The organism is Bradyrhizobium sp. (assembly GCF_036735945.1).
Classification (GTDB): domain Bacteria; phylum Pseudomonadota; class Alphaproteobacteria; order Rhizobiales; family Xanthobacteraceae; genus Bradyrhizobium.
Map to the genome: position 1 here is coordinate 1 of NZ_DAINNI010000033.1, position 46,918 is coordinate 46,918.

At 63.7% G+C, this 46,918-nt stretch carries 51 protein-coding genes; 26 read left to right on the forward strand and 25 right to left on the reverse strand.

Going from position 1 to position 46,918, the window contains the following annotated elements; translation table 11 throughout:
• Positions 1-75 precede the first annotated feature (75 nt).
• Genes V7E26_RS13800 through V7E26_RS13810 form a run of 3 tightly spaced genes read right to left on the reverse strand, consistent with a single transcriptional unit; the run spans position 76 to position 3,327 of the window.
• Positions 76-861 (reverse strand): fumarylacetoacetate hydrolase family protein, encoded by a 786-nt coding sequence (locus tag V7E26_RS13800; protein ID WP_324416773.1) that lies wholly within the window; start codon positions 859-861, stop codon positions 76-78.
• 14 nt (positions 862-875) lie between these two features.
• Positions 876-2,243 carry an LLM class flavin-dependent oxidoreductase gene (locus tag V7E26_RS13805; RefSeq protein ID WP_324416775.1) on the reverse strand — a complete coding sequence of 456 codons (1,368 nt, stop codon included), beginning with the start codon at positions 2,241-2,243 and terminating at the stop codon, positions 876-878.
• 31 nt (positions 2,244-2,274) lie between these two features.
• On the reverse strand, positions 2,275-3,327 hold the full coding sequence (locus V7E26_RS13810) for an Ldh family oxidoreductase (RefSeq protein WP_324416777.1): 1,053 nt from the start codon (positions 3,325-3,327) through the stop codon (positions 2,275-2,277).
• Between the two features lie 353 nt (positions 3,328-3,680).
• On the opposite strand from V7E26_RS13810, the gene V7E26_RS13815 reads away from it, so the two are divergent.
• Positions 3,681-7,232: a bifunctional diguanylate cyclase/phosphodiesterase gene (locus tag V7E26_RS13815; protein WP_324416779.1), complete on the forward strand. Its 3,552-nt coding sequence runs from the start codon at positions 3,681-3,683 to the stop codon at positions 7,230-7,232.
• Positions 7,233-7,613: 381 nt separating this feature from the next.
• On the opposite strand, the gene V7E26_RS13820 is transcribed toward V7E26_RS13815, so the two are convergent.
• Genes V7E26_RS13820 through V7E26_RS13830 form a run of 3 tightly spaced genes read right to left on the reverse strand, consistent with a single transcriptional unit; the run spans position 7,614 to position 9,523 of the window.
• Entirely contained in the window at positions 7,614-7,850 is a 237-nt protein-coding gene (locus V7E26_RS13820) for a DUF2171 domain-containing protein (RefSeq protein ID WP_324416781.1), read from the reverse strand.
• A 55-nt stretch (positions 7,851-7,905) separates the two neighbouring features.
• Positions 7,906-9,018, reverse strand: coding sequence for an amidohydrolase family protein (locus tag V7E26_RS13825; protein WP_324416783.1), 1,113 nt, complete (start codon positions 9,016-9,018; stop codon positions 7,906-7,908).
• A 46-nt stretch (positions 9,019-9,064) separates the two neighbouring features.
• On the reverse strand, positions 9,065-9,523 hold the full coding sequence (locus V7E26_RS13830; RefSeq protein WP_324416785.1) for a cupin domain-containing protein: 459 nt from the start codon (positions 9,521-9,523) through the stop codon (positions 9,065-9,067).
• Positions 9,524-9,748: 225 nt separating this feature from the next.
• Between V7E26_RS13830 and V7E26_RS13835 the strand changes: the two genes are divergently transcribed.
• Positions 9,749-10,351 carry a 3-keto-disaccharide hydrolase gene (locus V7E26_RS13835; protein ID WP_324416788.1) on the forward strand — a complete coding sequence of 201 codons (603 nt, stop codon included), beginning with the start codon at positions 9,749-9,751 and terminating at the stop codon, positions 10,349-10,351.
• 102 nt (positions 10,352-10,453) lie between these two features.
• Here the strand turns inward: V7E26_RS13835 and galE are convergent, their stop codons facing one another.
• Positions 10,454-11,446 carry a UDP-glucose 4-epimerase GalE gene (gene galE / locus V7E26_RS13840; RefSeq protein WP_324416790.1) on the reverse strand — a complete coding sequence of 331 codons (993 nt, stop codon included), beginning with the start codon at positions 11,444-11,446 and terminating at the stop codon, positions 10,454-10,456.
• 378 nt (positions 11,447-11,824) lie between these two features.
• Between galE and V7E26_RS13845 the strand changes: the two genes are divergently transcribed.
• A complete protein-coding gene (locus tag V7E26_RS13845; RefSeq protein WP_324416792.1) occupies positions 11,825-12,019 on the forward strand; it encodes a hypothetical protein in 195 nt (64 codons plus the stop codon).
• A gap of 99 nt (positions 12,020-12,118) precedes the next feature.
• On the opposite strand, the gene V7E26_RS13850 is transcribed toward V7E26_RS13845, so the two are convergent.
• The 4 genes from V7E26_RS13850 to V7E26_RS13865 all read right to left on the reverse strand — a co-directional run bounded on the left by V7E26_RS13850 (position 12,119) and on the right by V7E26_RS13865 (position 15,391).
• On the reverse strand, positions 12,119-13,066 hold the full coding sequence (locus tag V7E26_RS13850) for a DUF5996 family protein (protein WP_324416794.1): 948 nt from the start codon (positions 13,064-13,066) through the stop codon (positions 12,119-12,121).
• 143 nt (positions 13,067-13,209) lie between these two features.
• Positions 13,210-13,809, reverse strand: coding sequence for an NAD(P)H:quinone oxidoreductase (gene wrbA / locus V7E26_RS13855; RefSeq protein WP_324416796.1), 600 nt, complete (start codon positions 13,807-13,809; stop codon positions 13,210-13,212).
• 99 nt (positions 13,810-13,908) lie between these two features.
• The gene (locus tag V7E26_RS13860) at positions 13,909-14,607 is read right to left on the reverse strand and encodes a pirin family protein (protein WP_324416798.1); all 699 of its coding nucleotides are present in this window, start codon (positions 14,605-14,607) and stop codon (positions 13,909-13,911) included.
• 31 nt (positions 14,608-14,638) lie between these two features.
• Positions 14,639-15,391 carry an SDR family NAD(P)-dependent oxidoreductase gene (locus V7E26_RS13865; RefSeq protein ID WP_324416800.1) on the reverse strand — a complete coding sequence of 251 codons (753 nt, stop codon included), beginning with the start codon at positions 15,389-15,391 and terminating at the stop codon, positions 14,639-14,641.
• Positions 15,392-15,508: 117 nt separating this feature from the next.
• On the opposite strand from V7E26_RS13865, the gene V7E26_RS13870 reads away from it, so the two are divergent.
• The 4 genes from V7E26_RS13870 to V7E26_RS13885 all read left to right on the forward strand — a co-directional run bounded on the left by V7E26_RS13870 (position 15,509) and on the right by V7E26_RS13885 (position 18,465).
• Positions 15,509-16,423, forward strand: coding sequence for a LysR family transcriptional regulator (locus V7E26_RS13870; protein WP_324416802.1), 915 nt, complete (start codon positions 15,509-15,511; stop codon positions 16,421-16,423).
• A gap of 155 nt (positions 16,424-16,578) precedes the next feature.
• On the forward strand, positions 16,579-16,845 hold the full coding sequence (locus tag V7E26_RS13875; protein ID WP_324416804.1) for a GlsB/YeaQ/YmgE family stress response membrane protein: 267 nt from the start codon (positions 16,579-16,581) through the stop codon (positions 16,843-16,845).
• 132 nt (positions 16,846-16,977) lie between these two features.
• Positions 16,978-17,967, forward strand: coding sequence for a tripartite tricarboxylate transporter substrate binding protein (locus V7E26_RS13880; protein ID WP_324416806.1), 990 nt, complete (start codon positions 16,978-16,980; stop codon positions 17,965-17,967).
• Positions 17,968-18,093: 126 nt separating this feature from the next.
• Entirely contained in the window at positions 18,094-18,465 is a 372-nt protein-coding gene (locus V7E26_RS13885) for a hypothetical protein (RefSeq protein WP_324416808.1), read from the forward strand.
• Here V7E26_RS13885 and V7E26_RS13890 read toward each other — a convergent pair.
• From V7E26_RS13890 to V7E26_RS13905, 4 genes are read right to left on the reverse strand one after another with little or no spacing between them, the layout of a single operon-like run.
• Positions 18,462-18,947, reverse strand: a complete 486-nt coding sequence (locus tag V7E26_RS13890) for a YbaK/EbsC family protein (protein WP_324416810.1) — start codon at positions 18,945-18,947, stop codon at positions 18,462-18,464. The genes V7E26_RS13885 and V7E26_RS13890 overlap by 4 nt on opposite strands.
• Before the next feature lie 10 nt (positions 18,948-18,957).
• Positions 18,958-19,695: a haloacid dehalogenase type II gene (locus V7E26_RS13895; RefSeq protein WP_324416812.1), complete on the reverse strand. Its 738-nt coding sequence runs from the start codon at positions 19,693-19,695 to the stop codon at positions 18,958-18,960.
• Complete coding sequence (locus V7E26_RS13900) at positions 19,692-20,531, reverse strand: dienelactone hydrolase family protein (RefSeq protein ID WP_324416814.1); 840 nt, start codon at positions 20,529-20,531, stop codon at positions 19,692-19,694. Before V7E26_RS13900 ends, V7E26_RS13895 begins: the two co-directional genes overlap by 4 nt.
• Positions 20,532-20,568: 37 nt before the next feature.
• On the reverse strand, positions 20,569-21,453 hold the full coding sequence (locus tag V7E26_RS13905; RefSeq protein WP_324416816.1) for an amidohydrolase family protein: 885 nt from the start codon (positions 21,451-21,453) through the stop codon (positions 20,569-20,571).
• Between the two features lie 108 nt (positions 21,454-21,561).
• Between V7E26_RS13905 and V7E26_RS13910 the strand changes: the two genes are divergently transcribed.
• The 5 genes from V7E26_RS13910 to V7E26_RS13930 all read left to right on the forward strand — a co-directional run bounded on the left by V7E26_RS13910 (position 21,562) and on the right by V7E26_RS13930 (position 23,973).
• Positions 21,562-22,038 (forward strand): MaoC family dehydratase, encoded by a 477-nt coding sequence (locus tag V7E26_RS13910; protein ID WP_324416818.1) that lies wholly within the window; start codon positions 21,562-21,564, stop codon positions 22,036-22,038.
• A 14-nt stretch (positions 22,039-22,052) separates the two neighbouring features.
• Positions 22,053-22,502, forward strand: a complete 450-nt coding sequence (locus tag V7E26_RS13915) for a MaoC family dehydratase (protein WP_324416820.1) — start codon at positions 22,053-22,055, stop codon at positions 22,500-22,502.
• A 204-nt stretch (positions 22,503-22,706) separates the two neighbouring features.
• The gene (gene ykgO / locus V7E26_RS13920; RefSeq protein WP_002718645.1) at positions 22,707-22,832 is read left to right on the forward strand and encodes a type B 50S ribosomal protein L36; all 126 of its coding nucleotides are present in this window, start codon (positions 22,707-22,709) and stop codon (positions 22,830-22,832) included.
• A gap of 105 nt (positions 22,833-22,937) precedes the next feature.
• The gene (locus V7E26_RS13925; RefSeq protein WP_324416858.1) at positions 22,938-23,594 is read left to right on the forward strand and encodes a tetratricopeptide repeat protein; all 657 of its coding nucleotides are present in this window, start codon (positions 22,938-22,940) and stop codon (positions 23,592-23,594) included.
• Positions 23,595-23,694: 100 nt separating this feature from the next.
• The gene (locus tag V7E26_RS13930) at positions 23,695-23,973 is read left to right on the forward strand and encodes a hypothetical protein (RefSeq protein ID WP_324416860.1); all 279 of its coding nucleotides are present in this window, start codon (positions 23,695-23,697) and stop codon (positions 23,971-23,973) included.
• A 28-nt stretch (positions 23,974-24,001) separates the two neighbouring features.
• Here V7E26_RS13930 and V7E26_RS13935 read toward each other — a convergent pair whose 3' ends face one another.
• Positions 24,002-24,181: a hypothetical protein gene (locus V7E26_RS13935; protein WP_324416862.1), complete on the reverse strand. Its 180-nt coding sequence runs from the start codon at positions 24,179-24,181 to the stop codon at positions 24,002-24,004.
• 287 nt (positions 24,182-24,468) lie between these two features.
• Here V7E26_RS13935 and V7E26_RS13940 point away from each other — a divergent pair, with 287 nt between their 5' ends.
• From V7E26_RS13940 to V7E26_RS13950, 3 genes are all read left to right on the forward strand, one after another.
• Positions 24,469-24,681: a hypothetical protein gene (locus tag V7E26_RS13940; protein WP_324416864.1), complete on the forward strand. Its 213-nt coding sequence runs from the start codon at positions 24,469-24,471 to the stop codon at positions 24,679-24,681.
• Between the two features lie 181 nt (positions 24,682-24,862).
• The gene (locus tag V7E26_RS13945; protein ID WP_324416866.1) at positions 24,863-25,825 is read left to right on the forward strand and encodes an alpha/beta fold hydrolase; all 963 of its coding nucleotides are present in this window, start codon (positions 24,863-24,865) and stop codon (positions 25,823-25,825) included.
• A 127-nt stretch (positions 25,826-25,952) separates the two neighbouring features.
• Positions 25,953-26,246, forward strand: coding sequence for an antibiotic biosynthesis monooxygenase (locus tag V7E26_RS13950; RefSeq protein WP_324416868.1), 294 nt, complete (start codon positions 25,953-25,955; stop codon positions 26,244-26,246).
• Positions 26,247-26,290: 44 nt separating this feature from the next.
• Here V7E26_RS13950 and cycA read toward each other — a convergent pair whose 3' ends face one another.
• Positions 26,291-26,683, reverse strand: coding sequence for a cytochrome c-550 CycA (cycA, locus tag V7E26_RS13955; RefSeq protein WP_324416870.1), 393 nt, complete (start codon positions 26,681-26,683; stop codon positions 26,291-26,293).
• Positions 26,684-26,939: 256 nt separating this feature from the next.
• Here cycA and V7E26_RS13960 point away from each other — a divergent pair, with 256 nt between their 5' ends.
• The 3 genes from V7E26_RS13960 to glcF all read left to right on the forward strand — a co-directional run bounded on the left by V7E26_RS13960 (position 26,940) and on the right by glcF (position 31,135).
• Complete coding sequence (locus V7E26_RS13960) at positions 26,940-28,433, forward strand: FAD-linked oxidase C-terminal domain-containing protein (protein ID WP_324416872.1); 1,494 nt, start codon at positions 26,940-26,942, stop codon at positions 28,431-28,433.
• A gap of 144 nt (positions 28,434-28,577) precedes the next feature.
• On the forward strand, positions 28,578-29,816 hold the full coding sequence (locus tag V7E26_RS13965; protein ID WP_324416874.1) for an FAD-binding protein: 1,239 nt from the start codon (positions 28,578-28,580) through the stop codon (positions 29,814-29,816).
• Complete coding sequence (gene glcF, locus V7E26_RS13970) at positions 29,813-31,135, forward strand: glycolate oxidase subunit GlcF (protein ID WP_324416876.1); 1,323 nt, start codon at positions 29,813-29,815, stop codon at positions 31,133-31,135. Before V7E26_RS13965 ends, glcF begins: the two co-directional genes overlap by 4 nt.
• Positions 31,136-31,340: 205 nt before the next feature.
• Here the strand turns inward: glcF and V7E26_RS13975 are convergent, their stop codons facing one another.
• A complete protein-coding gene (locus tag V7E26_RS13975) occupies positions 31,341-31,610 on the reverse strand; it encodes a hypothetical protein (protein ID WP_324416878.1) in 270 nt (89 codons plus the stop codon).
• Between the two features lie 539 nt (positions 31,611-32,149).
• On the opposite strand from V7E26_RS13975, the gene V7E26_RS13980 reads away from it, so the two are divergent.
• Both V7E26_RS13980 and V7E26_RS13985 read left to right on the forward strand, forming a co-directional pair.
• Positions 32,150-33,163 (forward strand): TorF family putative porin, encoded by a 1,014-nt coding sequence (locus tag V7E26_RS13980; protein WP_324416880.1) that lies wholly within the window; start codon positions 32,150-32,152, stop codon positions 33,161-33,163.
• A gap of 65 nt (positions 33,164-33,228) precedes the next feature.
• Positions 33,229-33,741, forward strand: coding sequence for an HPP family protein (locus V7E26_RS13985; protein ID WP_324416882.1), 513 nt, complete (start codon positions 33,229-33,231; stop codon positions 33,739-33,741).
• Between the two features lie 3 nt (positions 33,742-33,744).
• Here the strand turns inward: V7E26_RS13985 and V7E26_RS13990 are convergent, their stop codons facing one another.
• Entirely contained in the window at positions 33,745-35,490 is a 1,746-nt protein-coding gene (locus tag V7E26_RS13990; protein WP_324416884.1) for an ABC transporter ATP-binding protein/permease, read from the reverse strand.
• Positions 35,491-35,784: 294 nt separating this feature from the next.
• Between V7E26_RS13990 and V7E26_RS13995 the strand changes: the two genes are divergently transcribed.
• Together V7E26_RS13995 and V7E26_RS14000 are read left to right on the forward strand one after the other, a co-directional pair.
• Complete coding sequence (locus tag V7E26_RS13995) at positions 35,785-37,449, forward strand: L-lactate permease (RefSeq protein ID WP_324416886.1); 1,665 nt, start codon at positions 35,785-35,787, stop codon at positions 37,447-37,449.
• Between the two features lie 273 nt (positions 37,450-37,722).
• Complete coding sequence (locus V7E26_RS14000; protein ID WP_442893399.1) at positions 37,723-38,139, forward strand: META domain-containing protein; 417 nt, start codon at positions 37,723-37,725, stop codon at positions 38,137-38,139.
• 12 nt (positions 38,140-38,151) lie between these two features.
• On the opposite strand, the gene V7E26_RS14005 is transcribed toward V7E26_RS14000, so the two are convergent.
• From V7E26_RS14005 to V7E26_RS14020, 4 genes are all read right to left on the reverse strand, one after another.
• Positions 38,152-38,781: a hypothetical protein gene (locus V7E26_RS14005; RefSeq protein ID WP_324416888.1), complete on the reverse strand. Its 630-nt coding sequence runs from the start codon at positions 38,779-38,781 to the stop codon at positions 38,152-38,154.
• 166 nt (positions 38,782-38,947) lie between these two features.
• A complete protein-coding gene (locus tag V7E26_RS14010) occupies positions 38,948-40,366 on the reverse strand; it encodes a metal-dependent hydrolase family protein (RefSeq protein ID WP_324416890.1) in 1,419 nt (472 codons plus the stop codon).
• A 16-nt stretch (positions 40,367-40,382) separates the two neighbouring features.
• Complete coding sequence (locus V7E26_RS14015) at positions 40,383-41,582, reverse strand: hypothetical protein (protein ID WP_324416908.1); 1,200 nt, start codon at positions 41,580-41,582, stop codon at positions 40,383-40,385.
• A gap of 195 nt (positions 41,583-41,777) precedes the next feature.
• Positions 41,778-42,248, reverse strand: a complete 471-nt coding sequence (locus tag V7E26_RS14020; RefSeq protein ID WP_324416892.1) for a MarR family winged helix-turn-helix transcriptional regulator — start codon at positions 42,246-42,248, stop codon at positions 41,778-41,780.
• 93 nt (positions 42,249-42,341) lie between these two features.
• Here V7E26_RS14020 and V7E26_RS14025 point away from each other — a divergent pair, with 93 nt between their 5' ends.
• Genes V7E26_RS14025 through V7E26_RS14035 form a run of 3 tightly spaced genes read left to right on the forward strand, consistent with a single transcriptional unit; the run spans position 42,342 to position 43,755 of the window.
• Positions 42,342-42,710 carry an antibiotic biosynthesis monooxygenase family protein gene (locus V7E26_RS14025; protein ID WP_324416894.1) on the forward strand — a complete coding sequence of 123 codons (369 nt, stop codon included), beginning with the start codon at positions 42,342-42,344 and terminating at the stop codon, positions 42,708-42,710.
• A gap of 35 nt (positions 42,711-42,745) precedes the next feature.
• Positions 42,746-43,312: a cytochrome b gene (locus V7E26_RS14030; protein WP_324416896.1), complete on the forward strand. Its 567-nt coding sequence runs from the start codon at positions 42,746-42,748 to the stop codon at positions 43,310-43,312.
• A complete protein-coding gene (locus V7E26_RS14035; RefSeq protein ID WP_324416898.1) occupies positions 43,309-43,755 on the forward strand; it encodes a hypothetical protein in 447 nt (148 codons plus the stop codon). The genes V7E26_RS14030 and V7E26_RS14035 overlap by 4 nt, the downstream gene beginning before the upstream one ends.
• 106 nt (positions 43,756-43,861) lie before the next feature.
• On the opposite strand, the gene groL is transcribed toward V7E26_RS14035, so the two are convergent.
• Both groL and V7E26_RS14045 read right to left on the reverse strand, forming a co-directional pair.
• Positions 43,862-45,508: a chaperonin GroEL gene (groL, locus tag V7E26_RS14040; protein ID WP_324416900.1), complete on the reverse strand. Its 1,647-nt coding sequence runs from the start codon at positions 45,506-45,508 to the stop codon at positions 43,862-43,864.
• Between the two features lie 133 nt (positions 45,509-45,641).
• The gene (locus V7E26_RS14045) at positions 45,642-45,938 is read right to left on the reverse strand and encodes a co-chaperone GroES (RefSeq protein WP_324416902.1); all 297 of its coding nucleotides are present in this window, start codon (positions 45,936-45,938) and stop codon (positions 45,642-45,644) included.
• A gap of 338 nt (positions 45,939-46,276) precedes the next feature.
• On the opposite strand from V7E26_RS14045, the gene V7E26_RS14050 reads away from it, so the two are divergent.
• Positions 46,277-46,783: a hypothetical protein gene (locus V7E26_RS14050; RefSeq protein WP_324416904.1), complete on the forward strand. Its 507-nt coding sequence runs from the start codon at positions 46,277-46,279 to the stop codon at positions 46,781-46,783.
• Positions 46,784-46,918: the final 135 nt, after the last annotated feature.

Consider the following 46,918-nt stretch of genomic DNA (forward strand, 5'->3'; position numbering starts at 1 on the left):
AAATGTAAAATTCTCCGGGCGAGAGCGAAACATTCTCCCCCTCTCAGGATGAGGAACTGGCACCTACGACGCGCCCTAAACTTGCTCCTTCACGAACTTGTTCCGCAACGTCCCGATCCCCGTGATGTCGATCTCCACGACGTCGCCCGCCTTGAGATCGGGCGAGGCGCCGTCGGTGCCCATCCAGATCACGTCGCCCGGCGACAGCGTGAAGTATTTGGTCAGCTCGACCAGGAACGGCACGATGCCGAAGATCATGTCGTTGGTGCGGAAGCGGCCGGTCTCCTTGCCGTTGACGCGGATCACCGTTTCCATCCTGTCGAGATCGACATCGGTTTCGATCCACGGCCCCATCGGCTTGAAGGTGTCGGCATTCTTGGAGCGCCACAGGCCGCGGTCGGCCTTCTGCCAGGTGCGTTCGCTGACGTCGTTGCCGATGGTGTAGCCGAACACGCAATCCATCGCGTTGGCCTCGGTGAGGTGCTTTGCCGTCTTGCCGATGACGACGACGAGTTCACCCTCGTAGTGAATCTTCTCGGTCGCGGTTGCCGGGATCACCACGTTCTCGTCATGGGCGATCAGCGCGTTCTGCGCGCGATAGCCGATCTCGGGCCTTTCAGGCACGTTCGGCACCGTGCCGGCCTTGTCGGCGGCTTCCTTGAGGTGCTTGAGATAGTTCAGCCCGACGCAATAGAAGGTGCGCGGGATCAACGGCAGCTCGATCTTGACGTCCTTCAGCGCATGGGCCTGCGTCCCGCGCCGCCATTCGCCAAAGGGATCGCCGTCGACGGCGATCACGCGCTCGCCCTCGACGATGCCCCAGGATGTCTTGCCGGCGGCGGTGAATTTGAGCCAACGCATGGTTCTTCCTCTTGTTATTCGGCCGCGGCTTGCGGTTGGGTTTTCCAGGCGCCGGCGGCCGGGCGCTGCAGGCCGAGATTCTCGCGCAACGTCTTGCCGGCATAGTCCTTGTGGAACAGGCCACGGCGCTGCAATTCCGGCACGACATGCTTGACGAAATCGGCGTAGGAGCCGGGCACGATGGTGGCCGCGATGACGAAGCCGTCGCAGCCGCGCTCGACGAACATCTCTTCCAGCCTGTCCGCGATCTCCTTCGGGCCGCCGACGATCGCGTCGTGCACCTGGCCACGGCCGGAGAAGTTGACGAAGTCGAGCGCGCTGGGATTGCTCTTGCCGGAATTCTTCAGCACGCCGTCGCGGATGCCGAGGATGCCCTGCATGCTCTTGAGCTCTTCCGTGGTCAGCGGCTCGTCGAGCGGCTTCGACGCGAAGTCGTAGTTCAGGGCTTCCGCGAGCAGCGACAGCGCATCGATCTGCAGCGGCAGCTTGTTGATGACAGCCATCTTGTCCTCGGCTTCCGCCCTGGTCGCGGCGCAGACCGGCGTGGTGAGGTTGCAGAGCCGCATCTGGTCGGGATCGCGGCCGGCTTTCGCCGCCTCGTTGCGTACCGCCGAATAGCCTTCCCTGGCGGCGGCGACGTTGCGCGCGGCGGTGAAGATCACCTCGCCCCATCGCCCGGCAAAGCGCTGGCCGCGGCCGGATGCGCCGGCCTGGATGATGACGGGATGGCCCTGCGACGAGCGCGGCACGGTGAACGGTCCGCGCGACTTGAAGAACTGTCCGTTGTGATCGAGCCGCTTCACCTTGGAAGGATCGGCGAAGCGGCCGCTCTTCTTGTCCATGATCAGCGAGCCGTCTTCCCAGCTGTCCCAATGGCCGAGAACTACTTCCATGAACTCGTCGGCGCGGTCGTAGCGGAAGTCGTGTTCGAGATGGGCATCCTTGCCCATGTTCTGCGCCTCGCCGTCATTGAGCGAGGTGACGACGTTCCAGCCGGCGCGCCCGCCGGACATCAGGTCGAGCGTGGCGAAGCGGCGCGCGACGTCGAACGGCTCGAAGTAGGTGGTGGAGCAGGTCGATCCGAGCCCGAGCTTCTCGGTGACCATGCCCATCGTGGTCAGCACGACCAGCGGGTCCATCTTCACGCAGCGGATGCCGTATTCGACGGTGTGGGCATGGTCGTTGCCGTAGCGGTCCGGCATCGCGAGCCGATCGTCGAAGAACGCCATGTGGAATTTGCCGGCTTCGAGGATCCGGGCGATCTCCTGGTAGTAGTCGGCCGACATCGAATCGTCGCGCGATTCCGGGTGCCGCCACGAACTCGGCAGATTGGTGCAGTTCTGCGCCTGCAGGAATCCCACCAGCGCCATTTGCCGCGTCATGCCGTTCTCCTTGTACGCGCGGGCCTGGATTTCATTTCAGGTCGAGTTCGGCCGCGAGCTTGTAATCGGTGGCCAGCGCCTTCAGCTTCTCCCAGGTCGCGTCCTCGACCTCGATGCCGTCGCGCCGGCGTTGCTGCTCGCGCATATGCTCGATCTCGCCGGGATAGAACACGCCGGGCGAGCCCTCCGATGGCGGCGTCGATTTCAGGTAGCGGGCGAACTCGCCGACTTCCTTCTCGAAATCCTTCAGCGGACGGAATGCGGCGACGTTGAACACCGCCATGAAAGTCCCGTCATTGTGCCGGCCGGTCGGCTCGACGCCGAAGCCCAGGCCGGTGAGCAGGCCGCAGAGCACCTCGACCATCGCGGCAAGCCCGCTTCCCTTGTAGCCCTCGCTGCCGCCGAGCGGCAGCAGCGCGCCGCCCTTGCGATATTGCGTGGGATCGGTGGTATGCCGTCCCTCGGCGTCGATGATCCAGCCCTGCGGGATCTGCTCGCCGCGCGCGACCGACAGCGCGATCTTGCCGGCTGCCACCGCCGAGGTCGCCATATCAAGATAGAACGGCGCTTCGAGGTCGGACGGCACCGCGATCGAGATCGGGTTGGTGCCGAGCCGCGCCTCGCGGCCGCCGAACGGCGCGACATGCTTGGGCGAACGCCCGGAATCGGCGGCGGCGATGCCGATCATCCCGGCGCGCATCGCCATCATCGGATAAGCGGCGAGCCGTCCGACATGGCTTTGCCGGAACACCGTGCACGCCGCGACATTGGCGGTCTTTGCCTTCTCGATCGTCAGCTCCATAGCCTTGGCGTTGACGTGGAAGCCAAAGCCCCAATGGCCGTCGATCACGGTCGTGGTCGGCGATTCCTGCACGATGGTCCATTTCGCCCCCGGCACGATATGACCGGCCTTGACGCGGTCGATATAGGTCGGGATCGCGATCACGCCGTGCGAGTCATGGCCGGCGAGATTGGCGTTGACGCAGCCAACCGCGACGGCGCGCGCCTCTTCCTCCGATGCGCCGGCAGCCTTGAGCAGGGCGACGCCAATTCGCGTCAGACGGTCGGCCTGGACCATCGGCATGGAAATTTCCTCTCCCTGGAATGCCCGCGCGAGGGGCGGATCTTGCTTGCTCCAACCATGCTCTCAAAGCAGCGACAGCAGGGCAAGCGTGGAAATATCCTGTTAGCCATGCGCGGGCGTGGCTTCCAGGCGCCGGAATTTCCATTCCAAGAAAATCCACCTCGCGCCGGCCGGCGGTATGGCTGAAAAATCGTGAAACTACCGTAGTTCTCCTGAGCGGCGCCAGGCGCCGTTGGTTTGACATTTACTCTGATCAGCGACGCCAGATCGCCAATAACGCGCATTTAGGCTCTCCACACGCATAAAATCCGCAAGGGGGCAGCCCGGCGCTGCCGGCAGGGAGCTTGGGGAAGGTGAAGACGGATATCGCGCGCACGCTCGCGGCGTTGAATGCAACCAACGAAGCGATCCTGTACGCCAAATCGCCTGAAGAGCTGTACGCGAAGGTCTGCGAAGCCGCGTTCTCGGTCGGCGATTTCCTGGCCGTCGCCGTGTTCCTGCTCGAGGCGGAAACCAATCTCCTGCGCTTTGCCGCCGGCTGCGGCGACGACGTTCCGCGCCTGCGCAGCATCGATATTTCAGTTCTGGCCGGCAGGCCCGAGGGTTCCGGCGTGGCCGGGAACGCCTTCCGCGACCGGCGCGTATGCGTCAGCAATGATTTCCTGAACGACCAGCGCTCGCTGCCCTGGCGCGACGGCGCCAAGGCCAACCATGTGGGCGCGGCGGCCGCGCTGCCGCTGATCTGCAACGGCCGGAGTGTCGGCGTCCTCCTGGTTTCGCGGCGGGAAGCGCATTCGATCGACGGGCAGGTCGTCGTGATGCTGGAGCGCGTGTCGGCGAACATTTCCTTTGCGCTCGACAATTTCGACCACGAAGCCGCGCGCAAGGACGGCGAACGCACCATGCGGCGCCTGAACCGGATGTTCGGCGCCATCAGCGCCACCAACGAGGCCATCCTGCGCGCGAAGACCGAACAGGAATTGTACCAGCGCGTCTGCGATGCGGCGGTGTACAGCGGAAAGTCCGCGGCTACCGTGGTGCTGCTGGCGCAGCCGGATTCGATCTGGCTGAAACCGGTCGCCGGCACGGGCGCGATCGTCGAACAGATCATGCGGGCGCCGTTCTCGATCGATGTGGACAACCCCTATGGGAAAGGCGTTTGCGGCAGGGCGTTCCGGACCCAGCAGCCGGCGATCAATAACGATATCCTCAACTCGACAAGGGGGCACCCCTGGAATCAGGCGGCGCGCGAAACCGGCGTCACCGCTTGCGTCGCCGTTCCCTTGATCAAGAATGATGAGAGCGTTGGCGTCTTGCTGTTCTTCGTCGGCAAGCTGTGGGCGGAAGACGAAGAGATCGTCGCGCTGATGGCGCGAATCGGGGAGAACGTCTCGTTCGCGCTGGAGAATTTCGAGCGCACCGGCGAAAAGGCCAAAGCCGACGCGCAGAAGGAGCGGCTGGCGCGCATGCTGGCGGCGCTCAGCGCGACCAACGAAGCGATCGTTCGCGCGACGTCGCGGAAGGAATTGTTCGAGCTGGTCTGCGAGGCTGCGGCGAAGGGCGGCCGGTTCAACTCCACCAGCATCATACTGGCAAGTCCCGGCAAGGATGCGATGGACCTGGTGGCCGTGGCGGGGCCGACCGCGCACAATATGCGCCGGGTCAAGGTCTCGACCGATGGCAATCGCCCGGAGGGCCGTGGCCTTTGCGGCAATGCCTTGCGCTCCCGGAGCGCCTGCATTGGCAACGATCTGCGTGCCGATCCGCGCGGATCGGCGTTCCATCAATTCATCCATAGCGACGGCGCCATGTCAGGCGCGGCGTTTCCGCTGCTGGTTTCAGGCCAGGCGGCCGGTGTGATGTTCTTCATCTCTTCCGAGAAGAATACCTTCACGCCGGAATTCGCCGAGTTGCTGCAACGGCTCACCGACAACGTTTCGTTCGCAATCGAGAACTTCGACCGTGCCGATGAGAAGGCCAGGACTGAAAACCAGAAGGAACGCCTGACGCGGATGTTCGCCGCGCTGAGCAGGACCAACGAAGCGATCATGCGGGCCAAGTCCCGCACCGAACTGTTCGATCTCGTGTGCGAAGCCGCGGCGCACGGAGGCAGGTTCACATCGACCACCGTTGCACTGAAGGATTCTGCCAGCGATCTGCTCAGGATCGTGGCCGCTTCCGGCCCGGCGGGCGAGGCCACCCGGCACGTCAGGTTGTCGGCGGATGAAGCCCGCCCCGAGGGCCGGGGGCTTAGCGGGACGGCGTTCCGCACCCGGCGTCCCTGCATCACCAATGACTATGTCGCCGACCAGCGCGTCGCCGCCTTCCAGGGCGTCGCAGGCAGCTATGGCGCCCAGTCAGGCGCCGCCTTTCCCCTGCTGGTTCGCGACGAGCCCGTCGGCGTCATGATCTACATGTCGCTGGACCGGGACACCTTCACTCCCGAATTTGCCGAATTGCTGCAGCGGCTGGCCGACAACGTTTCATTCGCGATCGCGAATTTCGATCGCGCTGACGAAAAGACCAAGGCCGACGAGCGGATCGAATACCTGGCCTCGCACGACAGCCTGACCAGCCTGCCGAACCGGGAAACGTTCAACGGCCTGCTGCGCCGCGCGATCGACGCCGGCGCGCGCTACCAGCGGCAGTTTGCCCTGCTGTTCATCGACCTCGACCGCTTCAAGGTCATCAACGACTCGCTGGGGCATGACGCCGGCGACATGCTGCTGGTGGAGATCGGAGGCCGGCTGCGCCGCGCCTTGCGTTCGAGCGATGTGGTGGCGCGGCTCGGCGGCGACGAGTTCGTGGTCATTCTGGAGGAGGCGGCGGAGCGTCCCGAGGTCGAGCGCATTGCCGGTGAGCTGCTTTCGGTCCTGAGCCAGCCGCTGCTGCTCAGCGGTCACGAATGCCATACCACTGCCTCGATCGGCATCGCGATGTATCCGTCCGACGGCGCCGATGTACAGACGCTGACCAAGAATGCCGACATGGCGATGTATCTCGCCAAGGAAGACGGCAAGAACGGCTTCCGCTTCTTCTCGAAGGAAATCAAGACCCAGTCGATCGAGCGGCTGACGATGGAGAGCGCGCTGCGCCGCGCGCTGGAGCGCGACCAGTTTTCGCTGCACTTCCAGCCCAAGATCGACATGGAGACCCGCCAGATCACCGGCGTCGAGGCGCTGCTGCGCTGGAACCATCCCGAGCTCGGTTCGGTATCGCCCGGCCAGTTCATTCCGCTGGCCGAGGAAACCGGCCTGATCGTGCCGATCGGCCGCTGGGTACTGAAGGAGGCCTGCGCGCAAAACATGGCGTGGCAGCGCCGCGGCCTGCGGCCGGTGACCGTGGCAGTCAACCTGTCGCCGCGGCAGTTCGCGGATTCGCACCTGCTGCACGATATCGACGAGGCGCTGCTGGCAAGCGGCATGTCGGCGGTGCTGTTGCAACTCGAAGTCACCGAAAGCATGGTGATGCGCAACGTCTCGCGAGCGATCAAGGTTCTCGACGCGATCCAGAGCCGCGGCATTCGTCTTGCGATCGACGATTTCGGCACCGGCTATTCGTCGATGTCGCTGATGAAGCAGTTCCCGATCGATACCATCAAGATCGACCGATCCTTCGTTCGCGACCTGCCCGTCGATTCCGAAGACCAGGCCATTGCGCAGGCGATCATCAGCATGGGCAAGGCGCTCGGCATGACCGTCATCGCGGAGGGCGTCGAGACCGTGGAGCAGGAGACTTTCCTGCGCAACCACGCCTGCGACGAAATGCAGGGCTTCCTCTTTTCCAAACCGTTGCCGGCCCGGCAGATGGCCGACCTGCTGCGTGCCGAGGCAGGGGAATCAAGGATGGACTCGCCGCCATTGCAGCCGAAAGCCGGCTCAGGGCTGAAAGGCGCTGTCGTCTGACGGCTGCGGGTGCAACTCGCGCACCGTCTTCGCTTCCGGAACGTCAGCCTTGCGCGGAAAGTCGTGCGGCCAGGGCAGCGCGGTCTGCCCCGCGAACGCGCTGAGGAAAGCTTCTGATCCCCTCGCAAAGGTTGCCTGATCCGGCAAGCCCAGTTTGGCGCACCATTCCGCTGGCATTGATTGCGCCGCGTCTCGCAACTGGATAGCAGGTCCCCACCACCAAGCCGGGGCCGGCGTTCGTTCCGCTTCCGGAACGGCGCGCCAGCTTGTGTATTCGTCGATCATGCGTTCGAATTGCAGTCGCGCCGCGGGATGCATCATATCTCCTGACACGAGATGATATCCGCATCCGCGCGCGGCGCAATGCGATTGGGCCGATTACTAGCGGCCATGCTGCCAGTGCGAGGTCACGTCGGCGCCCGATTTGTTCAGGTGGACGTGCTGATCGACATGGTCGACCCATGATACCGGGATGAAGTGGTGGTGCTGGCCGTCGGGTGAACTCTGTTTGGTCAGCTTGATCTTGTCGGTTCCTTCCATGTGATCGACCTTGCCGACGGTCTTCTTGTCCGACGAGATGACGTCCATATGCTCGCGGATCCGTGAGGTAAGATTCATGTTTCACATCCTCTATCGCTTGAGGACTTGAAACGCCCTGTCGCCGAATTGGTTGCTAGGCCCACGGCTTGGCCTTCTCCGTCAGGCCCAGAAGTCGCGCGGCATTGCCGCCGGCTACCAGCGCCATATCAGCCTTGCTGACGCCCTTGACCCGCCCGAGAAACCCGATCGGATCGGGTTCCGCCATGTCGAACGGATAGTCGGTGCCGAGCATGATGTGATCGGCTCCCCAGATCTCGATCAAGTGCTTCAGTTCGCGTTCATCGAACACGACCGTGTCGAAATAGAGCTTCTTCAGATATTCCGACGGCTTCTTCCTGATGGTGACGCGGGCGTCTTCGCGATGCGCGAAGGCGTGGTCGAAGCGGCCCCAGTAGCCGGGGATGTAGCCGCCGCCATGGGCGATGCAGATCTTCAATTCGGGGAAGCGCTCGAGATAGCCGTCGAAAACCAAATGCCCGACGCACAGCGCGGAATCCAGCGGATGCCCGACCGTGTTCGGGAAATAGTGGTCCTCCATGCGCCCCACGAGGCTGGTGCCGAACGGATGCAGGAAGATCATCACGCCGAGTTCCTCGACGCGGGCGAAGAATTTTTCGAGCCCGGCGCGCGTCAGGTCGACACCCCCGACATTCGTGCAGAGTTCGACGCCACGGAAGCCCAGTTCGTTGACGGTACGGTCGAGTTCGGCCACCGCCATGCCGGGATTCTGCAGCGGCACGGTGCCCATGCCCATCAGCCGGTCCGGGTGTTTCGCCACCATCTCGGCGATGTGGTCATTGACCATGTGACCGCTGTCGCGCGCCACTTCCGGCGGCGCCGCATAGACGAAATGGCCGGGATAGGGCGAGATCGCCTGCACGTCGATGCCGTCGCGATCCATGTCGGCCAGACGGGTGTCGAGATCGGTAAGCTTCGGAAAGTCGATCTTGCCGCGCTGCGGCTGGATGCTCCTGGTGAGATCGTTGACATGCGCGTTGGCGTTCGGCGTCACGCCGCCGCCAACAATTCCGGTTGCCTTCAGCACCATCGCATTCGCCTCGGGCACCATGCAGTGGCAATGGATGTCGATGGTGCGCCAGGGTTTGGATTTTAATGCCTTGCTCGAACGTCCCGGCGCGCTGCCATGGTCGGTCGCGGGCCCGCAGGCCTTGCACTGAAACAGCATGAGAAGACCGTTACACGATGATGGGAATAAACTTGTTGCGCCGGGGTTATTTCTCTTCCGCCGCCGTCGAGGTCGCGGGGCCTTCGCCCGTGATCAGCAGGATGGTGTCTTCGTCCTTGGCGCCGTCCCAGTGCACCTGCTTGGCGAAATGCGTGACGAAGCTGCCGGCCGGCATCGGCGTCGTGTTGGCCGGATCGAACTTCGGTCCGGTGCCGACCCACCACGTTCCCTGCAGCACGACGATGAAGCGGTCGTTGGGATGGAAGTGCGGGCGGCTGAAATGGTTGCCCTTGGTCCACTTGATATAGACCATGTAGAAGCCTGGTTTTGCAGGGTCTCCGACCACAGCGGCGCTCTGCGCGCCGGCTGCGTTGACCGGCCCCCAGGGAATCTGGTCCGGCAGTTTGTAGGCGACCGCGGCCGGATTGAGCTCCGCCGCAGCGGCCATGCCTGTTGCTGCTGACAACGTCAGCAGTGTCGCGAAAGCCGTGCTTGCCAGTTTCATGGATTCCTCCCCAGCGACGCGCGAGTCTGAAGCTCTCGTCTTCGCGTTCATCCATGCTAGCCGCTCCTGTTCTCGCCGGGCAAGCGACGCGCGCGCATGCGAGACCGGCGGCTGCGGCACGCGCGGCGCTCACAACGCAAGTGCAGCATGAAAAACGGATTTACGCCGTGCGTTGTGATGCTAGGTTGCCGCCCAACCAAAAGCAGCCATGGGAGGGATACGTTCATGAAGCGATTGTCGATACTTGCGGCCGGCCTGTTGATGGGCGCAGCCGTCGTTCAGTTTTCCAGCGGTGCATCGGGCCAGAGCGGTGGATGGGTGACGCTTGTCGACGGTACCAAGATGCTCGACTGGGCCGAGGTCGGCAAAGCCAATTGGGCCGTCAAGGACGGCGCTCTCGTGGCGGACAAGATCACGGAAGGCAAGGATCCCTCCTATCTCGTCAGCAAGGAATCCTACAAGGATTTCGAGATGAAGGTCGAGTTCTGGGCCGACGATGACGCCAACAGCGGGATCTTCATCCGCTGCGACCAGGCGGCCAAGATCGACGCCAAGATCTGTTACGAGGTCAACATCTTCGACAAGCGCCCCGATCCGACCTACGGCACCGGCGCGATCGTCGATGTCGCCAAGGTCGACCCGATGCCGAAGGCGGGCGGCAAATGGAATACCTACGAGATCACGGCCAAGGGGCCGCACCTCGTCGTCGTGTTCAACGGCCAGAAGACCGTCGACGTCCAGGATTCAAAACACGCCGGCGGCCCGTTCGCCCTGCAGTACGGCTCCGGCGTCATCAAGTTCCGCAAGGTGCAGATCAAGCCGCTGTAGGCTTTGCGCGCGAGTCCCCCGCATCGTCATGGCCGGGCTTCCCGGCTTGTCCCGGGCATGACGAGTTGGGACGGCGCGCACGGCCTGGCCGCGACCAGGCCCTCAGTTCTTCAGCGGATGAGCCTTTTTGTGCCATGCCCAGGCGGTGCGGATGATGGTCGCCAGATCCGAATGCGCGGGCTGGAAGTCCAACGTCTTCCGCGCGGCGGAGGGATCGGCGACCAGGTAGGTCGGATCGCCGGCGCGGCGCGGCTTGACGACATGCGGGACTTCCCGCCCGGTCTCGGCCGCGATCGCCGCGAGGATTTCGCGCACCGAGAAGCCATTGCCGCTACCGAGATTGAAGGCGCCGCCGGTGTTTCCTTCCAGCAGCAACTTCAGCGCCAGCACATGTGCCGTCGCGAGGTCGGTGACGTGGACATAGTCGCGGATCGCCGTGCCATCGGGTGTGTCGTAATCGTCGCCGAACACGGCGAAGTCAGCCACATGGCCCTGCAGCGCCATCATGGCGCGCGGGATCAGGTGCGTCTCGATATCGCGCATCTCGCCGATGCCGCCGGCCGGGTCGGCGCCCGCGGCATTGAAATAGCGCAACGCGAACGAGCCGAAGCCGTAGGCCGAACGGTAATCGGCCAGGACGCGTTCGATCATCCATTTCGAGGCGCCGTAGGGATTGATCGGCGCGCAGGGGTAGGTTTCCGGCAGCGCCTTGCTGTCGGCATTGCCATAGACCGCGCCGCTCGATGAAAACACCAGGCGGTTGCAGCCGGCTTCGCGCATCGCCGCCAGCAGCGCCAGCGTGCCGGCAAAGTTGTTGACGTAATATTTCTGCGGATCGGCAACGGATTCGCCGACCAGGCTGGATGCGGCGAAATGCATGACGGCCACGATGCTGTGCTCGGCAAAGGTCCGCGCCAGCGTCGCCTTGTCGGCGATGTCTCCGACAACAAGCGCGCCCGCCGCGAAGCTGCGGTGGCCGGTCGAAAGATTGTCATAGGTGACGGGCAGGTAGCCCGCCGCCTCAAGCGCCCGGCAACAATGCGAGCCGATATAGCCGGCACCGCCGGTCACGAGAATGGCTGGACGGGTGGTCATGGGTTACATTTTCCTGCGCTATCGGTCGGCCGGCTCCTGTCCAACAGTAGATAGAGTGCGCGCGGGTTGGTGGTCAAATAGCGCCGGAACAGGCGGCGGAGCTTCAGCCAGGTGCGCCAGGCCCATTCGCTGCGGGACTATCCGCAACTCGATGCAAGGCTGCGCCGCATATTCGGTAAGCCGCTGTCAGACGAAAAGAATTGATCCGCGCGGCGGCTCGAGTTCCGCGGCGATGCAAATCTGTCACACATGCGGGGATTGTGGGGACGTTCGCGCTGTGTTCGCGAGAGTTCATGATCGCCTGCGCGCCTCAGGCGTATGCTGCGCTGCGGGTCAGGGCAATGCTTTCTTGCGTATGTAGTCTTGGGGAGAGCCGACATGCCAGCCTACGTCCATCATCACGACGACATCGAACCGGCGTTCGTCATCTGTCCGAGCTGTGTCGGACTGCAGATGTATGTGCGCGACGTCGAGCCGCATTGGAGCATGGCGAAGATCGATTTCACCTATGAATGCGCCGACTGCGGCACCGAGGTGCGCCAGACCATCGTGAAGCCGGAGCTGCGGCACTAGCTTGGGGAATCGCAGGGGGCAATGGGCGCGCCGTGCCCACCTTCCCATCAGATATGGACGGGGATGGTGGGCACGCGCTGCCCGTTCTGCAAAGCAGATTCAAAGCTGACGCACCACGCCCGGCCGGCCGGGATCGCACTCCAGCGCGGCGCGATCCCACTTTGCTGATATTGCCGCGACCTCATATGTGCTTTGCAGGAAATCGAGCAATGCCTTGTCGGGATTGTCAGCGCCGCGCACGGCATCATAAGGCAGGATGAATTCGCCGAGAGCTTCGCTGAAGAAGGCGGCGTCCGGTCGCACCTTCGTTGCGCGGAAGCCCGGCGGCTCGGGATAGGCATAGGAATAATACGCAGGATAATCGATCGCGCCGCCGCCCGGCCAGAAGCCGGCGCTGCTGACCTCGTGCGAATAGGCCTCATGCGCGACCGCGTCGGGCAAATGCGGCACGCCGCCGGGATGACGCGGCGCTCGCCGGCCGGAGAAACGAGTCACTGCGAGATCGAAGCTGCCCCAGAAGAAATGCACCGGACTCGCCTTGCCGAGAAAGCCGGTGCGGAATTGTTTGAAGACGCGATCGCTGTTGACGAGGATTTGCAGCAAGCGCCCGACGGCGTCGGGGTCGTAGGCGGCGTGCGTGGTGTCCTCGGAGAATTTTATCGGATCAGGCAATTCGTTCGGCATCTCGTCGATCGCGACCGCGATGCCGAGCTCACCGAGCGCAGCAAGCGTGGCGGCATAGAAGCTTGCGACGGAATGACCCGGCAGCGCAAAGTGCCGGTGCGTGCCGTCGCTGGCCGAGATCCGCAAGCGATGATCGATGAAATCGAAATCGATCTGGAACGTTCGCGTACCCTCGGGCACCGGAGATGTCGTCAATCCGCGCGGCGTGACGTAGAGCGTCACGTGCCAGGAATGATTGAGCCATGGCGATTTGGTCAGACGAATTTTGCCGACGATCTGGGTCCAGAGCTGCAGCGTCGCACAGGTGTCACGCCACGCGGCGGTCGGCAATTCCGGCCACGGTACTTGCAAATGGTTGCTCATAAGGAACCCTTGTGCGTTCCGATCCGGGCTGAAGCCCTATCATGAATTCATCTTGCATCTAAAAAGCGGTGCGTCACGATTTCGTGCATTCAGGCAAGAGCGGATAGGGCGGCATTCGCCTGAGAGATTGCCGCCCTATCGTATCACCCGTGCAGCTTGTTCGCGGTCTCCGCGATCACGCGGCCCTGGTAGCGTGCGCCGGCGAGTTCATTCTCGCTCGGCTGGCGGCTGCCGTCGCCGCCGGTGATCGTGGTCGCGCCGTAAGGTGCGCCGCCGGTGACTTCGTCGAGCTTCATCTGGCCGGCAAAGCCGTAGTTGAGGCCGACGATGGTCATGCCGAAATGCAAGAGGTTGGTGATGATCGAGAACAGCGTGGTTTCCTGTCCGCCATGCTGGGTCGCGGTCGAGCTGAATGCGCCGCCGACCTTGCCGTGCAGCGCGCCCTTGGCCCAGAGCCCGCCGGCCTGGTCGAGGAAGTTCGCCATCTGCGACGACATCCGGCCGAAACGGGTGCCGGTGCCGACCACGATCGCGTCGTAGTTCACGAGGTCTTCGACCTTGGCGACCGGCGCGGCCTGGTCGAGCTTGTAGTGCGAGGCCTTGGCGACCGCTTCCGGCACCAGCTCCGGCACGCGCTTGATGTCGACGGTGGCGCCGGCCTCGCGCGCACCTTGCGCGACCGCGTTCGCCATCGCCTCGATGTGACCGTAGGCGGAATAATAGAGCACGAGTACTTTGGCCATGATGGTGTTCCTTTGAGTTTGGGTTGAGGTGTTGTTGAAGCAGGGCGTCGCGACCGGGCTTGACCAGGTCAAGCTCGGGCATGACGAGCAGTGGGTGGGTTAAGCCGCATCGACCAGCACCAGTTCGCTGTCTTCCAGCGCTGTTATCGTCAGCTTCGCCTCGTCGCGGATCGCGGCGCCGTCGCGGGCGTTGACGCGCACACCGTTGACCTCGACGCTGCCGGCCGCCGGCACGAGATAGAGATGACGCGCCTTGCGCGGTTCGTATTCCGCGCTCTCGCCGGCCTTCAGCGTGGTGGCGAGCACCCGCGCATCGGCTCGGATCGGCAGCGCATCCTGATCGCCTTCGACGCCGCTCGCGATGGTCACGAGCTTGCCGGACCGGTTCGCCTTCGGAAACGGCTTGGCGCCCCAGGTCGGCTGGCCGCCCGTCGTCGTCGGTTCGATCCAGATCTGGAAGATCTTCGTCTTCGACGGCTCCAGATTGTATTCGGCGTGACGGATGCCGCTTCCCGCGCTCATCACCTGCACGTCGCCGGCCTCGGTGCGGCCCTTGTTGCCGAGCGAGTCCTGGTGCGTGATCGCGCCTTCGCGGACATAGGTGATGATTTCCATGTTGGCATGGGGATGGGCGGGAAAGCCGGTGTTGGGCGCGATCTCGTCATCGTTCCACACCCGCAATGCGCCGTGGCCCATATTGCTCGGGTCGTAATGGCTGCCGAACGAGAAGTGGTGCTTCGCCTTCAGCCAGCCGTGATCGGCACTGCCGAGTTGATTGAATGGTCTGAGTTCGATCATGGGATATTCCCTTTCGTTGAGAGGTTCTGAATCAGGCGCCGAAGCCGCCGTCGACATTGAGCACCGTGCCCGTCACGAACGAGGCTTCGGGGCTGGCGAGGAAGACGACGCCGGCGGCGATCTCTTCCGGCTTGCCGAAGCGCTGCAGCGCGTGCTGCTTGCGCTGTAGCTCGGCAAAATCGTCGTCGTTGTCCGGGTTCATGTCGGTGTCGATCGAACCCGGCTGCAGCACATTGACGGTGATGCCGCGGGGACCGAGATCGCGCGCTGCACCTTTGGTGTAACCGACCACCGCGGCCTTGGTGGCGACGTAGTCGGCAAGGCCGGGAAACGATCCGCGGTCGGCAAGCATCGATCCAACCGTAACGATGCGGCCGCCTTCGCCCATCAGCTTCGATGCCGCGCGGATCGCGGCGATGACGCCGTGAACGTTGACCGCATCCTGCCGGGCCAATGCCGCGGTGTCGACGTTCGGATCATCGACCGCGCCGCCGACGGCTACTCCCGCATTGTTGACGAGGATATCGAGCCGGCCGAAGTCTTTTGCGACATCGTTCACCAGTTGATCGACATCGGCGGCGGACGCCTGGTCGGCCTTGTAGGCGCGGGCATTGACGCCCCTGGCCTTCAGTTCAGCGACGACGGCGTCGGCCTTGTCGGGGGAGGCGACATAGCTGATCGCGACGTTGGCGCCTTCCGCCGCGAGAGCGCGGGCGCTTGCCGCGCCGATGCCGCGCGAACCGCCGGTGACGAGGGCTACCTTGCCTGAGAGCTTCCTGGTCATTGGATTTCTCCGTTGCCTGAATTTCGATGACCATTGGATATGTTTTCAGCCGTGTTATATAAATAGAAACTATCGAAACTCATTGTTTCTAAAAATGAGCCACAGGAGGCGGTCCGAATGGCAAAACTCCCGGATTTCGAGGCGCTGGCGATCTTCGCAAAAGTCGTGGAATTACGGTCGTTTGCCGCGGCCGCGGGCGAACTGGCGCTGTCCAAGGCCACCGTCTCGAAGGCGGTCAGCCGGCTCGAGCAGCGGCTCGGCGCGCGGCTGTTCAACCGTACCTCGCGGAGGCTCGCCCTGACCGATGCGGGGCAACGGCTGGCCGAGCGCGCCGCGCGCCTGCTCGCCGACGGCGAGGACGCCGAGAACGAGGCGCTGTCGCAATCGATGGCGCCGCGCGGCCTGGTGCGGCTCGCGGTGCCCATGACCTTCGGCGTGAAGGCGGTGGCGCCGATCCTGCCCGAGTTTCTCTCAGCCTATCCGGAAGTCTCGATCGACCTGCACCTGAGCGATGCCACCGTCGACCTGATCGGCGAAGGCTTCGATGCCGGCCTGCGCATCGCGCGGCTGCCGGACTCCTCGCTGATCGCGCGTCGGCTGTGCGGCATGCCGCGCTACACGGTGGCGGCGGCGTCCTATCTGAAGCGTTACGGCCGGCCGACGCATCCGATGCACCTCGCGGAGCATAAATGCTTCGGCTACGCCTATCTCTCGACGCCGGGCGTCTGGCACTACACCAACGCGTCGGGCGAGCAGGCGAGCGTGCGGCCCGCGGGCCAGCTCCGTGTCAACAATGGCGAGGCGCTGCTGCCGTCCGTGATCGCCGGCCTCGGCATCGCCGACCTGCCCGATTTTATCGTCGGCGACGCCATAGCCTCCGGCAAGGTCGAGGTGATCCTGAAGGGCTGGCACCAGGCGGAAGGCGCGGTGCATCTCGTCACCCCGCCCGGCGGCCCGCGCCCCGCCCGCGTCGAGGTGCTGGCGGATTTCCTGGCCAGGCAGTTTGCGAAAGCGAAGAAGCGGAAGTCGTAGAGCGCTCTCGCGATGGGGCCCGGAAGAGCGCGGCTTGCACCTTTCCGACGACCGGGGCCGATCGAGGTAGCCTGTTGATCTATGTCAAGACGGGTCGGCTGTGAGGCTCACTGAATGGCTTTTCTCCCGCGTACCATCAGTACAGGAGCGACAGGATGAGTATCATTTGGACAATCCTCATTGGCTTTATCGTAGGAATAGTCGCCAAGTTCATTATGCCTGGTGACAAGACCGAGCCGAAGGGCTTCATCCTCACGGCGATTTTGGGAATCGTCGGCGCGTTCGTTGCGACCTATCTGGGGCAGGCGGTCGGATGGTATCGGCCCGGAGAATCCGCGGGCTTCTTTGGCGCTATCGTCGGCGCGATCATCCTTCTTTTCGTTTACGGCCTGATCATGGGTCGCCAGGGAAGAACGAGCTGATCGCGTTCACGGCGGCGATGGTCACTGCGTCGCAACCAGGCGCTCATTCGCGCGACCGGCTAGCTTTGCCCGCTTCGCAATTAAAGGCTAGGCTGTCCCGAACAACAAAATAATCCGGGAGGCCCTCCGTCAATGAACCGCCGCGAACTTCTCAAGGCCGCTGCCGCGCTACCCTTGGCGTCGTCAGCGCTCACCACCGCCGCATCGGCGCAAAGCCCATATCCCTCGCGCAACATCACCATGATCGTGCCGTTTCCGCCGGGCGGGCAGGCCGATCTCGCGGCGCGGCCGGTGGCGCAGGCGCTGGAGCGGATCCTCGGCAAGCCCGTGGTCGTCGACAACCGCGCCGGCGGCGGCGGCGGATCGGTCGGCAACGCGGCGGCGGCGCGCGCCGAGCCCGACGGGTACACGCTGTTGATGACGCTGTCCTCGCTCGCCGTATTGCCCGAGGCCGACCGGCTGTTCGATCGGCCGGTGGCGTATGAAGTCGCGCAGTTCGCGCCGGTCGCGCGCGTGCTCGCCGATCCGACCTTGCTCGCGGTGCCGGCGTCCGCGCCGTGGAAGACGCTGCAGGAATTCGTCGACGATGCGAAGAAGCGTCCCGGCCAGATTCCCTACGGCTCGTCCGGTCCCTACGGCACGCTGCATGTGGCGATGGAGATGTTCGCCGCGAGCGCCGGCATCAAGTTGCTGCACGTGCCGTTCCGTGGCGCGGGGCCGGCGCTGACCGCGCTGTTGAGCGGCACGGTGCAGGCGGTGGCGTCGGCGCCCGGCACGCTGAAGGAGCAGGTCGATGCCGGCAAGATGCGCGTGCTCGCCAATTGGGGCGCCGGGCGCATCAAGAGTTTTCCCGATCTGCCGACCTTCAAGGAACTCGGCTACAAGGATGTCGAGTTCTACATCTGGGCCGGCTTGTTCGCGCAAGCCGCATTGCCGGCGCCGATCATGACGCGGCTGCGCGAGGCGATGGCGGAAGCAGTGAAAGCGCCCGAGGTCGTCAGGACGTTCGAGACCGCCGGCAGCCCGGTCGCCTATCAGGACGCGCCGGAGTTTGCAAAATTCGTCGCGGAAGACAGCGCGCGGCTGGTCGCGGCGGTGAAGAAGATCGGCAAGGTCGAATAGGGAACCAAGCTCACATTTTTTTGTTCGCACCAACGTCGCGTGGCCGCATTCATTTGGCAGGCTGAATGCCGCCACCGCGCGGCGTTCCGCGTCAATTCGAAATCGAACAAGAAAGGACGTGATCCCATGCACACGCAGCGGATTGTCCTCGGCCTTGCCGTTACGATCGCCGGCGTCGGCGCCGCCATTCCCGCATCGTCGCAGGAATATCGCGGAACCTGGGAACAGCAGATGGCGTGCACGCCCGATGTGTGGCGGCTGTGCGGTGACGCGGTTCCGGATGTCAGCCGTATCGTCGCCTGCCTGCGGCAGAACACGCCGCAGCTTTCCAGCAATTGCCGCGCGGTGTTCGAAACAGGCGCCGAGCAGCAGCAGGCCAATCGCGCCCCGGCGCAGCGCGGCTATCAGCAGGCGCCACGCGCCCGCGCGCCGCAACAGATGCAGCCGCGCGAGGCGCCGCCACCGCAGAGGCCATATTACGATGATGAAGACGATTAGGCCGATGCCGCTTCGGCCGGCCTGAGTTCGCAGACATCGACCCATTCGGCGCCGGTCAATTGCACCATGCGCTCCGGCGTGATCTTGACCGCGCTGTGGGTCGAGCCGGCGGCCGGCACCACGATGTCGAACGCCTTCAGCGACACGTCGCAATAGATCGGCAGCGGCGCCTTCAGCCCGAACGGGCAGACGCCGCCGACTTCATGGCCGGTGATCTCGGCGACCTCGTCGAGGCCAAGCATCTTCGGCTTCACGCCGAACAGCGCCTTCACTTTCTTGTTGTCCATCCGCGATGTGCCGGCCGCCACGATCAGCACCACGCGATCGCCGACGCGCAACGATAGCGTCTTTGCGATCCGCGCCGGCTCGACGCCATAGGCCTCGGCGGCCAGCGCGACGGTGGCGGAACTCATCGATGATTCGATCACGGCAATATCGGGCGCCTTCTCGGCGAAGAAGGCGCGAACGGATTCCAGACTCATTTCAGGACCTTTAGCCAGACACCAAAGCGGGAAGCTCGGCCAGAGCGTGGATGCGATGGTCCGCCGCAACGCCGAGTTCGTCGATCTGGGTGCGCAATATTTTGAACATCGTCAAGGGCGGCAGCGTCTCGCTTTCGAGGCAGGCCAGCGCCATGGCTTCCGGCGTCACCCGTTCGATCCAGGCGACGTTGAGCCCGAACGCCTTGGCGCCGCAGACGTCCCACGGATTGGAGGAGATGAACAGCACCTCGGCGGGCGGCACGCGCAGCATCTCCTCGATCAGCGCATAGGCCACCGGCGCCGGCTTGAAAATCTTCTTGGCATCGACGCTGATGACGGCATCGAGCAAGGGGGCAAGCCCGCTGTTCTTCACCAGCGCATCGAGCATGGCGGGGCTGCCGTTGGACAGGATCGCAAGCTTGCGATCCTTCATCGCCGACAGCGCCGCAAGCGCATCCGGATAGAGATCGAGATGCAGATATTTGTCGATGATCGCAGCGAAGGTGTCGTCATCATATTCCAGCCCGAGGCTGCGCAGCGTGTAGGCGAGAGCGTCGCGCGTCACGGCGGCAAAATCCTGGTAGCGCCGCATCAGCGAGCGCAGCCAGGTATATTCGAGCTGCTTGATCCGCCAGACCTGGGTGATGATTTCGCCATAGCCCGGGAACGCCTCTTCGGTGACATCGGCCACCGACTGGACGTCGTAGAGCGTACCATAGGCATCGAAGACGACGGCTTTGATGGTCATGGTTGTTTCTCTTTCCCGGCTGTTGTTGCAGAGAGGAATTTCCGCAGCGCTTCCGCGGACTGGTCGCGTGCCGCCTCGTTGAATTCGAGGTGATGCCCGAGCATCGTCACCGGCGTCGCAAGATTCGGCACGTCGAAATCATGATGGGCGCCGGGATAGACGGTGATCTCGATCGGAATTCCCTTTCCCTTCTCGCGCGAGATGCCCCAGTCGTCGCGGCCTTCGGCAAGGTTGCGGCACTCTGTGGCCGGGGTCCAGTCGTCGAGCTCGCCGATCAGGATCAGCGTCGGCACCGTCATGTTGCCCTTTAGGCCAAGGCAGGGCGGATAGAAGCCGACTGCGGCGCGGAATTTTTCTTTTGCGTCGCGTTCGATCTGGCCGCGCTCCACCGCAAGTAGCGCCAGCATGGCGCCTTGGGAAAATCCCACCACGGCCACGCGGCTCGGATCGACCGATGACAGGCCGACGAGGAAATTCAGCGCGCGATAAGCGTCGTACAGTGTGACTGGCGGCGTTCCGCCGGTGCAGGCGGTTGCAATGCCACGCGTCCCGAAGCGGTCGATCGTCAACGTGACGTAGCCCCACTCGGAGAGCAGCTTGCCCCAGCGCGCGTCGAGCCCGCGCCAACCGCCGCCGCAGCCGTGCAGCAGAACGACCGCAGGCGAGGGGCCGGAGCCGTCAGGCAATCGCAGGTAACCCTGCAGCGCTTGCGGACCGCCTACCAGCGGGCTTTCGAATTCGACCAGGCGTGGCGGCCTGTCGGCCGCCGGTGCAAGCGTGGCGCCGCAGATCGGAAGCACGGCGAGCAGGGCGGCAATTCCAGCGAAGTTCGTCATGAACCACCTCGCGAGCTTTGCCGCCGATGATACTCCCCTAGATCCCCAAAATCTTCCTTGCGTTGGCCTTCATCACCTTCGGCCGGATCTCCTCGCGGATCTCGAGCTTGGCGAAATCGGCGAGCCAGCGGTCCGGCGTGATGACCGGCCAGTCCGAGCCGAACAGCATCTTGTCCTGCAGAATCGAGTTGATGTAGCGCACCAGGATCGGCGGGAAATATTTCGGCGACCAGCCGGAGAGATCGATGTAGACGTTCGGCTTGTGGGTCGCGACCGACAGCGCCTCTTCCTGCCAGGGGAAGGAGGGATGCGCGAGGATGATCTTGAGGTCAGGAAAATCCGCCGCGACATCGTCCATGTACATCGGGTTGGAATATTTCAGCCGCATCCCCATGCCGCCGGGCATGCCGCTGCCGACGCCGGTCTGTCCGGTGTGGAACAGCGCGATCGCGCCGCCCTCGTTGATCGCCTCATAGAGCGGATAGGCCATGCGGTCGTTGGCGTAGAAGCCCTGCATGGTCGGATGGAATTTGAAACCGCGGACGCCGTATTCCTCGATCAGCTTGCGCGCCTCGCGCACGCCTGATTTGCCCTTGTGCGGATCGATCGAGACGAACGGGATCAGGACGTCGAGATGGTCGGATGCGACTTCCAGCATCTCGTAATTGTTGTAGCGGCGGAAACCGGTCTCGCGCTCGGCATCGACCGGGAAGATCACCGCCGCGATGTTCTTCGAGCGGTAATAGGCCGCGGTCTCCGGCACGGTCGGCGGATGCTTGTTCGGCGATTTGAAATATTCCGCCATGCGTTCCTGGAAATCGTCATAGCCGTCGTCGGCATGCAGGCCGCAGGGCTCTTCGGCGTGGGTGTGAATGTCGATGGCGACGACGTTCTCGATATCTGGCAGCTTGAGCTTGGGCATCTTCCGTCTCCCGCCGGCTTGATTTTTGGGTCTGGAAAATTGATTATACTATATAACAAATTCCGCAAGGCGGCAGAAGCAAAAGGCGGAAAATAAGGGGAGTGCGGCATGGCCGAAGCGCAGGCTTTCGAGACCGATTTCTGGAAAGACGCCAACTTGCGGAAGGTCTGGGACGACATCGTCCCTGGCGAGCCGCGCCAGACCATTCCCTACACGCTGACCAGAGAGGCGATCGAACTGTACTGCAAGTCGGTCGGCGAAACCCATCCGCTCTATTTCGACGAGGCCTATGCCAGGGCCACCCGCTGGGGCGGGCTGATCGCGCCGCCCTCGATCCACATCCTGCTGATGTTTTCCTGCACGCCGGCCGACGACTGGATGCGTTCGCCTGGCACGGTCAATGCCGGGCAGTCCTGGAGCTACAATATTCCGGCGCGCCCGGGCGATGTCATCAGCCTGCAGGCCCGCGCACTCGACAAGTTCATCAAGCGCGAACGGCTGTTCGTGGTTCATGACAATGTCTTCTTCAACCAGAAGGGTGACGTAATCTGTTCCGGCCGTGGCTGGACGATTCGGCCGATGTGAGCGGGGAGGGCGCCATGACCACGACGTTCGAAAAGCTCAGGGCCGGCGATGCCATCGATGGGCCCGCCTTCGCGGTCAGCCGCGAATCCATCCGCCTGTTTTGCGATGCCTCGCTCGACTACAACCCGCTGCATCTCGACGACGACTACATGAAGGGCAATTTCGGCAAGACCAATTTCGGCGGCATCATCATGCACGGCATGAACAATTTCGGGCTGATCTCGCGCATGATCACCGACTGGGCCTACCCTGCGGGTGCGGTCCATCGCCGGCTGGAGACGCGATGGGTCAAGCCGGTGCGGCCCGGCGACACCATCCAGCCTTCCGGCATCATCAAGGCCAAGCAGGTGACCGAAAAATCCCGCTGGGTGCTGATCGACGTCGTCGTGAAGAACCAGGCCGGCGAAAAGGTCGCGACCGGCGAGGCCCTGGTCGAATTCCCGCGCGACCTGTTTTGCCAGTGATTTCGGGGCGTTCCCGTTAGGTCCAGAACGGGACGGATGGACCCGAATTCGGTCGCGTTCGGATTGACATTCGGTGCCGCCCTGCTTAGAAACCGCCTCGTCCCGGACGGCTGGCCGCTTTTCGGGATTAATCCCATTTTGCAACTTTCGGGTAGCTCAGGTTCGGGCCTCCAGCACGGCCTTTCAAAGCATCAGGATTGTCCCATGAAAGTCCGTAACTCCTTGAAATCGCTGCGCGGGCGTCACCGCAACAACCGTCTGGTCCGCCGCAAGGGCCGGGTCTACGTGATCAACAAGGTGCAGCGCCGCTTCAAGGCTCGCCAGGGTTAAGCCGGCGCGAGGCCGAGCCTGCTGGCCGGCCCGACCACACCTTTCTCACAGGTCTTTGACGACGTGCCGCTTTGCGGCGCGCTTTTGCGCGTCTAGACTTGATCCATGTCTCTCAGAATCCCGGTCGCCCGTAACTGCCGGATCGCGGTGCTCGCCGCGGTCATCGCCGCCGTGCCGGCGGCTGCGCTCGCCCAGAACGACCCCCGCGTCATTCCCCCGCCGAAGGCGCAGAAGAAGCTGCCGGAAGCGCCGGCAAAGTTGCCGAAGGTCGGCGCCGATCGTACCCGCGGGCTGGATTTCCTGTTCGGCGCCCTGAAGGCCGCCCCCGACGAGGCCAGCGCCAAGCATGTCGAGGCTCGGATCTGGGCGCTGTGGATGCAGACTCCGAGCGACACCGCCGCGTTGCTGATGATGCGCGCCAAGGCCGCCATGGATGCGCAGAAGGCCGACGTCGCGATGAAGCTGCTCGATTCCGTCATCAAGCTGCGCCCTGACTACATCGAGGCCTGGAACCGGCGCGCGACGCTGTACTACCTGAAGAACGACTACACCCGTTCGCTGGAGGACATCCGTCAGGTGCTGATCCGCGAGCCCCGGCATTTCGGCGCGCTGGCTGGGCTCGGCATGATCATGCAGGACATCGGTGACGAGAAGCGCGCGCTGGAAGCGTTCCGCAAGGCACTGGCCGTCAATCCGCACCTCGAAAAGGTGCCGGAACTGGTCAAGTCCCTCACCGAAAAGGTCGAAGGCCGCGATATCTGATATTTCGCGGTTAACCCTTTTCCTCGACACGCCATTTCAATTCGGGAACGTCGCGCGCGGACGCGCTATTACGTGCGGATTGACGTGACAGGAGCGAGCCATGAAATCATTGCTGCTGGCCGGCGCGATGATTGCCGCGACCGCAACCTGCGCTGCGGCGCAAGGTGGCTATTGGGTGGTCGGCAACAACGCCACCGGAAAATGCGAGATCGTCACCAGCAATCCCGTCATCAATGCCCAGGTCGGCGGAGATATCTGGTTCGGCACCGGCCCCTATCAATCGAACGACGATGCCAGGCTGGCACGATCGACGATTGCTCAATGCCCACCCGTTCCGGAGCCTCCCGCGGCAGCGCCGGACGAACAGAAGCGGGAATAGGGCGCGACGATTGCCGATCAGAACAGCCTTAGTTCACCGCGTTGCTGCCGCGGGCCATGCCGTCGAGGCCAACCGCCGCGTAGAACTGGGCCAATTCCGCCTCGAGCTGTTCGTTGACGCGGAGCAGGGCCTTGAGAGCACCGCGGATATCACCATCGCAACTCGCTACGATCTGGTCGATGGCGGCTTCGCTTGCGTCGGGAATCATGGGCAGTCCTCCGTGATACGCTGGAACAATTTGCAGTGAGCGCCCGTGTTCCTGTGGATGTTGGGTACAGTGCAGTTGCTCGACTAACGCCCTAATCAGGCACGCGCACAAATGGCGAAAGTGTCAGTGCCACTGTACGAATCTGGCCATGACGCCATTATGACCCCGCTATCCACAGAGCGGCGCCTCCTGTGGACAACCAGGTTCGAAATCGCGGGTGGTTTATCCTGTTTCGGCGGAGCTGCGCGGGAAGCGTGTTGCTTCGATCTATCGGAGTCATCGGCATCATGATACAGGCTGTCGGCGGCGAGCCGGCTTGGATTCAGCACGATGTCGTTTGCCGCGGCATTGGCAGCGCGGATGCCAAATGCGCTGGCTTCATGCAATGCATAAGCATGTTCTCAAACAAGTTTGAGAACCGCAGCCATGCCTTTGCTTCGAATTTTGTTTTCTACAATTTCCGCCGCATCGATAGGATGCTTATAGGATGCTTGGCGTGACGCCCGCGACGGCATCCCGGCTTGTAGCGATCGTCATGAAACCGCCTGGATCCTGACGTGCGCAGACCCTATCGAAAAAAGGTGACGAATTCCGAACCGGGACGCGACCGGACAAGCCAATGAAACACGCACCCGCCAGCAGCGTAGCTCGCAGGTGCGAAAGATCGGCCGGAAATTTTCAATGGCGGTAGTGATTTTCGTGGCGGCGCTGGCCGTGCTGGCGCTGGTCACGCAAGTCGGCGTTTTTCTGATCCAGCGTGCCCATCCAGCCCAGGGCAGGATCGTCGAGGTGGCAGGCGGCGCCCTCCACATCGTCGATCTCGGCCCGCGCGATGCCGCCGGCCCGCCGATCATCATGCTGCATGGCGCAAGCTCCAATCTGGAGGTGATGCGGCAGCCGGTCGGCGAACTGCTCAGCCGAAGGCATCGCGTGCTGCTGGTCGACCGTCCCGGCCATGGCTGGAGCACCCGCGAGCGGTTGGCGGATTCCACGCCCGAGATTCAGGCCCGCATGGTCGCGGAGGCGCTGGCCAAGCTCGGCATCGGCAGCGCGGTATTTGCCGTGCATTCCTGGGCCGGCGCGCTGGGCGCCCGTCTCGCACTGGATTACCCGCAATCCGTCGCCGGCCTCGCGATGCTGGCGCCGGTCGCCTATCCCTGGCCCGGCGGCGTCGGGAGCTACAATCGCCTGATCGCCACGCCGGTGGTCGGCCCGCTGTTCGCCTACACGGTCACGCTGCCGCTCGGCCTTCTCCTGGTAGATTCGGGGACACGGGGCGTGTTCCTGCCGCAGACCATGCCGAATGATTTCGTGAGAAACACCGCCACGCCGCTGTTGCTGCGGCCGCGCGAATTCATCGCCAATGCGCACGATCTGGTGACGCTGAAGGCGGCGGTGGCCGAGCAGTCGCCGCGCTATTCCGAGATCAAGGCACCGGTCACCATCATCACCGGCGAGGCCGACAAGACGGTGTCGACCAACCGGCATTCGCGGCCCTTCGCGGCGGCGGCGCCCCACGTCAAGCTGATCGTGCTGCCTGATGTCGGCCACATGGTGCCGCAGGCGGTTCCCGATCTCGTCATTGCCGAAATCGAGACCATGGTCGGTGCGGCGGCAGGCATGGCGGCTGCTTCCGCGCACTGAGGCGGCGCGTGGCCTGATGGTCTTGAATGGGATACGATCCCGCCCGCGCGGGATCACGCTGCTCGTCCCGCGAGGGATAGCCTTGAGAGTTGCGAAATCGGGCAGCCGACCTCCAAGGGAGAGCGCCATGTACGCCGCGATTCGTCAGGGCAAGGCCAAGGCCGGCAAGGCCGAAGAACTTACACGCAGGATCAAGGAAGGCGCGATCCCCGTGATCAGCGGGGTCGAGGGATTCATGGGCTATTACGTGGTCTACTCGCCCGACGACACGGTGACTGCGATCAGCCTGTTCAACAATTTTGCCGCCGCCGAGGAATCCAACAAGCGCGCGCTCGCCTGGATCGAGCACGATCTCGCGCCGCTACTGACCGGACCGGCGACCGCGACGGCCGGCCCGGTGATCGTGCATACGTTGGCGTGATGCAGGCGCACCCTCCCCACAAAGGGAGGGTGAACGCCCAGCCCTCATTTCTGCTTGCCGTCCTTGTCGAAGGAGGAGACGTAGGCCCAGAGGTTGTTGGCTTCCGTCTCGTTTTTGATGCCGGCGAACACCATCTTGGTGCCGGGGATCTTCGCCTTCGGATCCTTGATGTATTCGAGGAAGACGTCCTTGCCCCAGGTGATGCCGGAATTCTTGTTGGCGTCCGAATACTTGTAGCCCTCGGCGGTGCCGGAATGGCGGCCATCGAGCCCGTTGAGTTCAGGGCCGACCTTGTTCTTGGCGCCTTCGCCGATCGCGTGGCAGGCCAGGCACTTGTTGAAGGAGGTCTTGCCGGCGGCGACGTCCTGCGCCATCGCGGTGGATGCTGTCGTCAGCGCGGTGAAGGCAGCCAGTGCACTTAAAGTCAGTTTCTTCATAGGATGCTCTTTGTCTTTTCCCTGAGGTTTGTCGGGGCCTTTGCTTGTGGCACGGGCCGCGTCAATTGGACAAGCCACGAAACCATGGCAGGTTTCACGGCAGTGGACTTGTCCGAGAGAGAACTCGCCGGCCCCGGGCGGTATCCGGCCTTGGTGGCCTACCCAAAGCGGGTCAGACGTGCTTGATTTGTCGCGATAAATCGATGAGCCCGCCTTGAGGTAACACTTTCCGAAGGCTGGCCTGGAGGGGACACGCATGGCCATCATGATGCCGGCTGCCGATCAGGCGGTGCTCGGTCGCCGCGGCGAGATTGTGGCCGCACTGCGCGCGATCGTGCCGGGCGAGGGCGTGATCGATACGCCGGCCGAGATGCAGGTCTATGAATCGGACGGTCTCACCGCGTATCGGCAACCTCCGATGGTCGTGGTGCTGCCCGACACCACCGCGCAGGTCTCGCGCGTTCTGAAATACTGCTTCGAGCAGGGCATCAAGGTGGTGCCGCGCGGCTCCGGCACCTCGCTGTCGGGCGGCGCGTTGCCGCTCGCCGATGGCGTGCTGCTGGGTCTCGGCAAGTTCAAGCGCATCCGCGAGATCGATTTCGACAACCGCGTGGTGGTGACCGAGCCCGGGGTCACCAACCTCGCCATCAGCCAGGCGGTGGGGCATGCCGGCTTCTACTACGCGCCCGATCCGTCTTCGCAGATCGCCTGCTCGATCGGCGGCAATGTCGCGGAGAATTCCGGCGGGGTGCATTGCCTGAAATACGGCATGACCACCAACAACGTGCTCGGCTGCGAGATCGTGCTGATGTCCGGCGAGATCCTGCGGATCGGCGGCAAGGCCGCGGAGAATTCGGGCTACGACCTGATGGGCATCATCACCGGCTCCGAAGGGCTGCTCGGCGTCATCACCGAGATCACGGTGCGCATCCTGCAGAAGCCGGAGACGGCGCGGGCGCTGATGGTCGGCTTCGCCGAGATCGAGGCCGCCGGCGAATGCGTGGCTGATATCATCGGCGCCGGCATCATTCCGGGCGGCATGGAGATGATGGACAAGCCGGCAATCCACGCCGCCGAAGCCTTCGTCCATGCCGGCTATCCGCTCGACGTCGAGGCGCTGCTGATCATCGAGCTCGATGGTCCCCAGATCGAGGTCGACGAACTGATCAAGCGCGTCGAGGCGATCGCGCAGGGCTGCGGCTCGACGACCTGCCAGATTTCGACCTCGGAGGCCGAGCGCAACCTGTTCTGGGCCGGCCGCAAGGCGGCCTTCCCGGCGGTCGGGCGGATCTCGCCGGACTATCTCTGCATGGACGGCACCATCCCGCGTGGCGCGCTGCCCAAGGCACTGGCGCGTATCCGTGAACTCTCGGAGAAATATGGCCTCGGCGTCGCCAACGTCTTCCACGCCGGCGACGGCAATCTGCATCCACTGATCCTCTACGACGCCAACAAGCCGGGCGAGATGGAAAACGCGGAAGCCTTCGGCGCCGACATCCTGCGCTGCTGCGTCGAACTGGGCGGGGTGCTCACCGGCGAGCACGGCGTCGGCATCGAGAAGCGCGACCTGATGCCGGAGATGTTTTCGGAAGTGGACCTCAACCAGCAGCAGCGCCTGAAATGCGCCTTCGATGCACAGGGCCTGCTCAACCCCGGCAAGGTGTTTCCGACCCTGCACCGCTGCGCCGAACTCGGCCGCATGCATGTGCACGCCGGCAAGCTGGCGTTTCCGGATTTGCCGAGGTTTTGAATATGACTGTCGTCAATCATTCAATCGTCATGCCCCGCGAAGGCGTATCCAGTACTCCGCGCTGCCAGTGCTTCATCTCGGCGCCGGTGACTGCTGGATCGTCCGCTTTCGCGGACGATGACGCCAGCCGACGGGCGTAACATCGTGGACACCCTGAAAGTACGTGACGCAAAGGACGTCGAGGAAGTGGTGCGCGCGGCGATCGCGAATGAGCAGCCGCTCGAGATCGTCGGCCATGGCACCAAGCGCCTGATCGGCCAGCCGATGGCGACCAATGCGGTGCTCGATCTATCGGCGCTGAACGCAGTCTCTTCCTACGAGCCGAACGAACTGATCATCACCGTGCAGGCGGGTGCGCCGCTTGCCGACGTGCAGTCGCTGATTGATTCCAGGAACCAGCAGTTCGCGTTCGACCCCATGGATACGTCCGTGCTTACAGGCGTCTCCGGCAACGGCACCATCGGCGGCATGATCGGCGCTGGCCTCGCCGGCCCGCGCCGGATCAGGGCCGGCGGCGCCCGCGATCACCTGCTCGGCGCGCACGCGGTGTCCGGCTTCGGCGACAGTTTCAAGACCGGCGGCAAGGTGGTGAAGAACGTCACCGGCTATGATCTCTGCAAGCTCCTGACCGGATCGTGGGGCACGCTGGCGGTCATGACCGAGGTGACGCTGAAGGTGATGCCGAAACCGGAGAGCGAGCGCACGCTGCTGCTTTCCGGGCTCGACGAAGTCGCGGCGAACCATGCGATGACCGCGGCGCTGGGCTCGCCCTACGACGTATCGGGCGCGGCGCACGTGCCGAGTTCGGTGTTCGGCTCCGCAGCCGGCGCGCTGGCGCGCCTCGGGGCTCGGGGGCAGGCGGTGACCCTGCTGCGGCTGGAAGGCATCGCGGCTTCGGTCACCCACCGCGCCGGTTCGCTCGGCAAGGCGCTCGCGGCGTTCGGCGCGGTGGAGATGCTGCAGGACGACGCCTCGGCGGCGGTCTGGGCCGAGATCCGCGACGCCGGGCCGTTCGCCGCCGGCGGCGCGCGCGGGCTGTGGCCGGTGTGGCGGATCGTCTGTCCGCCGGCTTCGGGCGGCGCGCTCGGCAAGGCTCTGGCCAGCGAGTCCGAAGGCGACGTGATCTACGATTGGGGCGGCGGCCTGATCTGGGCGGCGCTGCCGCCGAAGCCGGACGCGCAGGCCGCTCTGGTGCGGCGCCGGGTCGAGGCCGCCGGCGGCCACGCCGCGCTGATCCGGGCGGACGCGGAGGTCAGGCAGAAGGTCGACGTCTTCCACCCGCAGGCTCCCGGCATTGCCGCGTTGAGCCAGCGCGTGCGCAACAGCTTCGATCCCAAAATCATCCTCAACCGCGGCCGGATGGTGCGGGCAGCAGCGACATGAAAACCGAATTCTCACTCACCCAACTGGCCGATCCCGATATCGCCCAGGCCGACAAGATCCTGCGGGCCTGCGTGCATTGCGGCTTCTGCACCGCGACCTGCCCGACCTATGTGCTGCTCGGCGACGAACTCGACAGCCCGCGCGGGCGGATCTACCTGATCAAGGAGATGCTGGAAAAGGACAAGCCGCCGACGGCGGAGGTGGTCAAGCATATCGACCGCTGTCTCTCCTGCCTCGCCTGCATGACCACCTGTCCGTCCGGCGTGCACTACATGCACCTCGTCGATCAGGCGCGGGTGCGGATCGAGCGCGATTATTCGCGGCCGCTTCCCGAACGGGCCTTGCGCGCGGTGCTGGCGCTGGTGCTGCCGCGACCGAAGCTGTTTCGCGCCAGCATGGTCATGGCGCGGCTCGCCCGCCCCCTGGCGTTCCTGCTGCCGGCGCCGAACACGGCTACCCCCGGCCTGTTGCGGCGGATCAAGGCGATGCTGGCGCTGGCGCCGTCGAGCCTTCCCGCGCTGGGGCCCGCCGGCGGCAGCGTGTTTCCCGCCCAGGGCGAGCGGCGCGGACGGGTCGCGCTGCTGCAGGGCTGCGCCCAGCAGGTGCTGGCGCCGCGCATCAACCAGGCCGCCATCAGCCTCCTGACGCGGCACGGCATCGAGGTGGTGCTGGTCAAGGACGAGCAATGCTGCGGCGCGCTCACCCATCATCTCGGGCAGGACGGCGACGCGCTGGCGCGGGCGCGTGCCAACATCGCGGTGTGGAAAAAGGAGGCGGAACGAGGCGGCCTCGACGCCATCCTGATCACCGCTTCGGGCTGCGGCACCGTCATCAAGGACTATGGCTACATGCTGCGCGAGGACCGCGATCACGCGGCTGCCGCCGCGCAGATTTCCGCGCTGGCAAAGGATATCACCGAGTATCTCGCGGGCCTCGCGCTCGCGCCATCGCGTCAGAAAGGCGACGTAACGGTGGCCTATCACTCGGCCTGTTCGCTGCAGCACGGCCAGAAAATCACGGGCCTTCCGAAAGAATTGCTTTCCAAGAATGGATTCGTGGTGAAAGATGTGCCCGAGAGCCATTTGTGTTGCGGTTCGGCGGGGACCTACAACATTCTCCAGCCTGACATTGCGAGCAGATTGCGCGATCGGAAGATCGCCAATATTGCGACAGTGAAACCGGACATGATCGCTGCGGGCAATATTGGGTGCATGGTTCAGATTGCCGGCGGTACGTCAGTTCCTGTGGTGCACACGATTGAGCTTCTCGATTGGGCGACGGGAGGTCCAAAGCCTGGATCGTTAACAGGATTGAATTGATCGATCGGCCTTGCGGGCATGATCTGGGAGAGCCTCCCTGCACTGGGGGCGCCGGTTTGGGGGCCGGCTCTTCACCGGGATAGACGCGAAAAAGTCTGCCTGGAGATCGCGTCCGGATATGGGATGGAGCAGGAGGGCACTTCGAGGAAGTGTCGCCCTGGTCTGGCCCAGGACTAGTCGAAGCGCTCGACAGACATGGACAGCGTCAACAGGAGGACCAGATGGCGAAGAAGAGTAAGAAGGCCAAGAAGGCTAAAAAGACTAAAAAGGCCAAGAAGGCCGTAGCCGCGAAAAAGAAGAAGTCCGCGAAGAAATCGGCAAAGAAGGCTGCGAAGAAGAGCGCCAAGAAGGCTGCCAAGAAGACCGCAAAGAAATCCGCCAAGAAGGCTGCAAAGAAAGCCGCCAAGAAATCAACGGCCGCACCGAAGAAGGCCGCAAGGAAGAGCCCGGCAAGGAAAAAGAAGGCGGCTGCCATGCCCGCCGCTCCCGCGCCGGAGCCGGCTGCACCAGCGCCAGCGCCCGAACCGGAAGCCGCTGCGACGACGAGCTGGGCTTCTCCCGAGCCCGCGAACCCGTCATGGTCGGCCGGCTCACCCAACGGCAGCGACCACAGCTAGCCGGACAGCCAGTCCGTTTTCGAGAGGCCGCAGCGTCCCGCGCTGCGGCCTTTTTCGTTGGGGCGCCCCACGCGAGCCAGCCACTGTTTTCACGGGCAGGTTGATTCGTGGAAAGGGAGCGTTCAAACCCTCGCGCCGGTTGCTGCTTTCGGCTTTCGATGACTGGCTGCAGCAGGCGAAGGCCGGCCAAATTGTTGTGGGAATGCCACACGCGCCGAGAACATTTTTTCGAAATCGGCCGGTTGCCTAAAAAGGCGGCGGCTGCATGACATTTTTGCTTCTCGACAATGGCGCTGCGGCCCACTGTGTGGCCGCGAAGACATTTAGCCGCAGCCGGTTATCGATGACCCCGGGGGGACCGGGACCGAGCTGCCAAGAAGGGTAATTGGGGATAGTCATGAAGAAACTGGCTTTGTTAGCAACGGCGCTGGCAATGGTATCGGGTTCGGCTCTTGCTGCGGATATGCCTTTGAAGGCCGCCAAGGCGCCGCCGCCGGCTCCATTCGATCCCTGGGATATCGCCTTCGGCGCCGGCATCACCAACGATTACATATTCCGCGGCATCACCCAGTCCAACCATAAGCCCTCGGTCAGCGCCTATTTCGAACCGCGCTTCAACCTCACCAAGGACTTCCAGCTCTATGTTGGCTTGGGCGGAGCCAGCATCTCCTTCCCGAACCGCGCAGCAGCCGAAGTTGACGTCTACGGCGGCGCCCGCCTGACGGTCGGCCAGTTTGCCTTCGACGTCGGTGCCTGGGGCTACCTGTATCCGGGCGGCACCTGCCAATTCGGCGCTCCCGGTATCGATTTTACTGGCAAGTTCTGGGGTACCGAGTGTGCCCTCAACGCGCTGGTCAACGGCAACGTCCTGAAGAAGGATGTCAGCTTCTTCGAAGTCTACGGCAAGGTGAACTACACCTTCAACGACAACTTCTCGATGGGCGGCAACGTCTATTATACGCCGAGCTTCCTGAACAGCGGCGCCGAAGGCACCTACGCCTCGATCGTCGGCAAGGCGATTGCGCCGAGCACCTGGTTCGGCGCCAGCGGCATCGGCATGTACGTGTCGGGTGAGTTCGGCCGCCAGTGGCTGGGCACCTCGGACTCGTTCTACGGCACGGCGATCTTCCCGAACGGCATCAACTACGCCGACTACAACACCTGGAACGTCGGCATCGGCTTCACCTACAAGGTGTTCACGCTGGACTTCCGCTATTCCGACACCAACCTGTCGAAGGGTGATTGCAACGCCTTCACCAGCGATTTCTCGGCTCGCGGCAACCTCAACGGGACCAACCTCGGTACGTTCGTGACCCCGATCAATCCGTCGGGCGTCGGCTCGAACTGGTGCGGCGCCGCCGGCATCGTCAAGCTGTCGGCCGACCTGACCGCGCTGACCAACCTCAAGTAACAACCTCCGGCCGAAGGGAAGGGGCGGCAGAGCAATCTGCCGCCCCTTTTCGTTTGGGGACGTCGATGAAACGGGACTGGCGGCGCGGCTTGCGGAATGCAGTCTCGCGCAACGATCACCGCAGCGCCGTGGCGGGCGCGGTCGCCGGTCTCGGCGGCGCGATCGCCATCGGCCTGATGGAGTTGTTCTCCTTCGTCGCGCATTACCCGCTCGCGGTGATTCCGTTCGCGACCTCGATCGTGCTGGTGGTCGGATCGCCGAACGCGGAGCCGGCGCAGCCGCGCGCGCTGGTCGGCGGGCATCTGGTATCGGCGCTGGTCGGCCTTGCCGTGCTCAAGCTGACGGGCCCACACGCATGGGCCGCGGCCGCGGCCGTCGGCCTTTCGATCCTGGCGATGTATCTGACCGGCACCTTTCACCCGCCGGCAGGCATCAATCCGCTGCTGGTGGTGTCAGGCAATCTGCCCTGGACATTCCTGCTGGCGCCGGTGCTGGCCGGCACACTGCTGCTGACGGCCTTCTGCTATTTCTGGCACCGCACGGTTCGCCGCCAGCGCTGGCCGCAGCGCTGGCTCTAGACGCTACGGCGCCTTGGCGACCTCGCGGTCGTCTTCCAGCACGAAGTGATCGCCGCCGCGCGCGAGCGCGACATTGCGCTGATGGAATGCATCGAGCGTCGAGCGGTGGCCGATCGAGATGATCGTGGTATCGGGCAGCTTCTCGGTCAGCAGGCGATACAGCGCCTTCTCCGAGGGTTCGTCGAGCGAGGCGGTGGCTTCATCGAGGAACAGATATTGCGGCACGTGCAGCAGCGCCCGCGCGATGCCGAGCCGCTGCTGTTCCCCGAGCGACAGCGTTCTGTTCCAGTGGCCGTGCTCGCCGACGTCGGTCGCGAGCTTGGGCAGTCCCACCGCCCGCAGTGTGTCGGCGATCTGCTGGGCCGTGAACGCGCCTTCGCTGGAGGGATATTCGATCGCGCCCTGCAGCGATCCGACCGGGAAATACGGGCGCTGCGGCAGCATCATCAACGTCGCGCCGGCCGGGACGCCGATGCTGCCCGCGCCGAACGGCCAGATGCCGGCGATCGCGCGGAACAGCGTCGACTTGCCCGAGCCCGATGGGCCGGTCATCAGCGTGCGCTCGCCCTTGCGGAAACTGAACCTCTCGGCGTTCACCAGCGGCGTGCCGTTCGGCAGCCGCAGCGACAGCTCCTTGAGGTCGATCGCGCCATCGCCCGCCTTGACGACGTGAATTCGCTCGCTGCGGCCTGCGAGTTCTCGCGCGCCCGCGATCCCGTTCTCGAACCCGTCGAGGCGGTTGACCACGGCCTGCCACTCCGCCAGCTGGCGATAGATCGAGATGAAGAACGACAGCGCGCCCTGCACGTTGGAAAACGCCGATGCCGTCTGCATCATGCCGCCGAGCTGGATCTTCTGGGCGAAGTAGGCCGGCGCCACCAGGACGTAGGGAAACACCACGGAAGCCTGATTATAGCTCGCCGTGAACGCGGTTATCTTCTTGGTCCGGCTCATGATGGCGAGCCAGTTCTCCACCACGCGTCCGAAGCGAACGAGAAGGCGCTCGCGCTCGGCCTGCTCGCCATGCAGCAGCGCGATCTGCTCGGAGTTTTCCCGCACGCGCACCAGGTTGAAGCGGAAATCCGCTTCGTATTGCTGCTGCCTGTAGTCGATGCCGACCAGCGGCCAGCCGATCAGATGGGTGAGCACGGTGCCGAGCACCGAATAGATCAGCGCGATCCAGACGAGATAGCCGGGAATTGCATATTCCTGGCCGAACAGGTGCAGCGGTGCATCGTTCGAGAGGCCCCAGAGCATCACGATATAGGACGCCAGCGTGACGACCGAGTTCAAAAGGCCGAGGCCGATGTTGAGGGTGCGATCGACGAACAGCTTGACGTCGTCGGTCATGCGCTGGTCGGGGTTGTCGGCGGCGTCGCCCTGAAGCTGCATCCGGTAGTGGTTGGCCTGATGCAGCCAGTCACCGAGATACTGCGAGGTCATCCATTGCCGCCAGCGGATCTGCAGCCATTGATTGAGATAGAGCTGGTAGACCGCAAGCACGATAAAGATGGCCGCGAGGACGCTGAAATAGATGATCTCGTAGACGAAGTTGTCCCAGTTGCGATCCTGCAGGGCGTTGTAGAAGCGGGCGTTCCACAGCGTGATCAGGACGTTGATGCCGACGATCGCAAGCTCGATGGCGATCACGGCGGCCAGCAGGATTCGGCCGGCCCATTTGTCCTCGGACCGGAAGTAGGGCATGGCGATTCGCCATACGGTCGCGAGCGTCGAGCGGATATTGTTCACAGATCACCGTCTCCGGAAAATTTGGTGTAACATCCTGATTAAATGGATGAATTGTCGCCTACTACGAAGGTTATTGAAGGGGTCGACTGCGGCGGCTTGTCGCAGGTGCCGGTGAGACCCTAGCATGGCTGTGACGGCGAGGGGCGGAGGCCATCGAACTTCGCGAGGTTGTGAGCGTTGGCCGGCATTAACGCAGCCCGGTCTCGGCCTGCAAGTTCGCTCCCGTACTCGCTCACACCCCGCCCGGCGCTCCGCGCTGCCGGGCGCAGCAACAACACCGTGGGGAGAACTGCAATGTGGGACCAACACTATAATCCGCTCGGCAACGCCGCGCTGTCGACGATCGCCGCCGCCGTGCCTGTCGTCACGCTGCTGGTGCTGATCGCCAGCGGCAAGGTCAAGGCGCACATCGCCGCCATCGTCGCCGTGATCCTGACCAACCTGATCGCGATCTTCATTTTCACCATGCCCGCGGGGATGTCGATCCGTGCCTCCCTGCTCGGCGTCGTTGCCGGCTTCTTCCCGATCGGCTGGATCGTGCTGAACGTCATCTTTCTCTACCAGCTCACGGTTGCAACTGGCCAATTCGAATTGTTGAAACGCGCGGTCGGCGGCGTCACCGAGGACCGGCGCCTGCAACTGCTGCTGATCGCGTTTTCGTTCGGTGCGTTCTTCGAGGGCGCCTCCGGCTTTGGTACGCCGGTCGCCATCACCGGCTCGGTCCTGATAGGCCTCGGCTTCTCTCCGCTGGCCGCCTCCGGCCTGTCGCTGATCGCCAATACTGCGCCGGTGGCCTATGGCGCGCTCGGTACGCCGATCCAGGGTCTCGCCTCGGTCACGGGGTTAGATCCCTACATCCTCGGCGCGATGGTCGGCCGGCAATTGCCGGTGTTCTCGCTGATCGTGCCGTTCTGGGTGGTATGGGCCTTCGCGGGCTGGCGGGGCATGAAGGAGGTCTGGCCGGCCATTCTGGTGACGGGCCTTTCGTTCGCGATCCCGCAATTCGTGATCTCGAACTTCATCAACCCCTGGATCGTCGACATCGGCGCCTCGCTGATCTCGATGGGATGCCTGATCCTGTTCCTCAGGGTGTGGCAGCCCAGGCGGCTCTGGCTGTCGGCGGCCCTGCGCGGCCGGGATGAATCGGCGGCGACCATGACCGCGCAGAAACCCATGGACACGACGCCGTTGACCCAGCGCCAACTCTGGAGCGCGTTGTTGCCGTGGATCATCGTCTGCGTCGTGATGCTGGTCTGGGGCAATGGCACGTTCAAGACCTGGGCGAACTCGATCTTCACCTGGAATTACCCCGTTCCCGACCTGCACAACATGATCAACAAGGTACCGCCGGTGGCGCCCAAGCCGACACCGGAAGGGGCGGTGTTCGCGTTCACCTACCTGTCGTTCACCGGCACGGGCATGTTGATTGCCGCGATCGTTTCCGGCCTGCTGGCGGGCTTTGGTCCGGCCAGGATGATCAGGGAATATGGCCGAACCATCAAGCTGTGCGCGATCTCGCTGATCACGATCTCGGCGATGCTGGCGATCGGCACGTTGACGCGGCTATCGGGCGTCGATGCGACGCTCGGTCTCGCCTTCGCTGCAACCGGGGTGCTCTATCCGTTCTTCGGGACGCTGCTCGGCTGGCTCGGCGTGGCGTTGACGGGATCGGATACGGCGTCGAACATCCTGTTCGGCAACCTGCAGAAGATTACCTCCGAACAACTCGGCTTGTCTCCGGTGCTGATGGCCGCCGCCAACTCCTCCGGTGGCGTGATGGGCAAGATGATCGACGCGCAATCGATCGTCGTCGCCTCCACCGCAACCAACTGGTATGGACACGAAAGCACGATCCTGCGCTTCGTGTTCAAGCATTCGATCGCGCTGGCCTGTCTCGTCGGCCTCCTGGTCATGTTGCAGGCCTACGTCTATCCGTTCACGATGATGGTGCTTCATTAGCGGAGACGTCGGGACATCCTCGCGGGGCGGCGGCCCGCGGGGATGTCGGCGTTTTCGGCTGTCATAGCCCAAAGCAGCAGCGGCTGTCGTCGGCCCTTCCTGCGGGAGATCCCGCGATTCATCTGCAACTGGCGGACATGCCTGCGAGTTGCCGCCCGGCGCTCGATGCCGGCTGCAATTTGTCAGCCGGCCGCAGCCACGGCCCTAGCCAATCACCTCGCCGTCCAATAGAACGGCCGCGGCGCGGTAGGGCTCGTATTTTCGAGAGGATGCATGATTTCATTCGTACGAAGGGCCCGGGCAGGCGCCGCTTCGCTCCTGATGATCGGGGCGGTCTTGCCGTCCGGCCCGGCGCTCGCCGACGACGGCTTTCCATTCGGAACGGAAATGCAGCTCGATGTAAACCGCATGCCCGGCTCGAAGCGCATACCCAACCTTGAAATCGGGGATGCCGGCGAGGTAGCGGTGGAACTCTGGTGCAAGGGCGGGAAAGGCCAGTTCTCGGTGGCCGGCAACACCGTGATCTTCGTGATGGGCGCAATGGAAAATCGCCCCTGTCCGCCGGACAGAGCTCAGGCCGACGACGAACTGATCGCGGCCTTGAGCGAAGCGGGCACCTGGAAGCGGCAGGGCGACTTCGTGTCGTTCGTCGGCACGAAGACACTGCGCTTTCGCGTCAATACGAATTAGCGCGACGGCGTTCTACTGAGTGGCAATCAATCCGTTGGCGGTGGCGACGATCCAGCGATTGCCCCAGCGCACGATGGACTCGATGCGTCCGAGCCCGGGAATGGCGTCGCCACGTGCGGCCATCTTGATGCCGTCGGGTCCTTCGAGAACGGCGGTGCCGTCCCTGACATCGACGACGGCCCAGCCGGGAATGGTCGTCGGCTTTGTTTCGGGCGGCGCGGCCAGCGCCGGCTGACGCATGGCGATCGCGGCGGCAGGGCTCGCATTGGCCTGCGAAACCGCGCTCGCAGAGGGACGCGGCAGAGCGGACGGCCTGGAAATGCTGCCGACGATGCCGGGGTCCGTCGCCGATGCCGTCTTCCGGGCGGCTTCGATCTTGCCCGGGCGTGCTTCGGCCATTCGCGGCGCGGGCGCTTCGTTGTGCGCAACCGTTTCGAGGCCGAGCTCACCGGCGAATTGCGGCCAACTCGCGCCGCCCGTCCATCCCAGTCCAAAGCTGGCGCCGAGCGCGACCGCGACCAGCAGCATGTTCCGCGCGCGTGCATGCGACGGTTCGCGCACGACGAGGACGTCGTCGCGACCGCATTGCAGGAAATTCCGCAGATTGGCCGGCCCAAGTCCGCCAGCCACATTCCCCGACAAGATGCTTCGAACGGTACTCGGCTCGCGGTCGTACATGGCCTAACCCGGATTTTTGGTTAGCCAATGATGTTCCTCTAAGCTGAATCGAATCTTAACAAAGGCGGACCTCTGGTAAAAAGCTGACTTCGACATCAACCGGTGAGCACGTGGGCGCAACAGGTCGTGTCTATCGCGCTCCATCGCCTTTAAAAATGACTCCATCTTTCATGATGACGCTGAAATTCTTCTGCGGGTCGGTAATGAGGTCAATGTCGGCCAGCGGATTGCCATCGACCAGCAGTAGATCGGCGAGCGCTCCTGTCTCGATCACGCCAAGCCTGCCCTGGTAGGGCGATCGCGGGCCGCTCAGCGCCAGCAGCCGGGCGTTGTCGTAGGTAACGAGCTTGAGAATCTCGGCGGGCGTGAACCATTGCTTGAGCGGTAAAATCAGGCGGCTTTGCTCTGAGTTGAGTTCCGGTTCGAAAAGGATGTCGGTTCCCCAGGCAAGCTTCACCCCATGCTTCTTCGCCGATTGCCAGACGCGCGCGGTGCCCTCCAGGACGCCCCTGCGCTTGGCGCGCCTTTCCGCCGACATGCTGGGGGTGTCCGGAATGAGGTTCTGCGCGCTCAGCCAGACGCCCTTCTGCGCCATCAGCTTGATCGTGGCATCGTCGAGCAACTGGCCATGTTCGATGCATTGCACGCCGGCCTCGATCGCGCGCCGTACAGCGCGCGGCGTGTAGGCGTGAACCGCGACGTAGGTGTTCCAGTCCGAGGCGGCCTCAACGGCCGCCTTCATTTCGTCCAGCGTGTACTGCGTGACGTCGATCGGATCGTAGGCCGAGGACGTGCCGCCGCCTCCCATGATCTTGATCTGGCTGGCGCCGTTGCGAAGATTTTCCCGCGTCGCCGTCAGCACCTCGTCGCGGCCGTCGGCAATGAAGGTGGCGTCTTCCTCCTCGGCACGGGCGGGCTTGCCAAAGAAGCGCCGCGAGCGCTCCTCGGGCGTTCGGAAATCGCCGTGCCCTGAAGTCTGCGAAATGACCGCGCCTGATGGCCAGATGCGGGGTCCCGTCACCTTGCCGGAATCAATCGCGCGCTTGAGCGGGAAGATTGGGCCGCCCATGTCCCTCACGGCGGTGAAGCCGCGCAGCAACATGTCCGACGCCGACTTTGCCGCGGCTGCGCCGATCTGACCGGCCGTTGTATTCGGATCGTAAAGTCCGGCCAGCGGAAGGGCGCCGAACGTCAGGTGAACATGGACGTCGATCAGGCCAGGCATCAGCGTACGACTCTTGCCCTCGACGATCTTCGCATCCTGGGATGCCTTCGCCGATGCGCCGATCGCCGCGATGACGCCGCCCTTCACGAGCAAATTGGTCGGAGCACCGAGGCGGCCATTGACGACATCAAGTACACGCACGTCCTGAAAAAGTGTTTCGCTCGGTTGTTGTGCAAGCGCGGTGATCGACACAAGCGCGAACACCGCGCCGGCAATGAATGCGAAAATATGGTTTTGGCGAATGCTAAATCGCAAAAGCAAACCTCCTCCGCGTCCGAAATAACGTCGTTTCCACCAACCGGACGAACATCGGCCGACAGCCAAGGATGTTCATCCCGCTCTACTTCCACACGCTCCTGTCGGCATCCCAGCGCTGGCCCTTGAACTCTTTCGCCAGCGCGTCGATCGCGCCGTTGTCGTCCTTCGGCTCGCCGCCTTCCTCGTCGCCGGTGGAGTCTTCCGACACATGCAGCTTTGCCCCGGTGCCTTCGTCCGCTGTGGTGGTCACCGGGCTCGAGAGCCACAGCATCAGCCTGTCGGTGGCGCCGGGCTTGTCCGGCGAGACCAGCGCGGTGATCTCGAGCGTTTCAGTGAGCGCGAGCGGCGGATAGATCGGGCTCGGCCGCTTGAACGTCAGTTTCGCCTTTCCGGTATTGGCGTTCCAGCTCGCCTCCGCCGGCTTGGCGGACAGCGTTTTGGCCAGCACGGCCGAGATTGCGGATGCGATCTTGTCCTTGTTGATCCTGTCGCCGTCGCGCCATTCGCTTGCGGCAAAGCGGATGGTGCGGTCCATCTCGATGGCGCCGCTGGTCCATCCCGCCGCGACCACGCCCGGCGTCGATTTGGCTTTCGCGATCAGGGCCGCGGCCCGCTCCGGATCGACCGTCAGGTTGATGGTCTGCTCGCCGGCGCGCAGCGCGTCGCAGGAGATCGACAGGCTGGAGAGTCCGATTTCGACGGCCTCGCCCTTCAGGCTTTTCAGGAAATCCAGCGCCGCGTCGAGCTTGATCCGCACGCTGATCGCTTCCGGCGAGACGTCGGCAAATTCCTTCGGCGCCGGCGTGATGCCGTCGTCGCTGGTCTGGTTGTCCAGAAATTCCTTCTCGCTGAGATCCGAATTGTCGGTCGAGGTGACCTCGGTGACCGCCTGGCCGACCGTGATCTGGCCGCGGAATTCGAAGGTGTCGCCGTTCGGCTTGCGCGTCAGCTTGATGGTGACCGGCTGCTTGTCGCCGATGCTCTGCGTGGTGCCGGTCAGGGTCTGGCCGCTCACCGCGAGGTTGGCGACGAAGCGGTCCTTGCGGTCAGAACCCTTCGCGGCGGGGTAGCAGACGTCGAGCGTGGCCGCGGTGACGGTCTTGCCCTGCCGGGTTTCCTTCAGCACGACGTCGGCATTGCCGTCCATCAGGCCGTCGATCGCGGTGAAGTAGCGCGTCTCCACGGCGCCGGGCGCTGTTTTGGAGGGAAGTTTCATCTGGGCGAAAGCGAGGTGAGGGGTGGCCGTCGCCAGACCGAGCAGGCAGAACAATAGCGCGCGCATGTGGCATTCCTCAATCAGCGTCGTCATAGCTGGGATGTGCGGCGCATAAAATCGATCCGGACCGCTAATGTCGAGTGGGTATCCGCGCGGTTCTGGCTCAACCGCGCGCTGGTTGGAAATGCCCGGCACGAGCAATTGCCGCAAGATTCCGCGGCATAGTGGCGGCATCGTGGGTGCGATCTCGCCAGTTTGGCTTCAAGCTCGCTCGGCTGGTTCCGCGTTGCCCTCCAGCCTTTGACGTAATGTCGTGATGAAGCGGTGGGCTGCTTCTACGTCCTTGATCAGGAGCCCGTCCGAAAGATTATCCATCCACGGCCCTTGCAAGCGCATGGCAGCATCGAATGTCTGTCGTCCCTTGTCGGTCAGGACGACGAGCTGCGCGCGCCGGTGATGCGGATTGGGCTCGAATGCGACGAGCCCTTCCTTTTCGAGATCGTTGACGATCCGTTGCACGTTTTGCCGGTTGGCGCCGAGGTCGCGAGCGAGCCAAGCCACTGGCTGCGGGCGTTCGGCGGCAACGATCGCGCCAAGGATCTGCCAGCGGGCGCTTGTCAGCCCAAGCCTCGCCACAAGCCGATCGCCCCCCGTGAGAAGCAGGTTATTGAGCCTGAATAGGTCGAGAACGAGGTCGGTCACGGCATCGCCGGCCGGTGTTCGTTTGTGCATTTGTCACCATAAAATGATATTGACATCACGATGTCAATATACTACATGCATGGAGCCACATTGACACTATGCAACCAAATTGAGGAGCCTGTCATGTCATTGTTGTGTCCCATGGATCCTGCCTTCCCGATCGAGCGTCAGCTCACGATCGATGCAGGCCCTGTCGTGCTGGTGAACGTCTTCACGCTCGACGAGCCCGATGAGCAGACCTTCCTCCGAGCGTGGCAGGACGATGCGGAAGTCATGAAGCGACAGCCGGGCTTCATCGCCACGCAGCTTCACCGTGCTCTCGGCAAGAGCCCGACTTATCTGAATTACGCGGTCTGGGAGACGACCGCTCATTTCCGGGCGGCGTTCACGCATCCTGGATTCAGGGCGAGCCTCTCGGCCTATCCATCCTCCGCCGTCGCTTCCCCACACCTGTTCCAGAAGGTCGCGATGTCAGGCATCTGCGTCGCATAGCCCGGCCGCGCAAGGCTTCAGAGTAGGAGGACGCAATGGGACTGAAGAGCACCGCAGACCGCTACGGGGCCATGATCGTGTCAATCCATTGGCTGAGCGCGCTGCTGATCGTCGCTCTTATCGCTTCGGGTTTCCGGGCGGCCAACACGGTCGATCCGGTCGCCAAGGCCGCCATTCTGCGGGTCCACGTGCCAATTGCCATTGCAGTACTCGCCTTGACCATCGTTCGGATCGGCTGGCGGTGGGCTTACGACCGCAAGCCCAACCCGGTGGCGTGGATGCCGCGCTGGCAGGAATTCACGGCTCGGGTGGTGCACGTACTGTTCTACGTCATCATCCTGGGAATGATTGCGAGCGGCATCGGCATAGTGGCGCTGAGCGGCGCTGCGCCGATGATCTTTGGCGGAGAAGGCGCCTTGCCCGACTTCTGGAAATATCCGCCACGTGTACCGCATGGCATCGGAGCAAGGGTTCTACTTGCCTTGCTGGTGCTTCACGCGGGCGCCGCGCTTTATCACCACTTCGTTCGCCGCGACGGTCTGCTTTCGCGCATGTGGTTCACGGGTGGCAGCCGCTCCCAACTGCAGCGAGGCAGGTCATGATCAAGATTATTCATCCGGTGGCCGGTGTCGTTGCTCTCCTTACGATTGCGACCTTCTGGCTCTCGACGGCGCTCAGCGAGCTGTTTGCGTCAGAGGCGATCGTGACGACAGTCAAGATGGCCATACCGTGGGGCTTCCTGTTGCTGGTTCCGGCGTTAGCCGCGACGGGAGGCTCTGGTTTCGCTTTGGCAAAGGGACGGCGGGCCGGGTTGGTCGGGGCCAAGATCAAGCGCATGCCGTTCATCGCCGGCAACGGTCTCCTGATCCTCATCCCTTCTGCGCTCTTCCTCGCGTCCAAGGCGAATAGCGCCGAATTCGATGCCATCTTCTATGCAGTGCAGACGCTTGAACTCGGTGCCGGCGCGGCGAACGTCACTCTGCTCGGGCTCAACCTGCGGGATGGTCTCAAGATCAAAGGCCGGCTGCGCCGCGCGTCGGCATGATCGCGAAGGCGGTCGCATGTTGCGGGGATGATACCTCGACGGCTCGCCAAAAAAGAAGGCCGCCCGGAGGCGGCCTTCGATCTGCTGGTAGGGGAAAGGGCGGGGCTCAGAAGCCCATGCCGCCCATTCCACCCATGCCGCCGCCACCGCCGGGCATTGCCGGCGCCGGCTCCTTCGGCAGTTCGGCGACCATGGCTTCGGTGGTCACCAGCAGGCCCGCGACGGAGGAGGCGTCCTGCAGCGCGGCGCGCACCACCTTGGCGGGGTCGATGATGCCCTTGTCGACCATGTCGACATATTCCTCGGTCTGGGCGTCGAAGCCGAAGGTCTCAGACTTGTTCTCGAGGATCTTGCCGACCACGATCGAGCCTTCGACACCGGCGTTTTCCGAGATCTGGCGGAGCGGGGCTTCCAGCGCCTTCAGCACGATGTTGATACCGGCCTGAACGTCGGAATTGTCGTTGTGGATGCGGCCGACCGCCTTCTTGGCGCGGAGCAGCGCCACGCCGCCGCCCGGCACGATGCCTTCCTGCACCGCTGCGCGGGTCGCGTTGAGGGCGTCCTCGACGCGGTCCTTCTTCTCCTTGACCTCGACCTCGGTCGCACCGCCGACCTTGATCACGGCGACGCCGCCGGCGAGCTTGGCCAGCCGTTCCTGCAGCTTCTCGCGATCGTAGTCCGAGGTGGTCTCCTCGATCTGCGCCTTGATCTGGGTGACGCGGGCCTCGATGTCCTTTTTCTTGCCGGCGCCCTTGACGATCGTGGTGTTCTCCTTGTCGATCACCACCTTGCCCGCGCGTCCCAGCATGTTGACGGTGACGCTCTCGAGCTTCATTCCGAGTTCATCCGAGATCAGCTGACCGCCGGTCAGGATCGCGATGTCTTCCAGCATGGCCTTGCGGCGGTCGCCGAAGCCCGGCGCCTTGACGGCGGCGACCTTCAGGCCGCCGCGCAGGCGGTTGACGACCAGCGTCGCCAGCGCCTCGCCCTCGACGTCCTCGGCGATGATCAGGAGCGGACGGCCGGACTGCACCACGGCTTCCAGCACCGGCAGCATCGCCTGCAGGCCGGAGAGCTTCTTCTCGTGCAGCAGCACGAAGACGTCTTCCAGCTCGGCGGTCATCTTCTCGGCGTTGGTGATGAAGTAAGGGCTGAGATAGCCGCGGTCGAACTTCATGCCCTCGACGATGTCGACTTCGGTCTCGAGCGACTTGTTCTCCTCGACGGTGATCACGCCTTCATTGCCGACCTTCTGCATCGCCTGCGCGATCATCTTGCCGATGGCGTTGTCGCCGTTGGCGGAGATGGTGCCGACCTGGGCGACCTCGGAGGAGGCGGCGACCGGCTTGGCGCGCTTCTCGATGTCCTTGACCACGGCGGCGACCGCGATGTCGATGCCGCGCTTGAGGTCCATCGGGTTCATGCCGGCCGCAACCGACTTGGCGCCTTCGCGCACGATCGCCTGCGCCAGCACGGTCGCGGTGGTGGTGCCGTCGCCGGCGGTGTCGTTGGTCTTGGAGGCGACTTCGCGCAGCATCTGCGCGCCCATGTTCTCGAACTTGTCCTCGAGCTCGATCTCCTTGGCGACGGTGACGCCGTCCTTGGTGATGCGGGGAGCGCCAAAACTCTTCTCGATCACGACGTTGCGGCCCTTCGGGCCGAGCGTCACCTTCACCGCGTTGGCGAGAACGTCAACGCCGCGCAGCATGCGGTCGCGGGCGTCGCCGGAAAATTTAACGTCTTTGGCAGCCATATGTGTTGCTCCTGGGAATGGTCCTCATCCTGAGCAGCGGCCGTTTGGCCGCATCTCGAAGAATGAGTTCATGAGATGAAGGGCCCTTCGAGACGGCAGCTTCGCTGCCTCCTCGGGGTGAGGGTGCGTGCTGTTAGGTCAGCACACCCATGATGTCGGACTCCTTCATGATCAGGAGTTCCTCGCCGTCGAGCTTGACCTCGGTGCCGGACCACTTGCCGAACAGCACGCGATCGCCGACCTTGACGTCGATCGGAATCAGCTTGCCGGTTTCGTCGCGGCCGCCCGGGCCGACGGCGGTGACTTCGCCCTGCGACGGCTTTTCCTTGGCGGTGTCGGGAATGATGATGCCGCCCTTGGTCTTCTCTTCGGCGTCGATGCGCTTGACAACGACGCGGTCGTGCAGCGGACGGAATTTGGATTTGGCCATGACGTCTCCTCTGGCAGTTCCTCTGGGAGGCTCGGTTTCAGGTCCAGCGCCATCGAGAATGGCGGGGAAGCCGGTGTTCGGCGCGGCCCCGGGCGGGACAGCGCGACCCTTAGCAATCTTCGCGATTGAGTGCTAAACGTGGGGCCGGGAAATATGGCTTGGCGCGGTTCCTGTCAAGCAAACAAGGGGGTTAAAGCCTTCTTGAGGCCAATATAGGATGGTGCACGGAAACCAAATCGGCGCGGCGGCGTAGTTCAACCAACGTCTTTGCTCCGGCACTCATTTTACGGTTGGCTGTTTGACGGGAGCGGCCTAAAGGAATGGTTCGGGGGAATGCGATGATCACCTCACGTAATGCGCGTACGGTAGCCAATCTGGCGATCGCATCGGCGCTGACATTCTTGCTTGCAGCATGCAGCAGCATGAGCCTGTCGTCCAATCCGGCGCCCGAGGCCGAGCCCGGCGTTGGTCCGGAAATGCCTGCAACGATTCGCGCCGACGAGATCGTCGGCCGCTGGGGCCTTGCCTCGTTCCAGAATCCGAATGATCGCGCCCGCACCGAAGCCGCCGCGCGCGGCCAGTGCAAGCAGCCTTACGTGATCGGCGCCGGCTCCAGCGGCGGCGTCGTCATGCATCTGGCCGACCAGGCCACCCCGCAGGAGCTGCGCCTCAAGGGCAGCCCGGGCGGCAAGAACTATATCGGTCCGGCCGGTCCCGCCGGCGGCGAACAGGATCGCGAGATCGTCTCGTTCGACGGCCGCGTGCTGATCACCCGCTTCATCGACAAGGATGCCGCGGTCCGTTACGGCAACATGGTCTATGTCCGCTGCGCCCCGCGGGCGTGAGATCGGCGACACCCTCCTTCGTCATGCCCGCGAAGGCGGGCATCCAGTACGCCGCGGCCCCTTCGCGGAATCGCTGACGTCTCTGGAATACTTGTATGGGGAGAGATCAAGAGTGATCGTTGTCAGATCATTTCA

Excerpts from the sequence above, each read along its gene's own strand:
- V7E26_RS13800 (WP_324416773.1), bottom strand. The coding sequence starts at position 861 with ATGCGTTGGCTCAAATTCACCGCCGCCGGCAAGACATCCTGGGGCATC.
- V7E26_RS13805 (WP_324416775.1), bottom strand. The coding sequence starts at position 2,243 with ATGACGCGGCAAATGGCGCTGGTGGGATTCCTGCAGGCGCAGAACTGC.
- V7E26_RS13810 (WP_324416777.1), bottom strand. The coding sequence starts at position 3,327 with ATGCCGATGGTCCAGGCCGACCGTCTGACGCGAATTGGCGTCGCCCTG.
- V7E26_RS13820 (WP_324416781.1), bottom strand. The coding sequence starts at position 7,850 with ATGAATCTTACCTCACGGATCCGCGAGCATATGGACGTCATCTCGTCG.
- V7E26_RS13825 (WP_324416783.1), bottom strand. The coding sequence starts at position 9,018 with ATGCTGTTTCAGTGCAAGGCCTGCGGGCCCGCGACCGACCATGGCAGC.
- V7E26_RS13830 (WP_324416785.1), bottom strand. The coding sequence starts at position 9,523 with ATGAAACTGGCAAGCACGGCTTTCGCGACACTGCTGACGTTGTCAGCA.
- V7E26_RS13835 (WP_324416788.1), top strand. The coding sequence starts at position 9,749 with ATGAAGCGATTGTCGATACTTGCGGCCGGCCTGTTGATGGGCGCAGCC.
- galE (WP_324416790.1), bottom strand. The coding sequence starts at position 11,446 with ATGACCACCCGTCCAGCCATTCTCGTGACCGGCGGTGCCGGCTATATC.
- V7E26_RS13845 (WP_324416792.1), top strand. The coding sequence starts at position 11,825 with ATGCCAGCCTACGTCCATCATCACGACGACATCGAACCGGCGTTCGTC.
- V7E26_RS13850 (WP_324416794.1), bottom strand. The coding sequence starts at position 13,066 with ATGAGCAACCATTTGCAAGTACCGTGGCCGGAATTGCCGACCGCCGCG.
- wrbA (WP_324416796.1), bottom strand. The coding sequence starts at position 13,809 with ATGGCCAAAGTACTCGTGCTCTATTATTCCGCCTACGGTCACATCGAG.
- V7E26_RS13860 (WP_324416798.1), bottom strand. The coding sequence starts at position 14,607 with ATGATCGAACTCAGACCATTCAATCAACTCGGCAGTGCCGATCACGGC.
- V7E26_RS13865 (WP_324416800.1), bottom strand. The coding sequence starts at position 15,391 with ATGACCAGGAAGCTCTCAGGCAAGGTAGCCCTCGTCACCGGCGGTTCG.
- V7E26_RS13870 (WP_324416802.1), top strand. The coding sequence starts at position 15,509 with ATGGCAAAACTCCCGGATTTCGAGGCGCTGGCGATCTTCGCAAAAGTC.
- V7E26_RS13875 (WP_324416804.1), top strand. The coding sequence starts at position 16,579 with ATGAGTATCATTTGGACAATCCTCATTGGCTTTATCGTAGGAATAGTC.
- V7E26_RS13880 (WP_324416806.1), top strand. The coding sequence starts at position 16,978 with ATGAACCGCCGCGAACTTCTCAAGGCCGCTGCCGCGCTACCCTTGGCG.
- V7E26_RS13885 (WP_324416808.1), top strand. The coding sequence starts at position 18,094 with ATGCACACGCAGCGGATTGTCCTCGGCCTTGCCGTTACGATCGCCGGC.
- V7E26_RS13890 (WP_324416810.1), bottom strand. The coding sequence starts at position 18,947 with ATGAGTCTGGAATCCGTTCGCGCCTTCTTCGCCGAGAAGGCGCCCGAT.
- V7E26_RS13895 (WP_324416812.1), bottom strand. The coding sequence starts at position 19,695 with ATGACCATCAAAGCCGTCGTCTTCGATGCCTATGGTACGCTCTACGAC.
- V7E26_RS13900 (WP_324416814.1), bottom strand. The coding sequence starts at position 20,531 with ATGACGAACTTCGCTGGAATTGCCGCCCTGCTCGCCGTGCTTCCGATC.
- V7E26_RS13905 (WP_324416816.1), bottom strand. The coding sequence starts at position 21,453 with ATGCCCAAGCTCAAGCTGCCAGATATCGAGAACGTCGTCGCCATCGAC.
- V7E26_RS13910 (WP_324416818.1), top strand. The coding sequence starts at position 21,562 with ATGGCCGAAGCGCAGGCTTTCGAGACCGATTTCTGGAAAGACGCCAAC.
- V7E26_RS13915 (WP_324416820.1), top strand. The coding sequence starts at position 22,053 with ATGACCACGACGTTCGAAAAGCTCAGGGCCGGCGATGCCATCGATGGG.
- ykgO (WP_002718645.1), top strand. The coding sequence starts at position 22,707 with ATGAAAGTCCGTAACTCCTTGAAATCGCTGCGCGGGCGTCACCGCAAC.
- V7E26_RS13925 (WP_324416858.1), top strand. The coding sequence starts at position 22,938 with ATGTCTCTCAGAATCCCGGTCGCCCGTAACTGCCGGATCGCGGTGCTC.
- V7E26_RS13930 (WP_324416860.1), top strand. The coding sequence starts at position 23,695 with ATGAAATCATTGCTGCTGGCCGGCGCGATGATTGCCGCGACCGCAACC.
- V7E26_RS13935 (WP_324416862.1), bottom strand. The coding sequence starts at position 24,181 with ATGATTCCCGACGCAAGCGAAGCCGCCATCGACCAGATCGTAGCGAGT.
- V7E26_RS13940 (WP_324416864.1), top strand. The coding sequence starts at position 24,469 with ATGATACAGGCTGTCGGCGGCGAGCCGGCTTGGATTCAGCACGATGTC.
- V7E26_RS13945 (WP_324416866.1), top strand. The coding sequence starts at position 24,863 with ATGGCGGTAGTGATTTTCGTGGCGGCGCTGGCCGTGCTGGCGCTGGTC.
- V7E26_RS13950 (WP_324416868.1), top strand. The coding sequence starts at position 25,953 with ATGTACGCCGCGATTCGTCAGGGCAAGGCCAAGGCCGGCAAGGCCGAA.
- cycA (WP_324416870.1), bottom strand. The coding sequence starts at position 26,683 with ATGAAGAAACTGACTTTAAGTGCACTGGCTGCCTTCACCGCGCTGACG.
- V7E26_RS13960 (WP_324416872.1), top strand. The coding sequence starts at position 26,940 with ATGGCCATCATGATGCCGGCTGCCGATCAGGCGGTGCTCGGTCGCCGC.
- glcF (WP_324416876.1), top strand. The coding sequence starts at position 29,813 with ATGAAAACCGAATTCTCACTCACCCAACTGGCCGATCCCGATATCGCC.
- V7E26_RS13975 (WP_324416878.1), bottom strand. The coding sequence starts at position 31,610 with ATGGCAGCCGCCTTCTTTTTCCTTGCCGGGCTCTTCCTTGCGGCCTTC.
- V7E26_RS13980 (WP_324416880.1), top strand. The coding sequence starts at position 32,150 with ATGAAGAAACTGGCTTTGTTAGCAACGGCGCTGGCAATGGTATCGGGT.
- V7E26_RS13985 (WP_324416882.1), top strand. The coding sequence starts at position 33,229 with ATGAAACGGGACTGGCGGCGCGGCTTGCGGAATGCAGTCTCGCGCAAC.
- V7E26_RS13995 (WP_324416886.1), top strand. The coding sequence starts at position 35,785 with ATGTGGGACCAACACTATAATCCGCTCGGCAACGCCGCGCTGTCGACG.
- V7E26_RS14000 (WP_442893399.1), top strand. The coding sequence starts at position 37,723 with ATGATTTCATTCGTACGAAGGGCCCGGGCAGGCGCCGCTTCGCTCCTG.
- V7E26_RS14015 (WP_324416908.1), bottom strand. The coding sequence starts at position 41,582 with ATGCGCGCGCTATTGTTCTGCCTGCTCGGTCTGGCGACGGCCACCCCT.
- V7E26_RS14020 (WP_324416892.1), bottom strand. The coding sequence starts at position 42,248 with ATGCACAAACGAACACCGGCCGGCGATGCCGTGACCGACCTCGTTCTC.
- V7E26_RS14025 (WP_324416894.1), top strand. The coding sequence starts at position 42,342 with ATGTCATTGTTGTGTCCCATGGATCCTGCCTTCCCGATCGAGCGTCAG.
- V7E26_RS14030 (WP_324416896.1), top strand. The coding sequence starts at position 42,746 with ATGGGACTGAAGAGCACCGCAGACCGCTACGGGGCCATGATCGTGTCA.
- V7E26_RS14035 (WP_324416898.1), top strand. The coding sequence starts at position 43,309 with ATGATCAAGATTATTCATCCGGTGGCCGGTGTCGTTGCTCTCCTTACG.
- groL (WP_324416900.1), bottom strand. The coding sequence starts at position 45,508 with ATGGCTGCCAAAGACGTTAAATTTTCCGGCGACGCCCGCGACCGCATG.
- V7E26_RS14045 (WP_324416902.1), bottom strand. The coding sequence starts at position 45,938 with ATGGCCAAATCCAAATTCCGTCCGCTGCACGACCGCGTCGTTGTCAAG.
- V7E26_RS14050 (WP_324416904.1), top strand. The coding sequence starts at position 46,277 with ATGATCACCTCACGTAATGCGCGTACGGTAGCCAATCTGGCGATCGCA.